At 70.4% G+C, this 56,370-nt stretch carries 51 protein-coding genes and 1 riboswitch (1 of these 52 running past the window's edge); of the genes, 35 read left to right on the forward strand and 16 right to left on the reverse strand.

Translation table 11 applies throughout. From position 1 onward, the window contains the following. Positions 1-162: 162 nt before the first annotated feature. A complete protein-coding gene (locus tag ACF07B_RS30040; RefSeq protein WP_103549626.1) occupies positions 163-393 on the reverse strand; it encodes a hypothetical protein in 231 nt (76 codons plus the stop codon). Between the two features lie 441 nt (positions 394-834). Between ACF07B_RS30040 and ACF07B_RS30045 the strand changes: the two genes are divergently transcribed. The 6 genes from ACF07B_RS30045 to ACF07B_RS30070 all read left to right on the forward strand — a co-directional run bounded on the left by ACF07B_RS30045 (position 835) and on the right by ACF07B_RS30070 (position 8,089). After that, the gene (locus ACF07B_RS30045; RefSeq protein ID WP_392181263.1) at positions 835-2,958 is read left to right on the forward strand and encodes a type IIA DNA topoisomerase subunit B; all 2,124 of its coding nucleotides are present in this window, start codon (positions 835-837) and stop codon (positions 2,956-2,958) included. A gap of 589 nt (positions 2,959-3,547) precedes the next feature. Then, a complete protein-coding gene (locus tag ACF07B_RS30050; RefSeq protein WP_392181264.1) occupies positions 3,548-4,075 on the forward strand; it encodes a DUF1453 domain-containing protein in 528 nt (175 codons plus the stop codon). After that, positions 4,072-5,223, forward strand: a complete 1,152-nt coding sequence (locus ACF07B_RS30055; protein ID WP_392181265.1) for a sensor histidine kinase — start codon at positions 4,072-4,074, stop codon at positions 5,221-5,223. Before ACF07B_RS30050 ends, ACF07B_RS30055 begins: the two co-directional genes overlap by 4 nt. Then, complete coding sequence (locus ACF07B_RS30060; protein WP_392181266.1) at positions 5,220-5,906, forward strand: response regulator; 687 nt, start codon at positions 5,220-5,222, stop codon at positions 5,904-5,906. The genes ACF07B_RS30055 and ACF07B_RS30060 overlap by 4 nt, the downstream gene beginning before the upstream one ends. A 105-nt stretch (positions 5,907-6,011) precedes the next feature. Then, entirely contained in the window at positions 6,012-6,500 is a 489-nt protein-coding gene (locus tag ACF07B_RS30065; protein WP_392181267.1) for a DUF485 domain-containing protein, read from the forward strand. After that, positions 6,497-8,089 (forward strand): cation acetate symporter, encoded by a 1,593-nt coding sequence (locus ACF07B_RS30070; protein WP_392181268.1) that lies wholly within the window; start codon positions 6,497-6,499, stop codon positions 8,087-8,089. Before ACF07B_RS30065 ends, ACF07B_RS30070 begins: the two co-directional genes overlap by 4 nt. Before the next feature lie 65 nt (positions 8,090-8,154). On the opposite strand, the gene ACF07B_RS30075 is transcribed toward ACF07B_RS30070, so the two are convergent. After that, on the reverse strand, positions 8,155-8,847 hold the full coding sequence (locus ACF07B_RS30075; protein WP_392181269.1) for a response regulator: 693 nt from the start codon (positions 8,845-8,847) through the stop codon (positions 8,155-8,157). Between the two features lie 162 nt (positions 8,848-9,009). Between ACF07B_RS30075 and ACF07B_RS30080 the strand changes: the two genes are divergently transcribed. From ACF07B_RS30080 to ACF07B_RS30090, 3 genes are all read left to right on the forward strand, one after another. Beyond that, positions 9,010-9,825, forward strand: coding sequence for an ABC transporter ATP-binding protein (locus ACF07B_RS30080; protein ID WP_392181270.1), 816 nt, complete (start codon positions 9,010-9,012; stop codon positions 9,823-9,825). Then, positions 9,815-10,678 (forward strand): ABC transporter permease, encoded by an 864-nt coding sequence (locus ACF07B_RS30085; protein ID WP_392181271.1) that lies wholly within the window; start codon positions 9,815-9,817, stop codon positions 10,676-10,678. The genes ACF07B_RS30080 and ACF07B_RS30085 overlap by 11 nt, the downstream gene beginning before the upstream one ends. Positions 10,679-10,813: 135 nt before the next feature. After that, positions 10,814-11,875: an ABC transporter substrate-binding protein gene (locus ACF07B_RS30090; RefSeq protein ID WP_369479522.1), complete on the forward strand. Its 1,062-nt coding sequence runs from the start codon at positions 10,814-10,816 to the stop codon at positions 11,873-11,875. A 115-nt stretch (positions 11,876-11,990) separates the two neighbouring features. Here the strand turns inward: ACF07B_RS30090 and ACF07B_RS30095 are convergent, their stop codons facing one another. The 4 genes from ACF07B_RS30095 to ACF07B_RS30110 all read right to left on the reverse strand — a co-directional run bounded on the left by ACF07B_RS30095 (position 11,991) and on the right by ACF07B_RS30110 (position 16,949). Then, a complete protein-coding gene (locus ACF07B_RS30095; RefSeq protein ID WP_392181272.1) occupies positions 11,991-12,680 on the reverse strand; it encodes a response regulator in 690 nt (229 codons plus the stop codon). After that, entirely contained in the window at positions 12,680-14,392 is a 1,713-nt protein-coding gene (locus tag ACF07B_RS30100; RefSeq protein ID WP_392181273.1) for an ATP-binding protein, read from the reverse strand. The genes ACF07B_RS30095 and ACF07B_RS30100 overlap by 1 nt, the downstream gene beginning before the upstream one ends. A 183-nt stretch (positions 14,393-14,575) precedes the next feature. Continuing rightward, on the reverse strand, positions 14,576-15,520 hold the full coding sequence (locus ACF07B_RS30105; protein ID WP_392181274.1) for a sucrase ferredoxin: 945 nt from the start codon (positions 15,518-15,520) through the stop codon (positions 14,576-14,578). Between the two features lie 163 nt (positions 15,521-15,683). Continuing rightward, on the reverse strand, positions 15,684-16,949 hold the full coding sequence (locus ACF07B_RS30110; RefSeq protein WP_392181275.1) for a citrate synthase: 1,266 nt from the start codon (positions 16,947-16,949) through the stop codon (positions 15,684-15,686). A 97-nt stretch (positions 16,950-17,046) separates the two neighbouring features. Between ACF07B_RS30110 and ACF07B_RS30115 the strand changes: the two genes are divergently transcribed. Next, complete coding sequence (locus tag ACF07B_RS30115) at positions 17,047-18,228, forward strand: citrate synthase (protein WP_392181276.1); 1,182 nt, start codon at positions 17,047-17,049, stop codon at positions 18,226-18,228. 300 nt (positions 18,229-18,528) lie between these two features. On the opposite strand, the gene ACF07B_RS30120 is transcribed toward ACF07B_RS30115, so the two are convergent. Together ACF07B_RS30120 and ACF07B_RS30125 are read right to left on the reverse strand one after the other, a co-directional pair. Continuing rightward, complete coding sequence (locus ACF07B_RS30120; RefSeq protein WP_362395088.1) at positions 18,529-18,765, reverse strand: hypothetical protein; 237 nt, start codon at positions 18,763-18,765, stop codon at positions 18,529-18,531. 124 nt (positions 18,766-18,889) lie between these two features. Next, positions 18,890-19,444 (reverse strand): DUF6082 family protein, encoded by a 555-nt coding sequence (locus tag ACF07B_RS30125; RefSeq protein ID WP_369479528.1) that lies wholly within the window; start codon positions 19,442-19,444, stop codon positions 18,890-18,892. A gap of 323 nt (positions 19,445-19,767) precedes the next feature. Between ACF07B_RS30125 and ACF07B_RS30130 the strand changes: the two genes are divergently transcribed. After that, positions 19,768-20,853: a CobW family GTP-binding protein gene (locus ACF07B_RS30130; RefSeq protein WP_392181277.1), complete on the forward strand. Its 1,086-nt coding sequence runs from the start codon at positions 19,768-19,770 to the stop codon at positions 20,851-20,853. 7 nt (positions 20,854-20,860) lie between these two features. Here ACF07B_RS30130 and ACF07B_RS30135 read toward each other — a convergent pair whose 3' ends face one another. Then, positions 20,861-23,320 carry a DNA topoisomerase (ATP-hydrolyzing) subunit A gene (locus tag ACF07B_RS30135; protein ID WP_392181278.1) on the reverse strand — a complete coding sequence of 820 codons (2,460 nt, stop codon included), beginning with the start codon at positions 23,318-23,320 and terminating at the stop codon, positions 20,861-20,863. A 348-nt stretch (positions 23,321-23,668) separates the two neighbouring features. On the opposite strand from ACF07B_RS30135, the gene ACF07B_RS30140 reads away from it, so the two are divergent. The 4 genes from ACF07B_RS30140 to ACF07B_RS30155 all read left to right on the forward strand — a co-directional run bounded on the left by ACF07B_RS30140 (position 23,669) and on the right by ACF07B_RS30155 (position 28,458). After that, a complete protein-coding gene (locus ACF07B_RS30140) occupies positions 23,669-25,030 on the forward strand; it encodes a M16 family metallopeptidase (protein WP_392181279.1) in 1,362 nt (453 codons plus the stop codon). Continuing rightward, positions 25,027-26,415, forward strand: coding sequence for a M16 family metallopeptidase (locus tag ACF07B_RS30145; RefSeq protein ID WP_392181280.1), 1,389 nt, complete (start codon positions 25,027-25,029; stop codon positions 26,413-26,415). Before ACF07B_RS30140 ends, ACF07B_RS30145 begins: the two co-directional genes overlap by 4 nt. Before the next feature lie 215 nt (positions 26,416-26,630). Beyond that, positions 26,631-26,790, forward strand: a riboswitch (cyclic di-AMP (ydaO/yuaA leader). A 12-nt stretch (positions 26,791-26,802) separates the two neighbouring features. Beyond that, positions 26,803-27,570: a M23 family metallopeptidase gene (locus ACF07B_RS30150; RefSeq protein ID WP_392181281.1), complete on the forward strand. Its 768-nt coding sequence runs from the start codon at positions 26,803-26,805 to the stop codon at positions 27,568-27,570. Between the two features lie 195 nt (positions 27,571-27,765). Next, on the forward strand, positions 27,766-28,458 hold the full coding sequence (locus ACF07B_RS30155) for a GntR family transcriptional regulator (protein ID WP_362394792.1): 693 nt from the start codon (positions 27,766-27,768) through the stop codon (positions 28,456-28,458). 225 nt (positions 28,459-28,683) lie between these two features. Here ACF07B_RS30155 and ACF07B_RS30160 read toward each other — a convergent pair whose 3' ends face one another. Then, positions 28,684-28,965 (reverse strand): HPr family phosphocarrier protein, encoded by a 282-nt coding sequence (locus tag ACF07B_RS30160; protein ID WP_362394795.1) that lies wholly within the window; start codon positions 28,963-28,965, stop codon positions 28,684-28,686. 175 nt (positions 28,966-29,140) lie between these two features. On the opposite strand from ACF07B_RS30160, the gene ACF07B_RS30165 reads away from it, so the two are divergent. The 4 genes from ACF07B_RS30165 (at position 29,141) to ACF07B_RS30180 (ending at position 34,653) form a co-directional block, all read left to right on the forward strand. After that, a complete protein-coding gene (locus ACF07B_RS30165) occupies positions 29,141-31,975 on the forward strand; it encodes a GNAT family N-acetyltransferase (protein WP_392181282.1) in 2,835 nt (944 codons plus the stop codon). A gap of 213 nt (positions 31,976-32,188) precedes the next feature. After that, positions 32,189-32,776 (forward strand): DUF5998 family protein, encoded by a 588-nt coding sequence (locus tag ACF07B_RS30170; protein ID WP_392181283.1) that lies wholly within the window; start codon positions 32,189-32,191, stop codon positions 32,774-32,776. Continuing rightward, entirely contained in the window at positions 32,776-33,963 is a 1,188-nt protein-coding gene (locus ACF07B_RS30175) for an alkaline phosphatase family protein (RefSeq protein ID WP_392181284.1), read from the forward strand. The genes ACF07B_RS30170 and ACF07B_RS30175 overlap by 1 nt, the downstream gene beginning before the upstream one ends. Before the next feature lie 42 nt (positions 33,964-34,005). Next, positions 34,006-34,653, forward strand: a complete 648-nt coding sequence (locus tag ACF07B_RS30180) for a thymidine kinase (protein WP_328447179.1) — start codon at positions 34,006-34,008, stop codon at positions 34,651-34,653. 70 nt (positions 34,654-34,723) lie between these two features. On the opposite strand, the gene ACF07B_RS30185 is transcribed toward ACF07B_RS30180, so the two are convergent. Further along, positions 34,724-35,527, reverse strand: coding sequence for a VOC family protein (locus ACF07B_RS30185; RefSeq protein WP_384243440.1), 804 nt, complete (start codon positions 35,525-35,527; stop codon positions 34,724-34,726). Positions 35,528-35,848: 321 nt separating this feature from the next. Here ACF07B_RS30185 and ACF07B_RS30190 point away from each other — a divergent pair, with 321 nt between their 5' ends. Continuing rightward, complete coding sequence (locus ACF07B_RS30190; protein ID WP_392181285.1) at positions 35,849-36,676, forward strand: sulfurtransferase; 828 nt, start codon at positions 35,849-35,851, stop codon at positions 36,674-36,676. A 128-nt stretch (positions 36,677-36,804) separates the two neighbouring features. On the opposite strand, the gene sepH is transcribed toward ACF07B_RS30190, so the two are convergent. After that, a complete protein-coding gene (sepH, locus tag ACF07B_RS30195) occupies positions 36,805-37,890 on the reverse strand; it encodes a septation protein SepH (protein WP_369479537.1) in 1,086 nt (361 codons plus the stop codon). A 439-nt stretch (positions 37,891-38,329) separates the two neighbouring features. Between sepH and ACF07B_RS30200 the strand changes: the two genes are divergently transcribed. After that, positions 38,330-39,109 carry a hypothetical protein gene (locus ACF07B_RS30200; RefSeq protein ID WP_392181286.1) on the forward strand — a complete coding sequence of 260 codons (780 nt, stop codon included), beginning with the start codon at positions 38,330-38,332 and terminating at the stop codon, positions 39,107-39,109. Here ACF07B_RS30200 and ACF07B_RS30205 read toward each other — a convergent pair. Both ACF07B_RS30205 and ACF07B_RS30210 read right to left on the reverse strand, forming a co-directional pair. Next, positions 39,033-40,352 (reverse strand): D-arabinono-1,4-lactone oxidase, encoded by a 1,320-nt coding sequence (locus ACF07B_RS30205; RefSeq protein ID WP_392181287.1) that lies wholly within the window; start codon positions 40,350-40,352, stop codon positions 39,033-39,035. The two genes, ACF07B_RS30200 and ACF07B_RS30205, sit on opposite strands and share 77 nt — an antisense overlap. Next, positions 40,312-41,550 carry an MFS transporter gene (locus tag ACF07B_RS30210; RefSeq protein WP_384242591.1) on the reverse strand — a complete coding sequence of 413 codons (1,239 nt, stop codon included), beginning with the start codon at positions 41,548-41,550 and terminating at the stop codon, positions 40,312-40,314. The genes ACF07B_RS30205 and ACF07B_RS30210 overlap by 41 nt, the downstream gene beginning before the upstream one ends. Positions 41,551-41,850: 300 nt before the next feature. On the opposite strand from ACF07B_RS30210, the gene ACF07B_RS30215 reads away from it, so the two are divergent. Further along, complete coding sequence (locus ACF07B_RS30215) at positions 41,851-42,978, forward strand: ferrochelatase (protein WP_392181288.1); 1,128 nt, start codon at positions 41,851-41,853, stop codon at positions 42,976-42,978. Between the two features lie 8 nt (positions 42,979-42,986). Further along, a complete protein-coding gene (locus tag ACF07B_RS30220; protein ID WP_362394830.1) occupies positions 42,987-43,802 on the forward strand; it encodes an inositol monophosphatase family protein in 816 nt (271 codons plus the stop codon). A gap of 132 nt (positions 43,803-43,934) precedes the next feature. On the opposite strand, the gene ACF07B_RS30225 is transcribed toward ACF07B_RS30220, so the two are convergent. After that, the gene (locus ACF07B_RS30225) at positions 43,935-44,108 is read right to left on the reverse strand and encodes a hypothetical protein (RefSeq protein ID WP_167455614.1); all 174 of its coding nucleotides are present in this window, start codon (positions 44,106-44,108) and stop codon (positions 43,935-43,937) included. 415 nt (positions 44,109-44,523) lie between these two features. Between ACF07B_RS30225 and ACF07B_RS30230 the strand changes: the two genes are divergently transcribed. The 4 genes from ACF07B_RS30230 (at position 44,524) to ACF07B_RS30245 (ending at position 48,032) form a co-directional block, all read left to right on the forward strand. Then, positions 44,524-45,177: a response regulator transcription factor gene (locus tag ACF07B_RS30230; RefSeq protein ID WP_037745430.1), complete on the forward strand. Its 654-nt coding sequence runs from the start codon at positions 44,524-44,526 to the stop codon at positions 45,175-45,177. A 6-nt stretch (positions 45,178-45,183) separates the two neighbouring features. Further along, positions 45,184-46,416, forward strand: a complete 1,233-nt coding sequence (locus tag ACF07B_RS30235) for a sensor histidine kinase (RefSeq protein ID WP_392181289.1) — start codon at positions 45,184-45,186, stop codon at positions 46,414-46,416. A 394-nt stretch (positions 46,417-46,810) separates the two neighbouring features. Then, complete coding sequence (locus tag ACF07B_RS30240; RefSeq protein ID WP_003997302.1) at positions 46,811-47,107, forward strand: DUF4193 domain-containing protein; 297 nt, start codon at positions 46,811-46,813, stop codon at positions 47,105-47,107. 13 nt (positions 47,108-47,120) lie between these two features. After that, the gene (locus tag ACF07B_RS30245) at positions 47,121-48,032 is read left to right on the forward strand and encodes a hypothetical protein (RefSeq protein WP_369479543.1); all 912 of its coding nucleotides are present in this window, start codon (positions 47,121-47,123) and stop codon (positions 48,030-48,032) included. A gap of 93 nt (positions 48,033-48,125) precedes the next feature. Here ACF07B_RS30245 and ACF07B_RS30250 read toward each other — a convergent pair whose 3' ends face one another. Then, positions 48,126-48,602: a DUF3093 domain-containing protein gene (locus ACF07B_RS30250; RefSeq protein WP_392181290.1), complete on the reverse strand. Its 477-nt coding sequence runs from the start codon at positions 48,600-48,602 to the stop codon at positions 48,126-48,128. Between the two features lie 58 nt (positions 48,603-48,660). Between ACF07B_RS30250 and ACF07B_RS30255 the strand changes: the two genes are divergently transcribed. The 8 genes from ACF07B_RS30255 to ACF07B_RS30290 form a co-directional block, all read left to right on the forward strand. Further along, positions 48,661-49,245: a PaaI family thioesterase gene (locus tag ACF07B_RS30255; protein WP_369479545.1), complete on the forward strand. Its 585-nt coding sequence runs from the start codon at positions 48,661-48,663 to the stop codon at positions 49,243-49,245. A 44-nt stretch (positions 49,246-49,289) separates the two neighbouring features. After that, entirely contained in the window at positions 49,290-49,781 is a 492-nt protein-coding gene (dut, locus tag ACF07B_RS30260) for a dUTP diphosphatase (RefSeq protein ID WP_362395090.1), read from the forward strand. Between the two features lies 1 nt (position 49,782). Next, positions 49,783-50,547 (forward strand): DUF3710 domain-containing protein, encoded by a 765-nt coding sequence (locus ACF07B_RS30265; protein WP_326785039.1) that lies wholly within the window; start codon positions 49,783-49,785, stop codon positions 50,545-50,547. A 244-nt stretch (positions 50,548-50,791) separates the two neighbouring features. Beyond that, entirely contained in the window at positions 50,792-52,012 is a 1,221-nt protein-coding gene (locus ACF07B_RS30270) for an alginate lyase family protein (protein WP_392181291.1), read from the forward strand. A gap of 212 nt (positions 52,013-52,224) precedes the next feature. Next, entirely contained in the window at positions 52,225-54,768 is a 2,544-nt protein-coding gene (locus ACF07B_RS30275; RefSeq protein WP_392181292.1) for an ATP-binding protein, read from the forward strand. After that, positions 54,765-55,448, forward strand: coding sequence for a response regulator (locus ACF07B_RS30280; RefSeq protein ID WP_392181293.1), 684 nt, complete (start codon positions 54,765-54,767; stop codon positions 55,446-55,448). The genes ACF07B_RS30275 and ACF07B_RS30280 overlap by 4 nt, the downstream gene beginning before the upstream one ends. Before the next feature lie 127 nt (positions 55,449-55,575). Beyond that, positions 55,576-55,974 (forward strand): OB-fold nucleic acid binding domain-containing protein, encoded by a 399-nt coding sequence (locus ACF07B_RS30285; RefSeq protein ID WP_326785035.1) that lies wholly within the window; start codon positions 55,576-55,578, stop codon positions 55,972-55,974. A gap of 3 nt (positions 55,975-55,977) precedes the next feature. Next, positions 55,978-56,370, forward strand: the 5' portion of a protein-coding gene (locus ACF07B_RS30290) for a DUF3159 domain-containing protein (RefSeq protein ID WP_369479549.1). Its footprint extends 375 nt past the window's final position; only the first 393 of its 768 coding nucleotides appear in the window; the start codon lies at positions 55,978-55,980; the stop codon falls past the right edge of the window.

A 56,370-nucleotide genomic window follows, 5' to 3' on the forward strand; every position in this document is an offset into this window, starting at 1 on the left:
GGGTGGTGCCCCGGGGGGGGCCTGGGGGGGGCCCGGGCGGCCCGCGGGGCCGGGGGGGGGGGGGGGGGGGGGGTGGGGGGGGGGGCCCCCCCCCGGGGGCGGGGGCCCCCCCCCCCACTCACCGGCCTGTCGCCGGTACCCGCTCGTCGTTGATGCGAAGGGTCAGCGATCTTCGTCGTTGACGCTCTCGGGAACGGACGTGAGCCGCTCCGTCTCGTCCTGTATCTCAGCGGCGATCTTCTTGAGTTCCGGCTCGAACTTGCGACCGTGGTGGGCGCAGAAGAGCAGTTCTCCGCCGCTCAGGAGGACGACGCGCAGATATGCCTGGGCGCCGCAACGGTCGCAGCGGTCAGCGGCCGTCAGCGGGCTCGCGGGGGTCAGAACAGTAGTCACGTCGCCTCTTCTCTAGCTCGACGAGCTGTCGTACCAGGGTCAACATCCAACCAGGCCGAAAACGTTCCCGCTCGCGGCTTTTCCTCGAAATTTTCTTTCGAGCCGGCTGTCTGCTGCCGGTTGGCGGCGAATGAGCCGTATTGCGTGTCTTTGTGTCTGTACGGGTTCGCGCTGTCTGTCGGGTGTCGGTCCTCCCGGCTGGATTGCCGGTTGTTCATGAGGACGTGCCCGGAGCCTAAATGGTTCATGCCTCGAAGGGAACGTGATATGTACTTCACTCCATCGAGGGATCGAACACCCATGCGATCCTGGACTAGGGTGAGTTCGTGCGAGGGTGGTGCTACAACGGCTCTACCAGGCCTCGGTACCCTCTGAACGGCGACCGAAGCCGGGCCCTTGCCCAAAAGGGTCCTCCATGAAATTCAGCGAGGAGCGAACCGCGTGACCGCCGATAAGTCCGTGCCGTCCACAGCGCTGCTGACCGGAGCAGAGCGTGACGGTTCCAACTACACCGCGCGGCACCTCCTCGTCCTTGAGGGGCTCGAGGCGGTGCGGAAGCGCCCGGGCATGTACATCGGGTCGACCGACAGCCGTGGCCTGATGCACTGCCTCTGGGAGATCATCGACAACTCCGTGGACGAGGCCCTCGGGGGCTACTGCGACCACATCGACGTGATCCTGCACGACGACGCCTCCGTCGAGGTGCGGGACAACGGCCGCGGCATCCCCGTCGACGTGGAGCCCAAGACCGGCCTCTCCGGCGTCGAGGTCGTCATGACCAAGCTGCACGCCGGCGGCAAGTTCGGCGGCGGGTCGTACGCGGCCTCCGGTGGCCTGCACGGCGTGGGCGCCTCCGTCGTGAACGCGCTCTCCGCCCGCCTGGACGTCGAGGTCGACCGCAACGGCCAGACCCACGCCGTGAGCTTCCGCCGCGGCACGCCCGGAGCCTTCAAGGCCGACGGACCCGAGGCCGCCTTCGACGCGTCGAGCGGGCTGCGCAAGCTCAAGAGGATCCCGAAGACCCGCACCGGCACGCGTGTGCGCTACTGGGCCGACCGCCAGATCTTCCTCAAGGACGCCAAGCTCTCCCTGGAACACCTCCACCAGCGTGCCCGGCAGACCGCCTTCCTGGTGCCGGGCCTGACCATCGTCGTCCGTGATGAATTCGGACTCGGCGAAGGCGGCAGCAAGGGCGAGGAGTCGTTCCGCTTCGACGGCGGCATCAGCGAGTTCTGTGAGTTCCTGGCCACCGACAAGCCGGTCTGCGACGTCCTCCGCTTCAGCGGGCAGGGGACCTTCAAGGAGACCGTCCCGGTCCTCGACGAGCACGGGCAGATGACCCCGACCGAGGTCACCCGTGAACTGGGCGTCGATGTCGCGATGCGCTGGGGCACGGGATACGACACGAATCTGAAGTCGTTCGTGAACATCATCGCCACGCCCAAGGGCGGCACCCATGTCGCCGGCTACGAGCAGGCCGTCGCCAAGACGATGAACGAGGTCCTGCGGACCAAGAAGCTGCTGCGGGTCGCCGAGGACGACATCGTCAAGGACGACGCGCTGGAGGGCCTCACGGCCGTCGTCACCGTGCGTCTCGCCGAGCCCCAGTTCGAGGGGCAGACGAAGGAGGTCCTCGGTACCTCGGCCGCCCGCCGCATCGTGACGAACGTGGTGACCAAGGAACTCAAGGCGTTCCTGACCTCCACCAAGCGGGACGAGGCCGCGCAGGCGCGGGTCGTCATGGAGAAGGCCGTCGCCGCCGCGCGCACGAGGATCGCCGCCCGGCAGCACAAGGACGCGCAGCGCCGCAAGACGGCTCTGGAGTCCTCCTCGCTGCCCGCCAAGCTCGCCGACTGCCGCAGCGACGACGTCGAGCGCAGTGAGCTGTTCATCGTCGAGGGCGACTCCGCGCTGGGTACGGCGAAGCTGGCCCGGAACTCCGAGTTCCAGGCACTGCTGCCGATCCGGGGCAAGATCCTCAACGTTCAGAAGGCGTCCGTGACGGACATGCTGAAGAACGCCGAGTGCGGTGCGATCATCCAGGTCATAGGGGCCGGCTCCGGGCGGACCTTCGACATCGACGCCGCGCGCTACGGGAAGATCATTCTCCTCGTCGACGCCGACGTCGACGGCGCGCACATCCGGATTCTGCTGCTGACGCTGTTCCAGCGCTACATGCGGCCCATGGTCGAGTCGGGGCGGGTGTTCGCGGCGGTTCCGCCGCTGCACCGGATCGAGCTCAGCCAGCCCAAGAAGGGGCAGGACAAGTACGTCTACACGTACTCGGACCGTGAGCTGCGGGAGACGGTGCTGGAGCTGCAGCGCAAGGGCGTGCGCTACAAGGACTCGATCCAGCGGTACAAGGGCCTCGGCGAGATGGACGCCGATCAGCTGGCGGAGACGACGATGGACCCGCGGGTCCGGACGCTGCGGCGGATCAACATCTCCGACCTGGAGGCTTCCGAGCAGGTGTTCGACCTGCTGATGGGGAATGACGTGGCGCCGCGCAAGGAGTTCATCTCCAGCTCTGCCGCGACGCTGGACCGGTCGCGTATCGACGCGTAGCCCTCCGGGCGCATTCCGAGTGGGACCCGCTGGGTGGGGCCGTGCTCGTACATCCGCCCGTCGCCGTCGGATCGGACGTTGGCTTCGCAGGAAGCCACAGTTCGATCCGGACGTGAGCGACGGGCAAACGATGTACGGCACGGCCCTTCGCGCATCCCTGCCTGCGAGTGCAGAGTGCCTTCCGAGGACCTTCCGGTCCCCCTGGCCCTTCCGGCTGCGAGTGCGACGCACCCCCTCCGGCTGGGCCGGCCGGAGGCAGGTCCAGGCCGTCTGGCCACCGTCGGCCGCGGAGCAGCTTCAGCCCCTCCGGCGCTTGAGGAGCGGGGTCCGGGGCGGAGGGCGGAGCCCCAGGTACGGGACGGGCAGGGGCGGAGGGGGCGATACAAGCCTTTGGGTCACCGGCCCGGGCTCGGGCCCCCTGGTGGGGCACTGTGCGGGTGGAATCCACCCGTGGGTGGAGAGGCAGAGGGCGGGGGATCCACCCACGATCCACCCCGGCGCCGATCTCCGAAGGGCTCGATGTCCGTAGCGTCGATGGGGTCGGCAGCGCTCGCTGCGGACACCCGTTTCCCGCTCACGGAGGCCGCGCATGTCCGGGCTCATGAATACCGTGGTGATCTTCGCCGTCGCCGTAGTGGTGATCGCGCGCCAGTTCAGCGCACGCCGCATCAGCTCGGACCGGCGCTGGTGGATCGTGCCCGCCGTTCTCGCGGTCGTGGCGATGCGCGAGCCCGGAGTGATCGACCCGCACCACCAGATCGAGGCATCCCTCCTGCTCGTCACCGAACTGGTGACGGCGCTGGCCATAGGAGCCGGCTGGGCGTGGACGACGCGGATATGGACCGAGCCGGACGGCGCCGTCTGGAGCAGGAGCACCAAGGCCAGCGGAGCCGTCTGGGGCGCGGGTATCTGCCTGCGGCTGGGTCTGTTCGGCATAGGTGCCCTGCTCGGTGTGCACCAGAACTCCTCCGCCCTGATGCTCGGCCTGGCGGCCACCCTGCTGGTCCGCTCCGGGCTCCTGGCCTGGCGGGCGCAGTCCCTGCGGCCTGCGGTGACCGGGCAGAGTCCGGCGTACGGTGACGGGGTCGGCCGTGTCCTGGGGAAGGAGCGCCTGTGACGGACGACGCCTGGACGCGCTGGCCCTCTCGTGAGGCATTGTCCCGCGCGGGTGTGCACAAGGCCCGCCGTGTGCTCTCCCGGGTCACGCGCGTCATCGTCCTCGGCATGCTCGTCGCCACGACACTCACGAACCCGGAGCTCGGCGGCTGGGCGCTCGCCGGAGGCATCACGGGGGTCGCGGTGTGCGGCTTCCTCGCCTGGGGCTTCTGGCGGACCACACTGGAACACCGTCTGCTGCCGGCCCTGGCGTTGCTCGCTCTGCTGCTGGCGGTCGCGGCGGCGGGACACAGTGCGGGCTTCCGGATTCCGGCGCTCGTCCTGCTGTGCGGGTGTGCTGTCGCCGCCATCGAACGGCTGCCCCTCGCGGCGGCCCTCCCGGCCATGGCGGTGGCCCTGAGTGCCTACGCGGCGTTCGACGACGACGCCTGGCTGACGACCGCGGCCACCGCCGTGGGCCTGGCGCTCGCCGGATACGTCCTGCGCCTGGACGCGGAGGCTCGGGCGAGTGCCCAGCGGCTGCTGACCCAGGAACGCGCGGCCCGTGCGGCCGAGGCGGAGTCGGCGGCGCTCGCGGAGCGAGCTCGGATAGCCAGGGAGATCCACGACGTCCTGGCCCACAGCCTCTCCGCACAGCTCGTACATCTGGAGGCGGCACGACTGCTCATCGAGAGAGGAGCGGACCGGGAGATCATCCTCGAACGAGTCGTGGCAGCGCGGGGAATGGCCCGCGAGGGGCTTTCGGAGACCCGGCAGGCACTCTCCGCGCTCCGGGGCGAGATGTCGCCGCTGGAGGACTTCCTCGGCGAACTCGTGGCCACCGCCGACCGCGCCGGTGTCACGGTGACCGGGGAGCGACAGCCGCTGCCGGCGGAAGCCTCCCAGGCGGTGCGACGCGTCGCGCAGGAGGCGCTGACGAACGTACGCAAACACGCTCCGGGAGCCGAAATCCACATCAGGCTGGATTACGGCGAGCACGAAGTGACGCTGGATGTACGGGATTCGGGTGGAAAACCGGGCGACCTCAGCGGTTCGGGAGCCGGGTACGGTCTGCTGGGCATGCGGGAGCGCGCGGAGCTGCTGGGCGGCTCGCTGGACGCGGGACCGGGCGAGGAGGGGTTCGTGGTGACGTTGAAGGTGCCGGTATGACCGAGCGGGCGGAGGGCAGGGCAGCGGCGCGGGTCGTGGTCGCGGACGATCAGACGGTCGTGCGCGAGGGCATTGTGATGCTGCTGGGACTGCTGCCCGGGATCGAGGTCGTCGGAGCGGCCGGTGACGGGGCCGAGGCGGTGAAACTGGTGGCCGAACTCGCCCCGGACGTCGTGCTGATGGATCTGCGCATGCCGCGCTGCGACGGGGTCGAGGCGACCCGGCGCATCCGTGCCGAGCATCCCGGAACCCAGGTGGTCGTGCTCACGACGTTCGCGGACGACGAGTCGCTGTTCCCAGCACTGCGCGCCGGAGCCCGCGGCTATCTGACCAAGGACGCGGGAGGCGACGAGATCGTGCGGGCCGTGGAGAGCGTCCTCTCCGGGGACGCGGGGCTCTCGCCGAGCATCCAGCGACGGCTGCTGGAGCGGCTGTCGGACCCGGAACCGGAGCCCGCCCCGCCCCCGGAGGCCCCGGACGGGCTCACCTCGCGCGAGACGGAGGTGCTCCTGCTGATCGCCGAGGGCCTCAGCAACCACGAGATCGCCCGCAAGCTCCACGTGTCCACGGCCACGGTGAAGACCCACATCAACAATCTCTTCGCCAAGGCGGGTCTCAAGGACCGTGCTCAAGCAGTCCGTTACGCCTATGGGAAAGGTCTCGTACGGCCGCCCGCGGGATGACGTCACCTGATGGGGTGAAGAGCGCGGAGACAGGAGTCAGGGAGCCCTCCGATCTGCACATCCTTGGGTACGCGGCGGAAACGGGTCGCGGACAAGGAGAGTTCGGTGGACAAGCACGACGGCGGCGACACAGGGGAGGTCCGGTTCGACGACCCCTGGTACGACGCGCTCGCTTCCGGCTGGGGCGAGTTGGACGGTACGGGCGCGCTCGCTCCCGCCGTGCCGGCCGCTCGCTCGGAGCACCAAGGACGACCGGGCGGGGCCGCCCTCGTCTACCTGGAGGTGCAGCGCAGTGCCGCCTTCCAGGAAGTACGGGGCCGGTACCGCAGGTTCGTGATTCCGGCCGTCGCCGTCTTCTTCCCCTGGTACGTGGGTTATGTGGTGACCGCGACCACCGCGCCAGGGTTCATGGCACGGCCCGTCGTCGGTGTCGTGAACGTGGGACTGCTCGCGGGACTCGGACAGTTCCTCACGACCTTCCTGCTCGCCTGGGCGTACGCGCGGCACGCGCGGCTGCGCCGTGACCGGGCCGCGCTGGAACTGCGCTGGAACACCCAGGAGATGACGCGGAACGCCGGGAGTGGTGAGCGGTGAGCGGCCACCATCAGACTCTGGCCCTGCTCCTGTTCAGCGCGTTCGTCGCGGTGACGCTGGGGATCACGACATGGGTGAGTCGCCACCGGCACGGTTCGGCCGAAGAGTTCTACGCGGGCGGGCGGCTGTTCTCGCCGATGGAGAACGGCTTTGCCCTCTCCGGGGACTACATGTCGGCTGCTTCCTTCCTCGGTGTCACCGGACTCATCTCCCTGTACGGCTACGACGGTCTGCTGTACGCCGTGGGATTCCTGGTGGCCTGGCTGGTCGTTCTCTTCCTCGTCGCCGAACTGGTGCGCAACTGCGGCCGGTTCACGCTCGCCGACGTCGTCGCGGCCCGGATGGACGAGCGGCCGGTGCGGGTCGCGGCCGGAACGTCCTCGGTAGTGGTGTCCGTGCTGTATCTGGTGGCGCAGATGGTGGGCGCGGGCAGCCTGGTCTCACTGCTGCTGGGAGGCACGAGTGACGCGGCGCGCAACTGGACGGTGATCGGTGTCGGCGCGCTCATGGTGATCTATGTGTCGATGGGAGGGATGAGGGCGACCACCTGGATCCAGATCGTCAAGGCGGTTCTGCTCATCGGCGGCGCCATCGTTCTCACCGTGCTGGTCCTGGTGCGGTTCCACGGGGACATCAACGAACTGCTGCGCACGGCCGCGGGACGCAGCGGTCATGGCAGGGCCTTCCTGGCACCCGGGCTGAAGTACGGCGGTGACTGGACCGCACGCTTCGACTTCATGAGCCTCGGGCTCGCACTCGTGCTCGGCACCGCCGGGTTGCCGCACATCCTGTCGCGCTTCTACACCGTGCCGACCGCGCGGGCCGCCCGGCGCTCGGTGCTGTGGTCGATCGGGCTCATCGGCGGCTTCTACCTGATGACGATCGTGCTGGGCTTCGCCGCCGCCGCCGTCGTCGGTCCCGAGGCGGTGCGCGGGTCGAACGCCGCGGGGAACACCGCCGTTCCGCTGCTGGCGCTGGATCTGGGCGGTGGGGCCGACTCCACCGGAGGAACGGTCCTGTTCGCGATCGTCGCCGCCATCGCCTTCGCCACCATTCTCGCGGTCGTCGCGGGAGTCACCCTCGCGTCCTCGGCGGCCGTGGCGCACGACCTGTACGCCTCGTCGCGTCGCCGCCGCGCGAAACCGCGCGGCGAGGTCACGGTGGCGCGTGCCGCGTCGGTCGGCATCGGCGTGATCGCCATCGCCCTGAGCCTCCTCGCCCGCGATCTCAACGTGGCCTTCCTGGTGGGGCTCGCCTTCGCCGTCGCCGCGTCCGCGAACCTGCCGGTGCTGCTGTTCTCCTTGTTCTGGCGGTCCTTCACGACGCGTGGCGCCGTGTGGGCCGTCTACGGCGGCCTGGTACCCGCGGTGGTGCTCGTGCTGCTGTCGCCTGTCGTGTCGGGCAGCCCCGAATCGCTCTTCCCGGGCGTGGACTTCCAGTACTTCCCGCTTCAGAACCCGGGCCTCGTCTCGATCCCCCTGGGCTTCATCGCCGGCTGGCTGGGCACCGTCACCTCGGCGGAGCCGCCGGACGAGGCCAAGCACGCCGAGATCGAGGTCCGCGCGCTCACGGGCGCCGGGGCCGTGTGAGGGCCGCGGGCGACCGTCCTGAGACGGCATGATCCAAGCGGCTTCCCGCCGTGGGGAATGTCGGCTCAGGGCGCCACCCACGCGTAGCGGTGTTCGGGGCGCCCTGCGTCGCCGTACTTGAGGGTGAGGCGCAGCCGTCCCGCTTGTTCCAGGTGCCGCAGATAGCGCTGGGCGGTCGAGCGGCTCAGGCCGGTCTCGGCGGCCACCTCGTGGGCCGACAGCGGCTGGTTCGCCTGGTGCAGCACATCGCAGATCAGGTCCGTGGTCGGCTCCGAGTGGCCGCTGGGGAGACCGGGGGAGGACGGCGGGGGTGCGGTGCGCAGGGCCCCGAAGATCCGATCGACCTGCTCCTGACCCGTCACACCACGGCCGCCCACCCGGTCGACGGTACGACGCAGGGCGGCATAGGAGTCGAGGCGCGTGCGCAGGGCGGTGAACGTGAACGGTTTGATCAGGTAGTGCAGGGCGCCCAGACGCATCGCCGCCCGTACGGTGGCCACATCGCTCGCCGCGGTGATCATGATCACGTCGGTGCCGTGACCGTTCTCCCGCATCCGGTGGACGAGTTCGAGTCCCGTCCTGTCCGGCAGATAGTGGTCGAGCAGCACCAGATCGACGGGATTGCGCTCGATCGCGGCCAGGGCCTGGGCGGCACTGTGGGCGCGGGCGGCCACCCGGAACCCGGGAACCTTGCTCACGTACTTCGCGTTGATCTCGGCGACGCGGAAGTCGTCGTCCACGACCAGGACGTCAATCATCGGGCCTCTTTCTCTCAAGGCCTGGGCGTATGTTGCGCCCGTGTTTCGGCTCCGCTGTTGTAGCGCGAGCAAAATGAGCACAACAGACCCTTGCGAGCAGAAGAACGCCTTGCGCCCACAAGACTGATGCTGTGGCCCGCACCACATCTACCGTCCCGGGCCATGAGCACAGACACCAGCCCCGCCATCGAGCTGCGGGGCGCGAGCAAGATCTTCAAGACCCCGTCGGGGGGTTTGCACACGGCCGTCAGCGAACTCGACCTGACCGTCGGCCGTGGCGAGTTCGTGGCGGTGGTCGGGCCGACCGGCTGTGGGAAGTCCACGACGCTGACCCTGGTCAGCGGTCTTGAGGAGCCCACCGAGGGCGAGGTCCTGGTCGCCGGGGAGCCGGTCGCCGGCGTCGGAGACAAGGTCGGTTTCGTCTTCCAGCAGGACGCCACCTTTCCCTGGCGCACGGTGCTGTCCAACGTCATGGCCGGTCCCCGGTTCCGTGGCGTGCCCAAGGCCGAGGCGAGGGATCGCGCCAGGGAGTGGCTCGCCCGGGTCGGGCTCGCGGCCTTCGAGGACCGCTATCCGCACCAGCTCTCCGGTGGTCAGCGCAAGCGCGTCGCCCTCGCCGCCACCTTCGTCAACGACCCCGAGATCCTGCTGATGGACGAGCCGTTCTCCGCGCTCGACGTGCAGACCCGGGCGCTGATGTCCGACGAACTGCTCGAACTGTGGGAAGGCACGGGCGCCTCGGTCGTCTTCGTCACCCACGACCTGGAAGAGTCCATCGCGCTCGCCGACAAGGTCGTCGTGATGACCGCGGGCCCCGCCACCGTGAAGCAGGTCTTCGACATCGATCTGCCGCGGCCGCGCAAGGTCGAATCGGTGCGCCTGGAGCCGCGGTTCATCGAGATCTACCGCGAGATCTGGGAGTCCCTCGGCGAAGAGGTCCGCATCACCCGTGAAAGGGGCGCCGCTGATGTCGCCTGAGGTTCTCAGCGCTCCGGTCGTCGACAAGGCCAGGACTCCGGGCCGCGCGCACACCCGCGCCCGTGCCGCCCGCAGACGCAGGATCGTGGTGGGCGCAGCCCGGGTGCTGCTCCTGGTCGTCGTGCTCGGTCTGTGGGAGGTGCTCTCGCGGGCCGAGGTCATCGACCCGTTCAACTTCTCGATGCCCTCGAAGATCTGGGAACAGATCCAGACCTGGGTGTTGCACGGGACCGCGCTCGGTTCACTCGGCGAGCAGATCTGGTACACGCTTCACGAGGCGCTGCTCGGCTGGGTCATCGGTGTGGTCGCCGGTGTGCTCTTCGGTATCGCCCTGGGGCGTATCACCTTGCTCGCAGACATCCTTGGTCCATACATCAAGGTGCTCAACTCCATACCCAGAATCGTCCTCGCGCCCATCTTCGTGATCTGGTTCGGGCTCGGACCCGCCTCCAAGGTCGCCTCGGCCGTGGTGCTCGTCTTCTTCCCGGTGTTCTTCAACGCCTTCCAGGGTGCCCGGGAGGTCGACCGGAACCTGGTGGCCAACGCCCGGATCCTCGGCGCGAGCGACCGCAGGGTGACGCTGCAGGTCGTCATACCGTCCGCCACCTCGTGGATCTTCACCAGCCTCCATGTCAGCTTCGGCTTCGCGCTCATCGGCGCGATCGTCGGCGAGTACATCGGCGCCACCAAGGGCATCGGCCTGCTCGTCGCGCAGTCGCAGGGCACCTTCAACGCGGCGGGGGTGTACGCGGCGATGGTCATCCTCGCCGTCGTCGCCCTGCTCGCCGAAGGGCTGCTGACGTTCGGTGAACGCCGCATCTTCCGCTGGAAGCCGTCGGAATCCGACCGCTGAGCCCACCCCGGCAAGCGCCTACGACCCGTTCCTCGCACACGTACGAGTCCGCCGTACGCACGATCCCGCCCCGCCCGTACGCACCTTCCCGCCGTACGTACGGCCTCCCCTCCACTCACAAGGACGTGAACCACCATGCGCAAGACCGCCAGATACTCCGCGCTGGCAGCCGCCGGTCTCCTCGCTCTCTCCTCGCTCACCGCCTGCGCCAATGACGCGGCGAGCACGACGGCCGGCTCCGGCAGCGGCGGGGGTGGCGGCAAGGGGGAGCACGTCAAGATCATGGTCGGCGGGCTGGACAAGGTCATCTACCTGCCGGCGATGCTCACCCAGAGGCTCGGCTACTTCGAGGACGCCGGTCTGAACGTCGAGCTCCTCAGCGAGCCGGCCGGTGTCCAGGCAGAGACCGCCCTCGTGTCGGGACAGGTGCAGGGAGCCGTCGGCTTCTACGACCACACGCTCGACCTGCAGACCAAGGGCAAGGCGGTGGAGTCCGTCGTGCAGTTCTCGCACGCTCCCGGTGAGGTCGAGATCGTCTCCGCCAAGCGTGCGGGCGACATCACTTCACCCAAGGACTTCAAGGGCAGGAAGCTCGGCGTCACCGGGCTCGGTTCCTCGACCGACTTCCTCACGAAGTACCTCGCGGTCAAGAACGGTGTGCGGGTCAGCGAGTTCACGCCGGTCGCCGTCGGTGCCGGACCGACGTTCGTCTCCGCCCTCCAGAAGGGCGCCATCGACGGCGGCATGACGACGGACCCCACCGTCGCCACGGTCATGGAGAAGAACCTCGGCAAGGTCCTCATCGACATGCGTACGCCCGAGGGCTCCCAGAAGGCGCTCGGCGGGCCGTACCCGTCGTCAAGCCTGTACATGCAGACGGACTGGGTCAACGGTCACAAGGAGACGGTCCAGAAGCTGGCGAACGCCTTCGTGAAGACCCTCCGGTGGATGGCCGGTCACAGCGCCTCCGAGATCGCCGCCAAGATGCCCGCCGACTACTCCCAGGGCAACCAGACGCTGTACGCCGGTGCCATCAAGAGCACGCTGCCGATGTTCACGGAGGACGGGGTGATGCCCGAGAACGGTCCCGAGACCGTCGAGAAGGTCCTCAAGGCGTTCAACCCGAACATCAAGAACGCCGATGTGGACCTGAGCAAGACGTACACCACGGAGTTCGTGAAGAAGGCGGCCGGCTGACCGCCCGCCGCCGATAACGCGCCGAGCCGTCCCGTCGGGCGTACGACCGTGCTCCCCTGCCGGTCGTACGCGCGACGGGACGGCCGTTCTCCTCCCCGCTTCGTCGGAGGTGCCCTCAGGCGTGGGCGGCCCAGGCATAGCGGTGTTCCGGGCGGCCCGCGTCGCCGTATCGGAGGGTCAGGCGAGCCTTCCCCGTACGCTCCAGGAGCTTCAGATAGCGCTGGGCGGTCTGCCGGCTCAGTCCGGTCTCCTCCGAGACCTCCTGGGCCGACAGCGAGCCGTCCGCGCCCTCCGCCGTCATCAGGGCACGCCGTACGAGTTCGGCCGTCGGCGGGGAGTGGCCCTTGGGCAGGCCGGGCACGGCGCCTGCCGACAGGGGCCCGAAGATCAGGTCCACATCGGACTGCTCGGCCGTACCGCCCCGGTCGAGCGTGCGTCGCAGATCCGCGTACGACTCCAGCTTGGCCCGCAGCCCGGCGAACGAGAACGGCTTGACCAGGTACTGGAGCACGCCCTGCCGCAGCGCCGCCCGGACGGTCGCGAGGTCACGCGCGGCGGTCACCATGATCACATCGATCTGATGCCCGCGTCGGCGCATCTCCTGGACGACCGCGAGACCTGTCTCGTCCGGCAGATGATGGTCCATGAGGACCAGGTCCGGGCGCGGCAGCTCCTCCATGCGGCGCAGCGCCTCGGCCGCGCTGTGCGCCTGCCCCACGACACGGAATCCCGGCACCCTCTCCACGTACGCGGCGTTGACGCGGGCGACCCGCGTGTCGTCGTCCACGACCAGGACCTCGATCATCACGACTCCCCGTAGGGGTTCCCGGTGCTCCGGCCGGCCCCGGTGTTCTCGGCGATCCAGGTGTTCCCAGTGCCTTCCGTGGTGTCCTTCGGCGCGAGCGACGGATCGGCCAGCGCCTCCGGCAGGACGACGGTGAACTCCGCGCCGCCTCCGTCCGCGTCGGTCACCTCCGCGCTGCCGCCCTGCCGCTCGGCGAGGCGCCGCACCAGGGAGAGGCCGATTCCGCGCTTGCCGTGTGCGGGCGGCTGCTTGGTGCTCCAGCCGTCCGTGAAGATCAACTCCCGCCGCTCCTCTGGGATGCCGGGCCCGGTGTCCCGTATCCGCAGCACGGCGGTTCGCCCTTCGGCGCGCAATTCGACCTCCACGCGCGCGTGCGGTGTGCCCGCGACAGCGTCCAGCGCGTTGTCGACGAGGTTGCCGACGACGGTGACGAGCCCACGCGGGTCGACCAGCCGGTCGGGCAGCAGCGTCCGATCCGAGACCCACAGCGCCACGCCACGCTCGGTCGCCACGGTCGCCTTGCCGACCAGAAGCGCGGCCAGCAGCGGATCGTGGATCTTCTCGGTGACCTGTTCCGAGGTGACCCTGTGGTCGCTCACCACCTCCCCGATGAACTCAACGGCGTCGTCGTACATCTCCAGTTCGAGCAGCCCCAGGAGCGTGTGCATCCGGTTGGCGTGTTCATGGTCCTGTGCGCGCAAGGCGTCGATCAGGCCGTGTGTGGAGTCGAGCTCACGGCCGAGCTGCTCCAGTTCGGTCCGGTCGCGCAGGGTCGCGACAGCTCCGCCGTCCTCGGTGGGCATCCTGTTGGCGACCAGGACGCGCTGGCCGCGGACGGTGACCAGGTCCGTGCCGGTGACGCGTCCTGCCAGCACATCGGTCGTCCGGCCCGGACCGAGCGCGTCGTCGAGCGGCCGCCCGATGGCCTCGGCGCCGACCCCGAGCAGCCGCTGCGCCTCGTCGTTCAGAAGGCGTACGCGGCCGCCGCGGTCCAGCGCGACCACGCCCTCCCGGATGCCGTGCAGCATCGCCTCGCGTTCCGCCAGCAGCGCCGCGATGTCGGAGAAGGCCAGGTCGCGGGTCTGTCGCTGGATCCTGCGGGAGATCAGATACGCGGCCAGCGCGCCGACGGCCATGGCTCCGCCCGCGTACGCGAACAGTCCCGGGATCGCGTCGATCAGCCGGGCCCGCACACTGTCGTACTTGATACCCACCGACACCGCGCCGACGATCCGGCCGCCGGCGTCCCGCAGTGGCACCTTGCCCCGTGCGGACCGTCCCAGGGTTCCGGTGTCGATCTCCATGACATCCCTGCCGGCCAGTGCCTGCCGCGGGCTCGTCGAGACCGGTCTGCCGATCTGGGCGGGGGACCTGTGCGACCAGCGGATGCCGCGCGTGTCCATCACGACGACGTACTCGGCGCGGCTCGCCTTCCGTATCCGCTCAGCCTCGGCCTGCACGGGGCCGGTCCTGGAAGGAGCTGTCCTCTGGAGGTCCACGGCGATCTGCGGCTGGGCGGCCGTGGTTTGCGCGATCGCGAGAGCGCGCCGCATGGCCTGGTCGTCCAGCTGGGCGCTGAGCGGGGCCAGGAACAGCCCGGTGGCGAGTACCGCGACTCCCACCGCGATCGCGATCTGCATCAGCAGGACTTGGGCGAACACCCGCCGCGGCAGACCGAGGCGCAGTCGTCGTGCGAGGGGAGTGGGACTCATGGCCACGACGGTACGGGGGAGTGCGAGCCCCTCCGAAGGGAGTGTGGTGTGGATCTCTTGATCAATGGATGATGCGCCTGTCGGTCCGGCACAGTGCCGGACCGGGGTGGGGGCCTGACACGACTCCCGGTCGGTCCGTGCGTCGCACCCCGGCCCTGTCGGACCCGGGCCCGGTTCGGGCGGTCAGCAGGCCACGGCGACAGCCGTCTCCTCCAGCTGCCGTACAGCCACCACGTCCATCCGCGCCGGTGAACCGAGCGCCGAGCCGCAGCTCTCCGGGCGGGGTGGCAGAGAGGCGCCCTGCGCGACGACGACCCGCCACAGGCGGCCGTCGGAGTGGGCGACGGTCACCTCCCAGCGCGGTGCGGTGCCGTCCGTGCGGATCACCGTCAGAACGCCGGCGGCGTGTTCCCTCGCGGCCGTCCGTACGGCCAGCTCGGCCGCCTGGCCGGGGCGTTCCCAGGCGGAGTTCCCGCGACACCCCTCGGTGACGACCCGGCCCTCCCGGACGCCCTGGAGGACCTCCTTGACGGCATGGGCCTCGGCACGGCCGTACGCGTACCCGTACGGCAGGATCAGCACGGTGGGCGAGAAGCGGTGACCTCCCAGATGGGTGACCTCCCAGGTGCCGCCGACGCCGGACGCGGCCAGTTCCGCCGCCAGCGGGCGCCCCAGCAGAGCGCAGCAGCGGTCGCGCTTGCCGTTGGTGCAGACGAGGGCCAGCGGCTCGCCGGTATGCGGCCGCCCTTGGAGAACCTCTTCGAAGGAGCGCGGATCACCCGCGCCGAGCGCGGCGAGGTCGAGGTCGAGCAGCTGTCCGGCGTCGCGCGTCATGGCGCTGTGCAGCCAGACGTTCCCCGGGGTGGTGTGGGCAACGTACACATGCCGCTCGGCGGGCGAGCCGCAGTCGGCATGGCGCCCGGGACGCCGGATCAGGGCGATCCGTACCCCTGTGCCCTGCGCGGCCGCTTCGAGGGCGCGGCCCAGCGCGGGATCCAGGTGGCTCGAAGTGAGCGCCTTGGCACCCCAGGGGCCGGGCTGCTCGATGAGCAGCCATGTCCTCGCAGTGGCCGCGGTCCCGGAAATGGGCTCGTCGAGCTGCCGCGACGCGGTCGTGCACGTACTCACAGAGGTGAGCCTAACCTGACTTCGCCGGGGTGACTTCCCGCCGTCCGAAGGGGGGCGCGTCAGGGGTGGTCCGGGCACGTGGCAGGGCGTACGGAAGCATGGGTGGGGAGACGGGGCTCGGAGAGTGAGCGCCGGTCCTCTCCGTGCGCCGGGCGTGCGCCGTCTAGCTCCGGCGGGGGAGCGGTTGGGGAGGCCGCTCGCCCACGTAGTGGCCGCTCGGCCGCATGCGCAGCGGGCGCTCCGCGTACTCCTCCAGGGTGTGGGCGATCCAGCCCGCCGTCCGGGCGACAGCGAAGATCGTCTCTCCCGCCGAGGCCGGCATCCCGGACGAGACGGTGAAGACGGCCAGCGCGAGATCGACATTGGCGTGCAGAGGGGTGTGCCGGGCCGTGGTGGTCACCACGTCGCGGGCCGCCGCCAGGGCGGGGGCCGCGCCGGGCACGTCCTCCAGGAGGGCGAACAGGGCACGCGCGCGTGGGTCTTCGCCGGGGTAGAGCCGGTGGCCGAGTCCGGGGACACGGCGCCCCGCGCGCAGTTCGTCGGCGACCACGGGAGCGGCGGTGCCTTGGTCCAGGACGTCCAGCAGCAGCCGGTGCGCGAGCCCGCTGGCCGCCCCGTGCAGAGGTCCTTCGAGTACGCCGAGGCCCGCCGACACGGCCGCGTACGGGTGGGCGCGGGCCGATGCCGCGACCCGGACCGCGAGGGTGGAGGCCGCCAGGTCGTGGTCGACCAGCAGCCCGAGTGCCGTGTCCAGCACCCGCACTGACGCGTCGTCGGGTACGCGTCCGCTGAGTCGTGCCCACAGCCGACGGGCCAGCGGGCCTTCGTCGCGGTGGTCGTGCCGCATGGTCGGAAGCGCGGCGACGAGGGTGGGAATGAGGGTGCGCCCGGTGCCGAGCACGGCGCTCTCGGAGAGGTCGAAGCGCAGCGGGTCGGCGGCCGCCGCGGCGATCGCCGCGACGCGCAGCCGGTCGGTGGGGCCGCTGTGCTCGGGCAGCGCTTCGACGCCGCGCCGGGCGGCGTTCACGGCTGCCTCCGGGGCCGTGAACGTGACACCGGGGCGCAGTTCACCGGTCCACAGCCATTCGGCGATCTCCTCGTAGGAGTACCGCGCGGCCAGTTCCGTCGCGTCGACGCCCCGGAAGTAGTACCGGTCCTTGTCGATCAACGTGATGCGGGTACGGACGGAGAGCTCGCCGCCACCGCTCGAACTGCCGCCGCTCTCGCGTCTGTTGCGCCGGGCGAGGGCCTCGACCTCCTTGGTGTCGAAGGTGCTCCCGCGTCCTCCCGGCTCCCGCCTGCTGCTGAGCTGACCCCGGCTCACATACGCGTACACGGTCTCCGGCTTCACGCCGAGCAGTTCGGCGGTCTCCTTGGTGCTCAGCCGTCGGCCCTCGTGTGCAGGTCCTGCCGCTTCTCGATCCCTCATGAGCGCCACCGTATCTGTGGATCGGCATATTGATTGGATCAATGTTGACAGTTTTAGAGTCAATCATGGACAGTCGAATCAAGTCCAGGGAGGAAACATGCCGATCAACCAAGCCGCGTCCACCTCTGCCGTCGTACCCGCCGATGTTCCGCGAGGTCTCGCCGGAGTCGTCGTCACCGACACCGAACTGGGTGACGTCCGGGGGTTGGAGGGCTTCTACCACTACCGCCAGTACTCGGCCGTCGACCTCGCCCAGGTCTGCGGCTTCGAGGAGGTCTGGCATCTGATGGCCCACGGCGAGCTGCCCGACGAGGCGCGCCGTGCCGCCTTCAGTGCGCGGACCGCGCGGCTGCGCAGGCTGCCGGACGACGTCCGCGACGCGCTGCCCGCGATCGCCGCGGCGACCGGACCGTCGGGACCCCTCGCCGGACTGCGCACCGCGTTGTCACTGCTCGGGGCCTCGCTGGGGTTCCGGCCGGTGTACGACATCGACGCCGGGCAGCGCCGCGACGACGGCCTCGCGGCGACGGCGGCCGTGCCGACCCTGCTCACCGCGCTGTACCGGATCGGGCAGGGGCTGGACCCGGTGGAGCCGCGCGAGGACCTGGGATATGCCGCCAACTACCTGTACATGTTGACGGGTTCGGAGCCGGACACGGCCCGCGCTCGGGCGGTCGAGCAATACCTCATCTCAACCATTGATCACGGATTCAATGCATCAACGTTTACCGCGCGGGTCATCGCTTCCACCGGAGCGGATGTGGCGGCCTGTCTCGTGGGCGCGGTCGGGGCTCTCTCCGGTCCTCTCCACGGAGGCGCTCCCAGTCGCGCCCTGGACACCCTCGACGCCATCGGGACCCCCGATCGCATCGACCCCTGGATCCGCGAACGCGTCCTGGCCGGTGAGCGCATCATGGGCTTCGGTCACCCCGTCTACCGCACGGAGGACCCGCGCTCGCGGATGCTCCGTGCCATGGCGCAGACGTTCGGCGGTCCGCTCGTGGAGTTCGCGGTCCAAGTGGAACGGCAGGTGGAAGCGATCCTGGCCGAACTCAAGCCGGGCCGCGAGCTGCACACCAATGTGGAGTTCTACGCCGGTGTGGTCATGGAACTCTGTGGGCTGCCCCGGGAGATGTTCACGCCCACCTTCGCCGCCGCCCGCGTGGTCGGCTGGAGCGCGAACATCCTGGAACAGGCGGAAGACTCGAAGATCATCCGCCCGGCGGCTCGCTATGTGGGCCCGGCGGCGCCCGTGGCGGTGTCGAGGGTGCCTGGCTAGGCCCGCGGCCGTCTGTCCGGAGCCGTTCGTGGTGTCGCGGGAGGAGGGCGGCAACCGCAGGGGCGCAGACGAGAGGTCCAGCACCGATCGGGGCTGGACCTCTCAGGAAGTTTCTGTCGAGCAGTGTGACGCGGGGTGAGCGGCGGCGCTGCCCGGGCTCCGGCGACAGGGATGCTGTGCGGGGCGTGTGGGTGATGGTGGGGCGGACCGGGGAAAACGTGCGCCCTCCGGAGACGGGTCGGGGTGACCGACGGATCTCGACGGACCGCGGCTATGTCCTGTCTCAGCCCTGTGATCGCTTCACTTCTCGGGAATGTCCCTCTTCGCGCGAAGGAGGGTCTCCCTGCTGATGATCACGATGCGCTCGTAGTCCGCGCGTGCCGCGTCATGAGGGAGCTGGTTGTCGAGCGCCGCTGTCGCCTCTGTGCCGATGACGGCGAAGTTCCCGTCACTCAGCTCGAAGATGTCAGGGCACGTCTCGCCCGACAGGCTGCCTCGTTCGCGTGGAGATGCGCCGATACGGCGCACGATCTTCAACTGGATCCCGGTCCTCAAGTTTAGACAGTAAAAACGGGGGAAACAGTAGTCCCACGATCGAGATCGTCAAAGCATCGACGCGTTGAGCCAACCAGCCTACTAGTGTGGCCAGTTGGCCCTGAGGTCAGTCCTGTTCCGGGGGTGACTCGCCGACGACCCACCACTCTTCCGTGTCTGATTCGTCCAGATCGTGGATGAGTGTATCCACCATTCGGCCCACCCGCGCCTCCTGTGACGCGGCTTCGAGGCTCGCGCGGTGGTGGCGCGTCGCGTCCCAGTAGTCGCGAAAGATCGCGCTCTGGCAGATCACCCGAAGGTGACCGTGTAACTCGTCCCAGGTGACATCCCCGGCCCGGTAGGCGCGCAGGATGTTGGTGTAGATGGCGTTGGCGAAGAGGTACTGGCGCCGCCTGGTCGGGTCCACCTCGTTGATGGTGCTCAGGACCTCGGCGAGATCCGGATCGTTCAGCGCTTTGTCGAGGAGGTAGGTCTGAAAGCGTTGCTGCTCCGCCAGCCGCGCGTTCCGGTCGTCGGCCTCTTCGACCTGCGCGATGCGCAGGTGAAGTGCCTCGAACCGGCGCTGCTGAGCGACCAGGACCGCGAGGACCCCTACCGCGAACGCGAGCCCTGCCGTCGCGGCAGAACTCAGCCTCCGCACCCCTTGGTTCTGTGTGGTCATGTCAACCCCCGAATCAGGCGACCGTCCGCCGGTCGTCGGTTGTGGGGCGACAGGGAGCGGACCGGCGAGCGGTGGGCAGCGCGCTTGCCGTCTCCCAGTGTTGCCGAGCGGCTCTGATCGGCGGGGAGGCGGAGAAGAGGCGCACGGAGGGATGTGCGGGTCGCATCCACCGGCGCCATGTCCAACGTGTGCCCCGCGAGCGCCGCTAACAATCGTTCACTTCGGGGCGATTCCACCCACTCGTATGCTGGGTCGGCATTCATTCTCCGCGTGAGCGCCGGTCCCGTGAGCCGGTGTACGCACAGCTTCAGAGAGGGCGCGTGGTGAGTCCGTCGCACACCCGGCAGATCCCGGTCATCGTTCTCGCCGGCTTTCTGGGTTCCGGCAAGACCACACTGCTCAACCATCTCCTGCACCGCAGTGGTGGCAGTCGCATCGGAGCCGTCGTGAACGACTTCGGCGCGATCGAGATCGACGCGATGGCCGTGGCCGGAGCGCTCGGCGACTCCACCGTCTCGCTCGGCAACGGGTGTCTGTGCTGTGCGGTCGATGTCAGTGAACTTGATCAATACCTGGACCGGCTCGCTCGGCCCTCCGCCCGGATCGACGTCATCGTCATCGAGGCGAGCGGGCTCGCCGAGCCACAGGAACTCGTCCGCATGGTGCTCGCCAGTGAGCACCCCGGGATCGTGTACGGCGGGCTCGTCGAGGTCGTCGACGCCGCCGAGTTCGCCGGCACGCGCGAGAGGCATCCCGAGATCGACCGGCACCTGGCTCTCGCCGATCTCGTCGTCGTCAACAAGGCCGACCGGGCGGAGGACGCCGATCGTGTACTGGGTGTCGTCCGGGAACTCGCCGACCGTGCCGCGGTCGTCCCCGCCACCTACGGCCGGGTCGATCCGGAGTTCCTCTTCGACTGCAGGCCCAGCGAGGAGCGCGTCGGACAGCTGTCCTTCGACGATCTCCACCGGCATGAGGAGGGAGACGGCGGGGCGGACGGTCCAGGAGAGGGAGGGCATGAGGATCACGGCCACCTCGGGCATCTCCACTCCGCCTACGAATCCCTCTCCTTCAGCTCCGCGGTACCGCTGGGTCCCCGGCAGTTGATGGCTTTCCTCGACAGCCGGCCCGAGGGGCTCTACCGGATCAAGGGGTACGTCGACTTCGGCGTCCAGGACATCCGCAACCGGTACGCCGTGCATGCCGTCGGGCGGTTCCTGCGCTTCTATCCGGAGCCCTGGACCGACACGGACGAGCGGCTCACCCAGCTCGTGCTCATCGGCTCCGGGATCGACACGGCGGCGCTGGCCAAGGAGCTGGAGGCATGCAAAGAGGACGCCCCGCACGCCGACGAACACAGCATGTGGGGCGTCCTCCGCTACGTACAGGAGCCCGGCTCGGAGGGCTGAGCGCGCACTACACCGGGCCGGCCACCACCGACACCGGCTTGCCCAGCGAAATGCCCGAGCCGTCACGGCGCGGGTCGATCTCCGGCAGGTCGACCGGCATACCGGTCTTCTGCGCCGCACGCCCCGGCACCGGACCGGCCCAGGCCAGCGAGAGACAGTCCTCGCCCTTCAGGAACCGCTGGCAGCGCACACCGCCCGTGGCACGGCCCTTGCGCGGATACTGGTCGAACGGAGTCAGTTTCGCCGTGGTCTGGACGGAGTCGTCCAGTGTTCCGCGCGAACCCGCCACCGTGAAGACCACCGCGTCGACCGCCGGGTCCACCGCGGTGAACGAGATCACCTTCGCGCCGTCCGTCAGCTTGATGCCCGCCATGCCGCCCGCGGCACGGCCCTGCGGGCGCACCTGCGCGGCCTGGTAGCGCAGCAGCTGGGCGTCGTCCGTGATGAAGACCAGGTCCTCCTCGCCGGTGCTCAGCTCGACGGCGCCGACGATCCGGTCGCCGTCCTTGAGGGTGATGACCTCCAACTCCTCCTTGTTCGAGGGATAGTCGGGCACCACCCGCTTGACGACACCCTGCTCCGTGCCGATCGCGAGGCCCGGCGACGCCTCGTCGAGCGTCGTCAGACAGATCACCGTCTCGCCCGGATCGAGGGCGGACAGGAACTCCGTGATCGGAGCGCCCCCCGAGAGATTGGGCGTCGACGCCGTCTCGGGGAGCTGCGGGAGGTCGATCACGTTCAGGCGCAGGAGGCGGCCCAGGGACGTGACCACGCCGACCTCGCCGCGTGCCGTCGCGGGCACCGCGGAGACGATCACGTCGTGCTTGGTGCGCTTGCCGTCCGGGTCCTCCCCGAAGGGGTCACCGGTCGCCGTACGCGCCAGCAGCCCCGTGGAGGACAGCAGGACGCGGCACGGCGCGTCGGCGACCTGGAGCGAGACGGTCGCGGCGGGAGTGCCCGCGGACTCCAGGAGCACCGTGCGCCGGTCGGTGCCGAACTTCTTGGCCACCGCGGCCAGTTCGCCGGAGACCAGCTTGCGCAGCTCCGCGTCCGAATCCAGGATGCCGGTCAGCTCGTCGATCTCGCCGTTGAGGCGGTCGCGCTCCGACTCCAGCTCGATGCGGTCGAACCGGGTGAGCCGGCGCAGCGGCGTGTCCAGGATGTACTGCGTCTGGATCTCGGAGAGCGAGAAGTGCTCGATCAGGCGTTCCTTGGCCTGCGCCGAGTTGTCGCTGGAGCGGATGAGGCGGATGACCTCGTCGATGTCCAGGAGAGCGACGAGGAGACCCTCGACCAGGTGCAGCCGGTCGCGCTTCTTGGTGCGGCGGAACTCGCTGCGGCGGCGTACGACGTCGAAGCGGTGGTCGAGATAGACCTCCAGCAGCTCCTTGAGGCCCAGGGTGAGCGGCTGACCGTCCACCAGCGCCACGTTGTTGATGCCGAAGGACTCCTCCATCGGCGTCAGCTTGTAGAGCTGTTCGAGGACCGCCTCCGGTACGAAGCCGTTCTTGACCTCGATGACCAGGCGCAGGCCGTGCGCGCGGTCGGTGAGGTCCTTGACGTCGGCGATGCCCTGGAGCTTCTTCGAGCCGACGAGGTCCTTGATCTTGGCGATCACCTTCTCCGGACCGACGGTGAAGGGCAGTTCCGTGACGACGAGGCCCTTGCGGCGCGCCGTGACGTCCTCGACCGACACCGTGGCGCGGATCTTGAAGGTGCCACGGCCCGACTCGTACGCGTCCCTGATCCCGGAGAGACCGACGATCCGGCCGCCGGTGGGCAGGTCGGGGCCCGGGACGTGCTTCATCAGCGTCTCGAGATCGGCGCCCGGGTAGCGGATGAGGTGCCGGGCGGCGGCGATGACCTCGCCGAGGTTGTGCGGCGGCATGTTCGTGGCCATGCCGACGGCGATGCCCGACGAGCCATTGACCAGCAGGTTCGGGAAGGCGGCCGGTAGTGCCACCGGCTCCCGCTCCTGGCCGTCGTAGTTGGGCGTGAAGTCGACGGTGTCCTCGTCGATCGACTCGGTCATGAGCGACGTCGCGTCGGCCATCCGGGCCTCGGTGTAACGCATCGCGGCCGGCGGGTCGTCGTTGCCGAGCGAACCGAAGTTGCCGTGGCCGTCGACCAGGGGCAGACGCATGGAGAAGGGCTGTGCCAGACGCACCAGGGCGTCGTAGATCGACGAGTCGCCGTGAGGGTGGAGCTTACCCATGACCTCGCCGACGACACGGGCGCACTTCACATAGCCGCGGTCGGGGCGCAGGCCCATCTCGTTCATCTGGTAGACGATGCGACGGTGAACCGGCTTCAGGCCGTCGCGGGCGTCCGGCAGGGCTCGCGAGTAGATGACCGAGTACGCGTATTCGAGGAAGGAGCCCTGCATCTCGTCCACGACGTCGATGTCGAGGATCTTCTCCTCGTACGAGTCGTCGGGCGGCGGGGTCTTCGTGCTGCGGCGGGCCATCGCTGCTGCGGCTCCTTCACAGTCTCTGCCGGGGCATGAACGGGTTCTGACGCGCACCATTGTGGACCGCCCCACTGACAACGCCGACCGCGACCCGTCCATAGGGCCCCCGCGGCGCGCTGTGCGGGCGTCGCGGCGACCGCTCCCGGGCGGCCGTCCGGCCCGGCGCCCGGCGGCCCCGGAGCGGGTTCGCGGCGGTTCCCGGAGGGCTTCCCCAGGCACGCCGGAGACACACACAAGTCTCGCTCTCGGCGTACGAGGTGCGGGAACTTCGCCAGCCGTCCGCGCGCTTGCATACAGTGGCAGGACCGACAGGAATGACGTAGTTCCGCGATCGAAGGGACGTACATGCCCATGGGTCACACGGCCACAGCTGAGGCAGGCTCCGGCGGCCTGACAGCGACCGAGCACCGCCTGGCCAACGGCCTGCGCGTGGTGCTCTCCGAGGACCATCTGACCCCGGTCGCCGCGGTGTGCCTCTGGTACGACGTCGGCTCGCGCCACGAGGTCAAGGGCCGGACGGGTCTCGCCCACCTCTTCGAGCACCTGATGTTCCAGGGTTCCAAGCAGGTCCACGGCAACGGTCACTTCGAACTCGTCCAGGGCGCCGGCGGCTCCCTGAACGGCACGACGAGCTTCGAGCGCACCAACTACTTCGAGACCATGCCCACCCACCAGCTGGAGCTCGCCCTCTGGCTGGAGGCAGACCGTATGGGCTCGCTGCTCGAGGCACTGGACGACGAGTCCATGGAGAACCAGCGCGACGTCGTGAAGAACGAGCGCCGGCAGCGTTACGACAACGTGCCGTACGGCACCGCCTTCGAGAAGCTCACCGCGCTCTCGTACCCCGAGGGCCACCCGTACCACCACACCCCGATCGGGTCGATGGCGGACCTGGACGCGGCCACCCTGGAGGACGCCCGCGCGTTCTTCCGCACCAACTACGCGCCCAACAACGCGGTCCTGTCGGTCGTCGGCGACATCGACCCGGAGCAGACGCTCGCCTGGGTCGAGAAGTACTTCGGCTCCATCCCCGGGCACGACGGCAAGCCCGCCCCGCGGGACGGCTCGCTTCCCGACATCGTCGGCGAGCAGCTGCGCGAGGTCGTCGAGGAAGACGTGCCGGCGCGCGCCCTGATGGCCGCCTACCGGCTCCCGGAGGACGGCACGCGCGCGTGCGACGCGGCCGACCTGGCGCTCACCGTCCTCGGCGGCGGCGAGTCCTCCCGGCTCTACAACCGGCTCGTACGCCGTGACCGCACCGCCGTCGCGGCCGGGTTCGGCCTGCTGCGGCTCGCCGGAGCGCCCTCCCTGGGGTGGCTGGACGTGAAGACGTCCGGCGACGTCGAGGTCCCGGTCATCGAGGCCGCCGTCGACGAGGAGCTCGCCCGGTTCGCCGAGGAGGGCCCCACGGCCGGTGAGATGGAGCGCGCCCAGGCCCAGTTGGAGCGCGAATGGCTCGACCGGCTCGGCACCGTGGCCGGCCGCGCCGACGAACTGTGCCGGTACGCCGTCCTGTTCGGCGACCCGCAGCTCGCCCTGACCGCCGTGCAGCGCGTCCTCGACGTCACGGCGGACGAGGTCCGGGAGGCCGCCAAGGCCCGCCTGCGTCCCGACAACCGCGCGGTGCTCGTCTACGAGCCGACCACCGCCGAGGCAGCCGACGCGGCTGACTCCGCCGACGAGACCGACGAGGAGGCGGCGAAGTGACCGAGCTCGCCACCATGGACTTCCACCCGCAGCCCCAGGCCGGCCGGCCGAAGCCGTGGGCGTTCCCCGCACCCCAGCGGGGCACCCTGGACAACGGTCTGACCATGCTGCGCTGCCATCGCCCCGGCCAGCAGGTCGTGGCCGTCGAGGTGAACCTCGACGCGCCGCTGGACGCCGAGCCGGCGGGCCTGGACGGCATCGCCACGATCATGGCGCGCGCCTTCTCCGAGGGCACCGACAAACACTCGGCCGAGGACTTCGCCGCCGAACTGGAGCGCTGCGGCGCCACGCTCGACGCCCACGCGGACCACCCCGGTGTGCGCCTGTCCCTCGAAGTGCCCGTCTCGCGCCTGGCCAAGGCCCTCGGCCTGCTCGCCGACGCCCTGCGGGCCCCCGCGTTCGCGGACAGCGAGGTCGAGCGGCTGGTGCGCAACCGGCTGGACGAGATCCCGCACGAGACGGCCAATCCCGCCCGCCGTGCCGCCAAGGAGCTCTCCAGGCAGCTGTTCCCGGAGAGCGCCCGCATGGCGCGCCCGCGGCAGGGCACCGAGGAGACCGTCCAGAACATCGACGCGTCGGCCGTTCGCGCGTTCTACGAGAGGCACGTGCGCCCCGCCACGGCCACCGCCGTCGTCGTCGGTGACCTGACCGACGTCGATCTCGACGAACTGCTCGCCGACACGCTCGGCGCCTGGACCGGCTCGGCCGCCAAGCCGCGCCCCGTGCCGCCGGTGAGCGCCGACGACACCGGCCGCGTGATCATCGTCGACCGCCCCGGCGCCGTCCAGACGCAGCTGCTCATCGGCCGGGTCGGCGCGGACCGGCACGACCGTGTGTGGCCCGCGCAGGTCCTCGGCACGTACTGCCTCGGCGGCACCCTCACCTCGCGCCTGGACCGCGTCCTGCGCGAGGAGAAGGGCTACACCTACGGCGTGCGGGCGTTCGGGCAGGTCCTGCGCTCCGCGCCGGACGGCACGGGTGCCGCGATGCTCGCCATCAGCGGCTCGGTCGACACCCCCAACACCGGTCCGGCGCTCGACGACCTGTGGACGGTGCTGCGCACCCTCGCGGCCGAGGGACTGACCGACGCGGAGCGCGACGTCGCCGTGCAGAACCTGGTGGGCGTCGCGCCCCTCAAGTTCGAGACGGCCGCGGCGGTCGCGAGCACGCTCGCGGACCAGGTCGAGCAGCACCTGCCGGACGACTATCAGGCGACGCTCTACCGCCAACTGGCCGCCACCGGCACCGTGGAGGCCACCGCGGCGGCCGTGAGCGCCTTCCCGACGGACCGTCTGGTGACCGTCCTGGTGGGCGACGCGGCGCAGATCGCGGAGCCCGTCAGGGCCCTCGGAATCGGTGAAGTCACCGTGGTGGCCGCCGAGTAGAACCCGTGCGACGCGTGAGGGCCCTGACGGCTGAAGAGCCGTCAGGGCCCTTCCTTTTCCGAAAGCCGTTCCCAAGATGTCCGTATTCGTATGACGGTTACCCTTCTGCCCTGTGGGATGCGTTACAAAAATCGTGATCCGTTTGTTGTTCGAAAGATGCCCCGCATAGCTTCGGTGCGGCTGTTCGTCACGCAGTGCGCCGCGCCCGCGGCACCGGACAGTCATCGCCGAGTCCCCCATGACGCGAGTCAGGGGAGCCGGGGACCCACACGTAGTCCCTGGGGTGAATCGGACGCCCTCTCCGGAGGGGGTCCGTAGGAGACCTTCCTGCTCCGAACCCGTCAGCTAACCCGGTAGGCGAGAGGGAAGGAAAGGATCAGCCCCTACATGGCGTTCACCTGTGGCACCGGCAAGCATCGTCGTACGAGCCGCGTGCACAGCACGACCACCACGACCGCCGTCGGGGTCGCGGCGCTCACCACCACCGGTGTCATCGGAACCCTGGGCGCCCCCGCGTTCGCCGCGGAAGCCTCCGTCGAGCAGACCGGGCTGACCCAGACCATCACCCTCAACGACACGGTCGCCGACCAGATCGACGCCCAGGCCTTCGCCCAGCTGCGTGCCGCCGACGAGGCCGCCGCGCGCAAGCAGGCCGAGCAGACCGCGCGCAAGCAGGCCGCCGAGCAGGCCCAGGAGCTGCGCGAGACCAAGGAGCGCGCCGCCCGCGAGGCCGAGCGCAAGCGCCTGAACACGTTCGTCATGCCGATCACCGGTTCGTACGTCTCGACCGGCTACCAGGCGAGCAGCAGCCTCTGGTCCTCCGGCAGCCACACCGGCGTCGACTTCCACGCAGCGTCCGGCACCTCGGTCCACGCCGTCGGCTCCGGCACGGTCGTCACGGCCGGCTGGGGCGGCGCCTACGGCAATCAAGTCGTGATCAAGATGCACGACGGCACGTACACCATGTACGGCCACCTGTCGTCCATCGGGGTGTCCGTGGGCCAGACGGTCACTCCGGGGCAGCAGATCGCCCTCTCCGGGGACACCGGCAACACCACCGGACCGCACCTTCACTTCGAGGCCCGTACGACCGCGGAGTACGGATCGGACATGAACCCGGTCGCGTACCTGCGCTCGCACGGCGTCAACGTCTGACGACCGCTTCGCGGCTTCTTCACCGCTTTCGATGCCCCGGCTCACCGAGCCGGGGCATCGCCGTTTCCGGACGCGTCTGTCCAAAAAATATCCCTGGATTCAGGCCTGCCATCGGAAATTCAGGCTTCCTGCAATAGAGTCACTGAACAAGCGTCAATCGACGGCGTTTCACGGGGATTAAAGCGGAGGTCGGTCATGCGTATTCCGGCACACTCGGTGTGCACGGCGATCCGTGACGACATCGTCGCGGGTGTCTACGAGCGCGGCGGCCGCCTCACCGAGGAACTGCTCGCGCGCCGGTACGGCGTCTCGCGCGTCCCCGTGCGCGAGGCCCTGCGCACGCTGGAGGCCGAGGGGTTCGTGGTCACCCGCCGTCACGCGGGCGCGTGTGTCGCGGAGCCCACCGAGCTGGAGGCCGCAGACCTCCTGGAGATGCGCATGCTGCTGGAGCCGCTGGGGGCCGCGAGGGCCGCGCAGCGGCGCACCGAGGCCCACCTGAAGGTGCTGCGAGGACTGGTCAGGCTGGGGCAGGAGCGTTCCAGGCGAGGCCACAGCGAGGATCTGCGCTCGTTGGGCGGCTGGTTCCACGAGACGCTCGCGCAGGCGTCCGGCAGCCCCGCGCTCACTTCGACGCTCGCCCAGCTGCGTCACAAGATCGCCTGGATGTACTCGGTGGAGGCGCCGGCCGACCCCACGGAGTCCTGGGCGGAGCACGGCGGCATCGTGGACGCGGTCGCCCGCGGGGACAGCGAGCGGGCCCGCGCGATCACCGCCCTGCACACCGAGCGCGCCACGGCCGTGCACCGGCTCCGATTTCCCGGCGGCGACCGGCCGGATCGTGTGAGAAGTTCGCAACATCCCGTAAACATGACGGGCCCGCGTCATTAACACGGGCGCCGTATACAAAGAGGGATATTCGGCAGGGGCTCATTTCTGATGCCCTTTTATGCGTGTGTCCGGAATTTCGGCGCACGTCATTCCCATGGCCATGGAGCGAGGTCGTACGTGGCGGGTGGGGAATTTCCGAGCGAGAGTACGGAAAACGACTGAGCCGCGCCACCCGGTGAGGGGGGCGCGGCTCGGTCGTGTGTGTCCGGATGCCTCGTGGGCGGCTCAGACGGTCTCGGGGAGCTCGTCGAGCCCCTCGGCGACCAGCTTCGCCAGACGGTCGAGAGCGACCTCCGCGCCCTCGGAGTCCGACGTGAGGACGATCTCCTCGCCGCCCTGGGCGCCCAGGCCGAGGACCGCGAGCATGGAGGCCGCGTTGACGGGGTCGCCGTCGGCCTTGGCGATCGTCACGGGGATGCCGGAAGCCGTGGCGGCCCGGACGAAGATGGAGGCGGGGCGGGCGTGGAGGCCCTCGGTCCAGCCGACGTTGACGCGGCGCTCAGCCATGTGATGCTGCCCTTCGGGTTTTCAAGGTTGTCTAGACCATTGTTCCATATCGCGAGGCGTGCCCGGACGGTCCCGGACCTCACCCGCCGCGGTGCCGGCCGAGGACCCGCTCCGACGCCCGTCACCCTCAGACTGCCTCGCGCCGTTGTCGTACGCGAGCCGTACTCTGGGGCCCATGCAGACCTCGGCGGACCGGCATGAGTACCCAGCCCACTGGGAGGCCGACGTCGTGCTGCGTGACGGCGGCACCGCACGCATCAGGCCCATCACCGTCGACGACGCCGAACGTCTGGTCAGCTTCTACGAGCAGGTGTCGGACGAGTCGAAGTACTACCGCTTCTTCGCGCCCTATCCGCGGCTGTCCGCCAAGGACGTCCACCGCTTCACCCACCACGACTTCGTGGACCGCGTGGGCCTCGCGGCCACCGTGGGCGGCGAGTTCATCGCCACCGTGCGCTACGACCGGATCAACGCGAACGGGATGCCCGCCTCGGCGCCCGCCGACGAGGCCGAGGTCGCCTTCCTCGTACAGGACGCCCACCAGGGCCGCGGTGTCGCCTCCGCGATGCTCGAACACATCGCCGCGGTGGCCCGCGAGCGCGGCATCCGCCGCTTCGCCGCCGAGGTACTGCCCGCCAACAACAAGATGATCAAGGTGTTCACGGACGCCGGATACACCCAGAAGCGCAGCTTCGAGGACGGTGTCGTACGCCTGGAGTTCGACCTCGAACCCACCGACCGGTCCCTGGCCGTGCAGCGCGCGCGGGAGCAGCGCGCCGAGGCCCGCTCCGTGCAGCGGCTGCTCGCCCCCGGCTCCGTCGCCGTCATCGGCGCCGGACGCACACCCGGCGGGGTCGGCCGCAGCGTCCTCGACAACCTCAGGGAAGCCGGGTTCGCCGGACGTCTGTACGCCGTGAACACGGCATTCCAGGAGAAGGAACTCGACGGAGTCCCGGCCCACCGTTCCATCAGGGACATCACCGAACCCGTCGACCTCGCCGTCGTCGCTGTGCCGGCCGAACACGTCCCCGAGGTCGTGACGGAATGCGGCGAACACGGCGTGCAGGGACTGGTGGTGGTCTCCGCCGGCTACGCCGAGAGCGGCCCCGAGGGACGCGAGCGCCAGCGCGAACTCGTGCGGCACGCGCGCACGTACGGGATGCGCATCATCGGGCCCAACGCCTTCGGCGTCATCAACACATCGCCCGGCGTCCGTCTGAACGCCTCGCTCGCCCCCCAGATGCCCCGCCCCGGACGCATCGGCCTGTTCGCGCAGTCCGGCGCCATCGGCATCGCCCTGCTGGCCCGGCTGCACCGGCGTGGCGGCGGCGTCACGGGTGTGACCGGCGTGTCGACCTTCGTCTCCTCCGGGAACCGCGCGGACGTCTCCGGCAACGACGTCCTGCAGTACTGGTACGACGACCCGGACACCGACGTCGTCCTGATGTACCTCGAATCCATCGGCAACCCGCGCAAGTTCACCCGCCTCGCGCGCCGGACGGCTGCCGCGAAGCCGCTCGTCGTGGTCCAGGGGGCCCGGCACGGCGGAGCCGCTCCCCAGGGGCACGCCGTACGGGCCACACGACTGCCGCACGCCACCGTGTCCGCGCTGCTGCGCCAGGCCGGAGTGATCAGGGTGGACACGATCACCGAACTCGTCGACGCGGGCCTGCTGCTGGCCCGCCAGCCGCTTCCCCGGGGACCCCGTGTGGCGATCCTCGGGAACTCCGAGTCGCTGGGGCTGCTGACGTACGACGCGTGCCTGGCCGAAGGACTCAGGCCGCTGCCACCCAAGGACCTCACCACGGCGGCCTCGGCGGAGGACTTCCACCGGGCCCTGTCCCGGGCGCTCGCCGACGACGGATGCGACGCCGTCGTCGTGACGGCCATGCCGGCGGTGGGGGAGACCTCGGCCGCCGACGCGGCACTCGCCGAGGCGCTCCGCTCCTCCGCCCTGGAGGCTCCGGCGAAACCCGTGCTCGTGGTGCACGTCGAACTGGGCGGACTCGCCGAAGCCCTGTCCGCCGCCGCGAGTACCGCGCCGCAGGCCCCCGAGAGGGCACCCGGCGCGGCGCCGACGCCCGGCGCCCGCTTCCACCCCTCGGACCGGTCGCCCGCCGCGATCCCCGCCGAGCCCGTGCCGGACTCCCGGCTCATCCCCGCCTACCCCGCCGCCGAACGTGCCGTCCGCGCCCTCGCCGAAGCCGTCAAGTACGCCCAGTGGCGCACGGACGCCGGAGAGCCCGGCAAGGTGCCCGAGTACGAGGACATCGACGAGAAGGGTGCCGCCCGGCTGATCGACGACCTCCTCGCGCGCGGGGAGGGTCTGACCCTGGCAGGCGAGCAGACGGCCGTCCTGCTCGGGCTGTACGGCATCGAGGTGCACAGTGCCCTGCCCGCCCCCACCGCGGACGACGCGGTGGCGGCAGCGCACGCCATCGGATACCCCGTGGCCCTCAAGACCACCGCCCCGCACCTCCGGCACCGCGCGGACCTGGGCGGCGTACGCCTGGACGTGGCGGACGAGGAGCAGCTGCGCCGGGCGTACGCGGAGCTGACCGAGCTGTTCGGGCCACCCACGGTGCTGCGCCCCGTGGTGCAGGCGATGGCGCCGCGCGGTGTCGACACGGTCGTCCGCGCGGTGATCGACCCGGCCGCCGGGGCCGTCCTCTCCTTCGGGCTCTCCGGAGCCGCCTCCGAACTGCTCGGGGACACCGCGCACCGGCTGATCCCGGTCACCGACCGGGACGCGGCCTCGCTGGTCCGGTCGATCAGGACGGCACCGCTCCTGTTCGGCTGGCGGGGCTCCGCGCCGGTCGACACGGCGGCCCTCGAAGAGCTGATGCTGCGCATCTCCCGGCTGGTCGACGACCACCCGGAGGTCGTCGCGGTCTCGCTGGAGCCGGTGGTGGTCTCCCCGGCCGGCCTGAGCGTCCTGAGCGCCACCGTACGGCTGGCCCGCGCCCCGCTCCGGGACGACCTCGGCCCCCGGACACTGCCCGTCGTCTGAGCCGCCCGAGCCGCCCGGGTCGCCTGAGCCGACCCGGCCCTCCGAGCGGTCCGGGTCGCCGGAAGGGGGCGGCACTGTGACGGCGGGCACCCGCCCGGACGCCTGCCGGGCCCGCGTCGCACCGGTCACCCTGCGCGATTCGGTCTGATCCGTCCACGACAGACCCGAGCGAGCGGTGCCTCGCAGTCAGTGGGCCCCCGTAGGATGGACGGCATGGCCAAGACCAGTACGACGACCCAGGGGCTGCGAGCGGCGATCGAGCGCAGCGGCTACTACCCGGCCCTCGTGGCCGAGGCGGTGGAGGCCGCGATCGGCGGCGACACCATCCGGTCGTACCTGGTCCACCAGGAGACGACGTTCGACGCGAACGAGGTGCGTCGGCACGTCACCGTGCTGGTCCTCACCGGCAACCGTTTCATCGTGAGCCACACGGACGAGCAGAACGCGGACACCACCTCCCCGACCCCCTACGCCACGACCTCGACGGAATCGGTCAAGCTCGGCCGGATCTCCTCGGTCGTCGTCAGCCGCGTCGTCGCGAACCCGGAGTCGTACACGCCCGGCACGCTGCCCCGTGAAGTGGTCCTGACCATCGGCTGGGGCGCCGTCTCCCGCATCGACCTGGAGCCGGCCGCCTGCGGTGACCCCAACTGCGAGGCCGACCACGGCTACACCGGAAACTCGACGGCGGACGACCTGAGCCTGCGGGTCAGCGAGGCGGGCGACGGTCCGGAGACCGTCCGCCAGGCGCTCGTCTTCGCGCAGTCCCTCTCCGAAGCGACCGCGGACGTCGCCCGCTGATGGCCCTGCCCACCTGGGATCACCCGGAACCGCTCGCCGTCGACTCCGCGCCCGTGCCCGAGTACGGCGCCGGTTCGCTGGCCGATCTGCTCCCCACGCTCGCCGCCGGCATGTCCGTGCCCGGCGCGACCGCCGCCATACCCGAGCTGACCGCAGCCGACCGGAACTGCGTGTTCCTGATCGACGGTCTCGGCTGGGAGCAGCTCAGGGCCCACCCGGACGAGGCCCCCTTCATGACCTCGCTGCTGGCGTCCTCGCGCGGCGGTACGGGACGTCCGATCACCGCCGGCTACCCGGCCACCACCGCGACCTCCCTCGCCTCCGTGGGCACCGGCCTGCCCCCGGGCGCCCACGGCCTGCCCGGCTACACCGTGCGCAACCCCGCCACCAGCCAGCTGATGAACCAGCTCCGCTGGAACCCGTGGACCGAGCCGCGCGCCTGGCAGCCCCATCCCACGATCTTTCAGCTGGCCGACGCGGCCGGGGTGCACACCGCCCAGGTCTCCTCGCCGACCTTCCAGAACACTCCGCTGACCAAGGTCGCGCTGAGCGGCGGGACGTTCCACGGCCGGCTGTCCGGCGAGGAGCGTATGGACTTCGCCGCCGAGCAACTGGCCGCCGGTGACCGCTCGTTGGTCTACACGTACTACGCGGAGGTGGACGGCAAGGGCCACCGCTTCGGCGTCGACTCCGACCCCTGGCGCGGCCAGCTCATGTACGTCGACCGGCTGGTCCAGCGCCTCGCGGAGCAGTTGCCGCCGCGCACGGCGCTGTATGTCACCGCCGACCACGGCATGATCGACATCCCGTTCGACGAACAGCACCGCATCGACTTCGACGAGGACTGGGAGCTGCGCGCCGGTGTCGCCCTGCTGGGCGGAGAGGGCCGCGCCCGTCATGTGTACGCGGTCCCGGGCGCCGAGGCGGACGTGCTGACCTGCTGGCGCGAAGTGCTGGGCGAGCAGTTCTGGGTCGCCTCCCGTGACGAGGCGATCGACGCGGGCTGGTTCGGCCCGCGGGTCGACGAGCGGGTCTACGCCCGGCTGGGTGACGTCATCGCCGCCGCCCGGGACGATGTCCTGATCACCGCGTCCGAACGGGAGCCGAAGGAGTCGGTGATGGTCGGCAACCACGGCTCGATGACCCCGGCCGAGCAACTGGTGCCCCTCCTCCAAGTACGCTCCTGACGCCGTCCCCCTTCCCCGTTGCCGAAAGGTGCTCAACTCCCCATGCCCGAGCTGGTGTTCTTCTCTGGAACGATGGACTGCGGGAAGTCCACGCTGGCTCTCCAGATCGAGCACAACCGCTCGGCGCGGGGCCTGCAGGGCATGATCTTCACGCGTGACGACCGCGCGGGCGAGGGCAAGCTCTCCTCGCGCCTCGGGCTGGTCACCGACGCGGTCGAGGTGGCGGACGACCAGGATCTGTACGCCCATCTCGTGGACCATCTCTCGCAGGGCGGCCGGGCCGACTACGTGATCGCGGACGAGGCGCAGTTCCTGGCACCCGCGCAGATCGACCAGCTGGCCCGGGTGGTGGACGACCTGGACGTCGACGTCTTCGCCTTCGGGATCACCACCGACTTCCGGTCCAAGCTCTTCCCCGGCTCCCAGCGCCTGGTCGAACTGGCCGACCGGGTCGAGGTGCTCCAGGTCGAGGCCCTGTGCTGGTGCGGTGCCCGCGCCACGCACAACGCCCGCACCGTGGGCGGTGAGATGGTCGTCGAGGGTGCCCAGGTGGTCGTGGGTGACGTCAACCAGCACGAGAACATCGGCTACGAGGTCCTGTGCCGCCGGCACCACCGGCGCCGTATGACAGCCGCCACGGCCCGCGCGAGCGCCCTGTCCCCCGACGTCCTGCCGATCGCCTCCGTCTGAGCCCTGTCCCGAGCCCCTCCCTGGAGAGTTGCAGTCCCCGGAGAGCTGCCGGGTCGGGAGAGCCGCCGGGTCAGGAGACGGCGTGGATCAGGGAGAAGACCGCGCCCTCCGGATCCGTGACCGTCGCCACGCGGCCGTACGGGGAGTCGTGGGCCGCCCGAAGGAGGTGTCCGCCGAGTTCCGTGACGAGGCGGACGGTGTCGTCCAGTTCGGCGGCCTCGAAGTAGGTCAGCCAGTGCGGGCCCCGGTCGCGCGGCAGGGTGTTCCCGACACCGTGGAGGCCGGCCACCGGCCGTCCGTCGATGTGCAGGGTCACGTAGTCGAAGCCGGGCGAGACGGTCGGCTCCAGGTCGTAGCCGAACACCCCCTGGTAGAACTTGACGACGCTCTCCGTGTCGCGGGTCACGAGCTCGTTCCACGCCGGGGTGCCGGGGACGCCGGTGAGCTCCGTGCCCAGGTGGGCCACTCTCTGCCAGATCCCGAAGACGGCGCCCGACGGGTCGGAGGCGATCGCCAGGCGGCCGGCCTCGGCGGCGTCCAGCGGTCCCACGCCCACGGTTCCCCCGCTGTGCCGGACCTTCTCGGCGGTCCGGTCCACGTCGGCCGACGCGAAGTAGGGCGTCCAGGCGATCGGCAGGTGCCGGTCGGGCGGCAGCTGGCCGATCCCGGCCACCTCGCGGCCGTCGAGCAGCGCCCGCGCATACGGGCCGAGCTGCGGGGGGCCCGGCTGGAACTCCCAGCCGAACAGCGCTCCGTAGAACTCCTGGGTCGCGGCCGTGTCATGCGCCATCAGGCTCACCCAGCAGGGTGTCCCGGACGTGTGCCGAGCGTGCGTGGTGCCGTTCGGGCCGGCCGATTCCCGTGCCTCGGTCATCGTCACTCTCTTCTCGGCCCCTCGCGGTGGCCGGTCACCTTCCGCCTGCGAACACGCGTACTCAGTCGCGTGCGTGCGCGCCCCGTGCCGATGGTCGCACCACCGGTCATGCCGGAGGTCCCTCCCGCGCCGCCGTCGAGCGGTGCGCGACCGGACGACGCCCGATCCGCCACCTCTCGTCCGTCGCGGAGCGATGCCGTGCGGTGCCCATCGGTTGTACAGCATGTGCCCGGTCCCATACGCCTGGTGATCGGACCTGCCCGGCGGAGCACAGTAGCCGGACATGGACGAAGCGGCCACCCCGTGCGCAAGGATGGGGCCATGAACGCCATCATCACGGCACCCGAACTGGCCAGTGACCTGGCAGGGCCGACCCCGCCGGTCCTCCTCGACATCCGCTGGCGGTTGGGCGGTCCCAACCTGCGCTCCGAGTACGAGAACGCGCACATCCCCGGTGCCGTCTTCGTCGACCTGGATTCCGAACTCGCTGGTCCGGCCGGTGCGGCGGGCCGGCATCCGCTCCCCGACCCCGAGGTCTTCGGCGCGGCGATGCGGGCCGCGGGAGTGTCCAAGAACCGCGATGTCGTCGTGTACGACGGAGGGCAGGGCTGGGCGGCAGCGCGCGCCTGGTGGCTGCTGGGCTATTCGGGTCACCCGTCGGTACGCGTGCTTGACGGCGGGTTCGCCGCCTGGAGCGGGCCGGTCTCCTCGGAGGTCCCCTCGCCGGCGCCCGGAACGTTCGTGCCGACGGCCGGCGCCCGGCCGTCGCTCGACGCGGACGGGGCGGCCGCGCTCGCCCGCACCGGGCTGCTGCTGGATGCCCGCGCGGGGGAGCGGTACCGGGGCGAGGTCGAGCCGATCGATCCCGTCGGCGGTCACATCCCGGGTGCCGTGTCCGCGCCGACCACCGAGAACGTCACGGAGGACGGACGGTTCCTGCCGGCGGACGAACTCGCCGACCGCTTCAAGTCCTTCGGGGTGACACCGGCGTCCGAGGTCGGCGTCTACTGCGGTTCCGGCGTCTCGGGCGCCCATGAGGTGCTGGCCCTCGCCGTGGCCGGCGTTCCCGCCGCGCTGTACGTCGGTTCGTGGTCGGAGTGGTCCCAGGACGCGGCCCGCCCCGTCGCGACGGGCGCCGACCCGCAGTGACCCCGCGGTGGTGAGAGCCAGGACGCCGGGCGACCACCCCCGGGAAGGCCGGGGGCGCCCACGGGAGCACCGCTCATGACGACGGGGCCCGCACCGGATCGGTGCGGGCCCCGTCGTCATGGATCCGGCTAGTCCTGCTTCTTACGGCGTGTGCCGAAGACGATCTCGTCCCAGCTCGGGACCGCCGCTCTGCGGCCCGGACGGACGCCGTCGGCCTCGGCCTGGCGGTCGGTCGCGCCGACGAGCCGGTCGCGGTGGCTGCCCACCGAGCGGGGCATGAGCACGTCCGCGTACGCGGAACCGGCACCCGCCGAGGCGGCGGGAGCCGGGGGCTCCTCCTCCTCGGACTCGGGGACGGGCTCCTCGGCCGCGGGGCGTTCGGCTGTGGCGGGCCGCTCGGGCACCACCATGTCGCCCCGGAAGCTGGGCACCGCCTCCAGAAGGCTGGTCAGCGAGTCCCTGTCCTCCGCCTCTTCGGGGGATTCCGGGGACGCCGGAGGCAGACTCGGCCGCTCCGTCTGGCGGTCCAGGGCACGGTCCAGCGGACGGTCACGGGGCAGCCGGGCGATCCGCGGCACGAACGGGAAGCTCGGCTCGGGCGCGGCGAGGTCGTCGGACTCGCCGATCAGCGAGCGCGCCTCGTCGTCGACGGCCTGGACGAGCCGCCGGGGAGGGTCGTAGGTCCAGCTCGCCGCGTGCGGTTCGCCCGCGACCCGGTAGACCAGCATGACTTCCCAGGTGCCGTCGTCGCGTCGCCAGGAGTCCCACTGGACGGTGTCCTTCTCGGCTCCCCGGATCAGCAGCCGCTCCTGGACGGCCTCACCGAGCTGGGGACCGGCGTTCTCGCCGGGGCGGCGGACGGGAGTCTTCCGGGCACGCTCGGCCATGAAGGCGCGCTCGGCCAGCACGGGTCCCTCGAAGCGGCGTACGCGATCGACGGGGATGCCGGCGAGCTGGGCGACTTCCTCCGCGGAGGCACCGGCGCGTATACGCGCCTGGATGTCGCGGGGGCGGAGATGGCTCTCCACCTCGATCTCGATCTGGCCGAGGCGGGGACGGTCGCCGCGTACGGCGGCACGCAGCCGCTCGTCAATCGGAAGCGTGTATTCCGTACTGTCCGCAGCCTTCAGCACCAGCCGTGTGCCGTCGTTAGAGACGGCCACGACACGCAGTTCGGGCATGGGGACCTCCCGGGTGGTGCCTGCCGACGTCACGTGCGTCGCTGCTTCCGCTAGTCGAGTGTGGCCTGCCCGGGTGCAGCCTGCCACAACCTTGCCGAGTTGCCCGGCGTGTCGGGCGCAGGCCCGGGGGCGCCGTTATGGCACGGTTACCTATTCGCAACGCTAAGTGACGAACTCCATCACCCTGTGCAACGAGCCCCCTCCCGGTGGTCCTGCAAGGCCCCGGACGCCCTGGCGGGAGTCCGGACCCAGGGCTCGCAACAGTACTCCATTCGGGCCACATGCGTGGATCGGCACGCCGCCCAACTTCTAGCGGGGGGTGCTAGTTGGCCGATCCGGACGCCCTTTCGGCGGCCGAGCGATGTGGCGCACTTCACGCAATCGGCAGAAACGGAACTTATCGTTTCGCCTGTACGTCCCCTTCTCGTGCGGTCGGTCGATCAAGTACGGGAAAGGCAGGCTAGGTCCGGGAATGCGTGAGAAGCCGGAAGTCGGCGGCGAACAGCCGGGTACCGACAGGGAACCGAGGAAGAGGCGGCTGGACCTGAGCGTCCCCCAGGTGGCGGGGAGCGCGGTCGCCGCGGTGGTCGCGGCGAAACTGGCGTCCTGCTTCGGCGTCTACGGGACGATCCTGGGCGCCGGGCTGGTCAGTGTCGTCGCCACCTGCGGAGGAACGCTGTTCCAGCACTTCTTCAGCCGCACCGGCGAACAGTTCCGTGACGTGACGGTGCAGCCGAGACCGAGGTCCCGGGAGCTGCCCGGTGCGCCCGGGGGGTTCGGCGAGGGGACCGTCTACCGCGCTCGGGTCAGGAGCTGGAAGAGGCCGCTGGTCGCGACCGCTCTCGTCTTCGGTGTCACGATGGCCGGAATCACCACGTACGAAGCGGTCTCGGGGCGGAGTTTCAGCGGCGACGGCACCAGCACGACGGTCGGCGACGCCTTCACGGGGCACAACGCCGGCTCGGGGGAACGGAAGCCGGACACGGCACCGTCGACCGGGTCCTCGCCGTCCTCGCCGACGGCCCCTCAGGAGACTCCGGCGCCTTCCGGCGACAGCACCGGCCCCGTCGACGCGGGCGGCGACGGCACGGCCACCGTGCCGACCCCGGGGGACGGCACGGCATCGGAGCCCGGAGCCGGGGACGGCACCCCGGCTCCCGAACCCAGCGCGACCGCTACGACCCCAGAACCCTCCGCAAGTAGTCGTTCGCAAAGCGCCGGTCCGGATCGAGACGGTCCCGCAGCGCGGTGAACTCGCCGAAGCGCGGGTAGGCCTTGGAGAAGTACTCCGCGTCGCGGGTGTGCACCTTGCCCCAGTGCGGCCGGCCCTCGTGCGCGGTGAAGATCCGCTCGGCCGCGGTGAAGTACGCCTGGTAGGGGGTGCCCCGGAACATGTGGACGGCGATGTACGCGCTGTCCCGCCCGGACGCCGTGGAGAGGGTGATGTCGTCGGCGGGCGCCGTCCGCACCTCCACGGGGAAGCTCACCCGCAGGGTCGAGCTGTCGACCATCGCCTTCAGTTCGCGCAGCGTCTCGACCAGGGCCTCGCGCGGCACGGCGTACTCCATCTCCACGAACCGCACGCGGCGCGGAGAGGTGAAGACCTTGTACGGGATGTCGGTGTAGGTCCGAGCGGACAGCACGCGGCTGGAGAATCCGGCGATCGACGGGATGGCCGCGGGGACGACCCGGCCGAGCAGATTGGCCACCTGGAAGGCGCCGTTGGAGAGGAACTCGTCCTCGATCCAGCCGCGGACGGGGCCGACCGGGTTCTCGGGGCCCGCGCTGCGGTTGTTGCGCTTGGTGTTGCAGTTGCCGGTGTGCGGGAACCAGTAGAACTCGAAGTGCTCGTTCTCGGTGAAGAGTTCCTCGAAGTCGGCGGTGACCTTGTCGAAGGTCATCGGCTCCTCGCGGGCCGTGAGCAGGAAGACGGGCTCCACGGAGAAGGTGATCGCGGTGACGATCCCCAGGGCGCCGATGCCTATGCGGGCCGACGCGAAGACCTCCGGGTTCTCGCTCTCGGAACAGGTCAGCACCGAGCCGTCGGCCGTCACCAGTTCAAGGCCCTTGATCTGGGCGGCGATCGAGGCCGAGTCCCGCCCGGTGCCGTGGGTTCCGGTGCTGGTCGCCCCCGAAACCGTCTGCTCCATGATGTCGCCCATGTTGGTGAGCGACAGACCCTCGCGCGCCAGGGCCAGGTTGAGCCTCTTGAGCGGGGTGCCGGCCTCGACGGTGACCGTCATGGCCGTGCGGTCGATCTTGCGGATCCCGGTCAACAGTTGAGGGCGGATCAATACGCCGTCGGTCGCGGCGGCCGCCGTGAAGGAGTGCCCGGTGCCGACGGCCTTCACCGTCAGACCGTCCTCGGCCGCCTTCCGTACGGCGGCGGAGAGTTCGTCCACCGAGGCAGGGGTGACCTCCCGTACGGGCAGGGCGGTGACGTTGCCCGCCCAGTTACGCCACGTGCCGCTCTTCTCGCTCACTGTGGTGCTCATGAGACCCTCCCCGCTGCAGAACCGGCCTGCTGAGCCGGCGGTAGCCGAGGAAACCGACCGCGACCGCGACGGCCCCGGACACCGCCGGAACCCCGTACCCGGCCTTCGCGCCGGCGGAGTCGATCACCCAGCCGGCCACGGAGGAACCGAGCGCGACCCCGACGGCGAGCCCTGTACTCACCCAGGTCATGCCTTCGGTCAGTTTCGCGCGAGGTACGTGCTGCTCGATGAGGGACATCGTCGTGATCATCGTGGGAGCGATGGACAGGCCCGCAACGAACAGCGCCACGGCCAGGAACGGCAAGTTTCCGACCAGTAGGAGGGGGATCATACTCACGGCCATCGCGCATATGCCCAGCAGCCACCTGCCTTCCGCGGCCCCCTTGAAGTGCAGCAGTCCGAAGACCGCTCCCGCGAGACAGGAGCCCGCCGCGTAGAGGGCCAGGACGATGCTCGCGGCGCCTTTGTGGCCCTGCTCCTCGGCGAAGGCCACCGTGACCACGTCGACGGCTCCGAAGATCGTCCCCGTCGCCACGAACGTGGCCACCAGGACCTGGAGTCCCGCCGAGCGGAGCGCCGAACCGCCGCTGTGCTGTCCGCGCGGATGCGGCTCGGGCTCGGTGGCGCGCTGGGAGGTCAGCCAGAAGACCCCGGCCGTCAGGAAACAGGCGGCCAGCAGCGGTCCGGCCTCCGGGAACCACACCGTGGACAGGCCGATGGAGATGATCGGTCCGAAGATGAAGCAGATCTCGTCCACCACGGACTCCAGGGAGTACGCGGTGTGCAGTTGCGGGGTGCCTCCGTAGAGCGCGGCCCAGCGGGCCCGGATCATCGCGCCGATGCTCGGGACGCAGCCGATGCCGGCCGCGCACACGAACAGGACCCAGTCCGGCCACCGGTAGTGCGAGGCGACCAGCAGCATCCCGGCCGCCGCGAGCGCGAAGACCGTCACCGGGCGCAGGATCCGCCGCTGACCGTGCAGGTCCACCATGCGCGAGACCTGCGGACCCATCGCCGCGGCGGCCAGCGCCATGGTCGCCGACAGGGCGCCCGCGAGGCCGTAGCGCCCGGTCAGCTGGGAGATCATCGTGACGACGCCGATGCCCATCATGGACAGCGGCATCCGGCCGAGCAGGCCCGCGGCGGAGAAGCTCTTGGAGCCGGGGGCGGCGAACAGGGCGCGGTACGGGCTGGGCACGAGGGTCTCCGTCGGCTCGGCTCGGTTCGGCCCCGCCCCGTCACGCGGGCGGCCCGAACCAGGGTAAGGCGTGAAGATGGCCGATACAGCTTACTGGTTAGGTAACCCTAACGCAGCTCTCGCGCCGGTCCGACGCCGCCGTCCGTCCTGTCCGTCCGGCGACGCGGCCCCTCGTGCCCGCCGGCCGTCCGCGCGGGCGACGCCGGTCCGGGCAGCTCCCGCCGCGCGCCCCGCCGTCGTCGTCCGCGCGGACGGCCGGGCGGTTATCGCCCGTCAGTGACGGGTGGCAGGATCGGATCCATGCCAGAAGTGCTCGATGCCACCCCCTACGACGCCCTGCTCCTGCTCTCGTTCGGCGGTCCGGAGGGCCCGGACGACGTGGTCCCCTTCCTGGAGAACGTGACACGGGGCAGAGGCATCCCCAAGGAACGCCTCAAGGAGGTCGGGCAGCACTACTTCCTGTTCGACGGAATCAGCCCCATCAACGACCAGAACCGTGCCCTGCTCGACGCGCTGCGCAAGGACTTCGCCGAGCACGGCCTGGACCTGCCGGTCTACTGGGGCAACCGCAACTGGGCGCCCTACCTGACCGACACGCTGCGCGAGATGGCCGCCGACGGGCGGCGCAGGATCCTGGTGCTGGCCACCAGCGCGTACGCCTCGTACTCGGGCTGCCGGCAGTACCGCGAGGATCTGGCGGGCGCCCTCGCCGTCCTGGAGGCGGAGGGCCTGGAGCCGCCGAAGGTCGACAAGCTGCGGCACTACTTCAACCATCCCGGGTTCGTCGAGCCGATGACCGACGGCGTCCTGAGGTCGCTCGCCGAGCTGCCCGAGGAGGTCCGGCCGGGCGCGCACCTGGTGTTCACCACGCATTCGATCCCGGTCGCCGCGGCGGACACCTCCGGCCCGGCCGACGGACACGGCGACGGCGGTGCCTACGTCCGGCAGCACCTGGACGTGGCCCGGCTGATCGCGGAGACCGTGCGCGAGCGGACCGGGACCGACCGCCCGTGGAAGCTCGTGTACCAGTCGCGTTCCGGGGCCCCGCACATCCCCTGGCTGGAGCCGGACATCTGCGACCACCTGGAGGAGCTGCACGGGGCGGGAGTCCCGGCGGCGGTGATGGTGCCGATCGGCTTCGTGTCGGACCACATGGAGGTGCTGTACGACCTGGACACCGAGGCACGGGCCAAGGCGGGGGAGCTGGGGCTGCCAGTGAGCCGTTCGGCCACGGTGGGCTCCGACCCCCGGTTCGCCGCGGCGGTCCGTGACCTGGTGCTGGAGCGTGCCGCGGCCGAGAGCGGCCGACAGGTGACACGGTGTGCCCTGGGCGCGCTGGGCGCGAGTCACGACCTGTGCCCGGTGGGCTGCTGTCCGGCCCGTTCGCCCAAGCCCGCCGCCGCGGGCGCCGACAGCCCTTACGCATGAGGAGCCACGTGACCGACCCGCTGCACACCGAACTCCTCCAGCTCGCGCACGAGGCCGCCCGCCGCGCGGGTGCGCTGCTGCGCGACGGCCGCCCGGCGGACCTCGCGGTCGCGGCCACGAAGTCCAGCCCGATCGACGTCGTCACCGAGATGGACATCGCCGCCGAGAAGCTGATCACCTCGCTGATCGCCGAACACCGGCCCCGCGACGGCTTCCTCGGCGAGGAGGGCTCCGCCACCGAGGGCACCAGCGGCGTGCGCTGGATCGTCGACCCGCTCGACGGCACGGTCAACTACCTGTACGGGCTGCCGACGTGGGCGGTGTCCATCGCGGCCGAGCAGGACGGCGAGACCGTCGTCGGCGTCGTGGCGGCACCCATGCGCGGCGAGACGTACCACGCGGTCCGCGGCCGGGGCGCCCGCGCCTCCGGGGCATGGGTCGGCGAACGCCGGCTGGCCTGCCGCCCGTCCCCGCCGCTCGACCAGGCCCTCGTCTCGACGGGCTTCAACTACGTGACCGAGGTCAAGGTCCATCAGGCCGACGTGGCCCAGCGGCTGATCCCGCTGGTGCGCGACATCCGGCGCTCCGGCTCGGCGGCGGTCGACCTGTGCGACGTCGCGGCCGGCCGCCTGGACGGCTACTACGAGCGCGGTCTGCACCCCTGGGATCTGGCGGCGGGGGACCTGATCGCCAGGGAAGCGGGCGCGGTGACCGGTGGACGCCCCGGAGAGCGCCCCACGGGCGATCTCGCGGTGGCTGCCTCCCCGGGTGTCTTCGAGCCCCTCCAGCGGCTCCTGGAGGACTTCGGGGCCTGGCACGACTGACCCGCTCTGACGGCAGGCCCGACGGCGGACGGCCGGCGGTCGTCCGCCGTGACGAGGGACGCAGCGACGCGCGTACGACAGCGGGGCCCGGGTACTGGATCGATACCGGGGCCCCGCTCTCGTACGTGCTGATCAGACGCGTGTGGCGCCGACCTCCACACCGTGCTCGGCGGCAAGGCGGTGCAGGTCGTCGAGCTCGGCCTGCTCGACCTCCGCGAGGAAGTCGTCGCCTGTCTCGCGAGCCCGAGTCAGGTCGGACTCGGTCGTCCTTATGCGCTGCAGAAGTCCTGTGGTGAATGCGTCCATGCTGCGCCCCCTCGTCCTGGGTCGTGGGTCGGGTGGCACGGGGGTGTGCCGATGGAAAGGGGCGATCACGTCTCCGAATGGGGTGCCCAGCGCTGCCCGCTCTGGGCGGCGACGGTGCCGGACACCCACGCCCGCTCTGCGGAAGCGGTTGGACGTACCACAATGTGGCTTGCCACATGCAGAGCGTGATCGCGGGGTGTAAAGCCGTCCTCCCCCCGCTCCCTTTCACGGAAACCTCAACCCGACGAGAAAATCTCGGGTTCCCGGCCCCCCGGACGCACCTCCTTGGCGCCTCCCCCCGTCTTACAGCCGGTTTATGACCGAAACGGGCAGGATGGAGCTCTCATCCGTGACGGACCCGCCCGCGTGGTGCGCTGAAGCGTGCCCCGCCGGTGACAGAGGAAGGACAAGCGACGTGCGTGTACTCGTCGTCGAGGACGAGCAGCTGCTCGCCGATGCGGTGGCCACCGGACTGCGCCGGGAGGCCATGGCAGTCGACGTCGTGTACGACGGCGCGGCCGCGCTGGAGCGCATCGGGGTCAACGACTACGACGTGGTCGTCCTCGACCGTGACCTCCCGCTCGTGCACGGCGACGACGTCTGCCGGAAGATCGTCGAGCTCGGCATGCCCACGCGCGTGCTGATGCTGACCGCGTCCGGCGACGTCAGCGACCGTGTCGAGGGCCTGGAGATCGGCGCCGACGACTACCTCCCCAAGCCGTTCGCGTTCAGCGAGCTGACGGCACGCGTGCGTGCCCTCGGACGTCGTACGAGCCTGCCGCTGCCACCGGTCCTGGAGCGTGCCGGGATCAAGCTCGACCCCAACCGCCGCGAGGTCTTCCGCGACGGCAAGGAGGTCCAGCTCGCCCCCAAGGAGTTCGCCGTCCTGGAGGTGCTGCTGCGCAGCGAGGGCGCCGTCGTCTCCGCGGAGCAGCTCCTGGAGAAGGCCTGGGACGAGAACACGGACCCGTTCACCAACGTCGTGCGCGTGACCGTCATGACGCTGCGGCGCAAGCTCGGCGAGCCCGCCGTGATCGTCACCGTGCCCGGCTCCGGGTACAGGATCTGATCCACCGTGGCCACCACCCCCGCGCCGCCCGCGGCGCCTCCGAAGCCCACCTGGGACCCGAGGAGGGCGGAACCGCCCTTCCCCTGGCTGCGCCCCACGATCCGCATACGGCTGACGCTGCTGTACGGCGGCATGTTCCTGATCGCCGGCATCATGCTGCTGTCGATCATCTACCTGCTCGCGGCGCAGGCGCTGAACGTCGGCAGTGAACTCCCCTTCAAGATCATTTCTGGACAGGTCGGCAGCAGCACCTGCAACCTCCCGACGCAACCCTCGGCGGACGAGCTCAACCGCGCGATGGCCGACTGTGTGAACCAGCAGCGCCAGCACGCCCTCGACGACCTGCTCAGCCGCTCCCTGCTGGCCCTGCTCGGCCTCGCGGTCATCGCGTTCGCGTTCGGCTACGCGATGGCGGGCCGTGTCCTGTCGCCGCTCGGCCACATCACCCGCACCGCGCGCGCGGTGGCCGGCTCCGACCTGTCCCGGCGGATCGAGCTGGACGGCCCGGACGACGAGCTGAAGGAGCTCGCGGACACCTTCGACGACATGCTGGAGCGGCTTCAGCGCGCCTTCACCGCCCAGCAGCGGTTCGTCGGGAATGCCTCCCACGAACTGCGCACGCCTCTCGCGATCAACCGCACCCTCCTGGAGGTGCACCTCTCCGGTCCCGGGGTGCCGACGGAGATGCAGCAGCTCGGCAAGACGCTGCTCGCCACGAACGAACGCAGCGAACAGCTCGTCGAGGGCCTGCTGCTGCTCGCCCGCAGCGACAACCAGATCATCGAGCGCAAGCCGGTGGACCTCGCCGAGGTCGCCTCGCAGGCCGTCGACCAGGTGCACGCCGAGGCGGAGGCCAAGGGCGTGGAGATCCGCGGGCTGCGCGCTCCGGTGGTCGTCCAGGGCAACGGCGTCCTCCTGGAGCGGATCGCCCTGAACCTCGTCCAGAACGCCGTTCGGTACAACGTGCCGCGGGACGGCTGGGTCGAGGTCACGACCGACACGGAGCACGGCCGGGCGGTCCTGGAGGTGTCGAACACGGGACCGGTCGTTCCCGCGTACGAGGTCGACAATCTTTTCGAACCCTTCCGGCGGCTGCGCACGGAGCGCACGGGCAGCGACAAGGGCGTGGGCCTTGGCCTGTCGATCGTCCGGTCGGTGGCCCGCGCGCACGGGGGTCACATCGTCGCCCGGCCCCGAGAAGGGGGTGGGCTCGTGATGCGCGTCACCCTTCCCATCTGAGACCATGTCGCGGACACGCGGCGATGTTCGCTTTGCGCGGAATTTTCGGGTCACCCACCCGAGTGACCCGTGTGTGATCGATCACAAGGGCGATTTTCTGTCCATCTACTCTCCGTGATCATGTGAACTGCCGGAAAGCCGGGAAAATCCGGGTTTTCGGGGGTCCTGATCACGGGAAGTACACGGTGGGGCGCCTTTGAAGTGCGACCTCGGGACCGTGTACGGTCCGCATCGCCATCCAAGCCGATCACTCTTGATGAGTCCGGTTGGGTGTCGATTGAGTAACAGACCTTGATGTGAGGCAAAATCTCCGCCTCGGGTCGGGCACAAGTCCGGCCTCTCACGCGTTACGTGCGCTGGAGACACCGAAGACACCCAGAGGGGGAGAGCGACAATGGCAACGGATTACGACACCCCGCGCAAGACCGACGACGACGTCGACTCGGACAGCCTTGAAGAACTGAAGGCTCGCCGGAACGACAAGTCGACCTCGTCCGTCGACGTAGATGAGTTCGAGGCCGCGGAAGGCCTGGAGCTGCCCGGTGCGGACCTCTCGAACGAAGAGCTGGCCGTCCGGGTGCTGCCCAAGCAGCAGGACGAGTTCACCTGCATGAGCTGCTTCCTGGTGCACCACCGCAGCCAGCTGGCCCGCGAGAAGAACGGTCAGCCGATCTGCCGCGACTGCGACTGAGGCAGGGTCGGCCGTGACCGGCTCGACCAGGCCTTGGAAGCGCCGCCTCCCCTCCAGGGCGGCGGACGAAGGGCCCTCCAAGGGCCCTGAAGGCGTGCGTGACGACGAGCGGGGCTCTTCCGAACAGGGATCAGCCTCGCTCGACCGAGCGGGCGCCACAGACGACCTGACGGCCCCCACGGACGCTGCCTCGCCCGCCGCGAGGCGTCGCGTGGAGGCTGTCCGGGACGGGGTCAAGAGGGGCGTCACGAGGAGCGGCGTCCGAGCCAGGGCGGGCCTCGCGTATGTCACCGACCGCATCATCGACATCGCCCCCCGGGTTCCCGTGAGGGACCTGGCCACCCTCCGCAGACAGTTCCCGGACCTCGGCCCCGAGGAACTCGCGGACAAGCTCGTCGCGGGCGCCGCCGCCGCGACGTCCACCGTCGGTGCCGGCATCGGCGCCGCCGCCATGCTGCCGGTGCCGCCCGCCATGCCCACGGAGCTGGCCGCCGAGATCACCGCCGTCGCCGCGATCGAGCTGAAGCTGATCGCCGAACTCCACGAGGTCTACGGCCTGCGTCCGCAGGGCAATCTCAAACAGCGCAGCACGGCCTATCTGCACTCCTGGTCGGGCGAGCGTGGCATCGACGTGGCCAAGCCCATGACGATCAATGCCGCGCTGGGCGGCCAGATGAAGCGCGAGCTGCGCCAGCAGATCATGAAGCGAACGGTCAGGGACCTGCCCAACCTGATGCCGTTCATGGTCGGAGCGGCCGTGGGCGCGGTGATGAACCGCCGCGACACCAAACGGGTTGCGGGCCACATCCGCAAGGACCTGCGCAGGATGCAGGTGCCGTGGGACGCGCTTCCGCAACTGCCACCGCTGGAGGAGCCGACGGATCCGGTGGCGATCGGAGAGATCCCGACCGACCTGGGGGACTGAGGCCCTTCGCACGCCGGCCCGCGGCCGTTCACCCGCGCCCGGCGGACCGCGCCCGTCGCCGGCGCGCCGACCCGGGCGCCGGCCGCGGCTGTCTCAGCTCTCCGCGGGACGCGCCGACTCCCGGGCCGTCTCCAGGGCGGCGGCCAGGCGCTCCGGCTCCCGCGTCGACAGGTACAGGTAGGGCGTCGGGTCCGCCGGGTCCGTGACCTGGACGCGCAGCGCCGTGGGGATGTACGACCGCAGGAGCATGAAGGCGCGGGTGTCGGCCTTGTAGGTACGCCAGGCGCGCGCCTCCTCCGGGTCCATGATCACCGTGTCCCCGAGGGCGGAGACCGGGATCCTGGCGTCGCCGGCGATCAGCGCGTCACCGACCACGCGGATGCGGATCGAGCCGTACGCGCTGGCCGCGACCGCCGCGACCGCGGTGCCGCCGACGAGCGCTCCGAGCATCGGCAGAGTGCCGAACGGGAGGAACACCAGGGCCAGCGCGAGCCCGACCAGAAAGCTGATCACCCACCACGAGCGGGGTGCGGTGAGGCGTTCTTCGTACGGGGAGGCGGAGAGCTGCATGACGCCAAGCTTGGCACGGTGCGAAGACTTGCTGGACGCGCGGGTAAGGTCTGCGCCTGTGAGTGGTACTTCCGCAGCTCTGACGCCTCCCGCCGACGCCGTCGCGCCGGTGCGGCACCCTGACGCGCCCGCCCCCGGAGAGCTCCTCGGAGCACACTACGAACACTGTTTCGGGTGCGGTGGCGGACAGCCCCACGGGCTCCATCTGGAGGCCCGCGCGGGCGAGGGCGTCACGATCACGGCGGAGTTCACCGTGCGCCCCGTCCACCAGGGTGCCCCCGGACTCGCGCACGGCGGGGTCCTCGCCACCGCGCTCGACGAGACGCTCGGCTCGCTGAACTGGCTGCTGCGGACGATCGCCGTGACCGGACGCCTGGAGACCGACTTCCGCCGCCCCGTACCCGTCGGCACCGTGCTGTATCTGGAGGCCGAGGTCACCGCGGTGGCCGGCCGGAAGATCTACTGCACCGCCACCGGGCGGATCGGCGGCCCCGACGGGCTCGTCGCCGTCCGCGCGGACGCCCTCTTCGTCGAGGTGAAGGTCGACCACTTCATCGACAACGGCCGCCCGGAGGAGATCCGCGCGGCGATGAACGACCCGGACCAGATCCGGCGAGCCCGTGCCTTCGAGGTGAACCCGTGACCCGTAGCCCGGGGGCCAGTGAGCCCCGCCCGGAAGTCGCCGTGATGATCAGGCGCGTCGATCCCGACGTCCCGCTTCCCGAGTACGCGCACCCCGGTGACGCGGGAGCCGATCTGCGCACCACCGAGAGCCGCGAGCTGGAGCCCGGTGAACGGGCCGTGCTGCCGACGGGAGTGTCCATCGCGCTGCCCGAGGGGTACGCGGCCTTCGTGCACCCGCGCTCCGGCCTCGCCGCCCGCTGCGGCGTCGCCCTCGTGAATGCCCCGGGGACGGTTGATGCCGGGTACCGTGGGGAGATCAAGGTGATCGTGGTGAATCTCGATCCGCGCGAGTCGGTGCGGTTCGAGCGCTTCGACCGGATTGCTCAACTGGTCGTCCAGCAGGTCGAGAAGGTTCGCTTCCAGGAGGTCGCGGAACTTCCCGAATCGGCGCGGGCCGCAGGGGGCTTCGGGTCCACCGGCGGTCATGCCGCCGTGGACAGCACAACGGGTGGGAATCGATACGCTTCGGTCGTATCCGACCGGGAAGGACAGTGACGTGTTCGGACGTCGCAAGAAGGGCAGTGCCGCCGAGGACGCGGCGGGCGAGGCCGAGCAGGTCGTCGACGGCGTCGACACTGAGGCGGACGAGGACGAGGAGCGCGAGCGCGTGAGGCTCGAACCCGAGCCGCGCCCCGACGGGCCCTGGGACAGCACGGAGGTCCGTGAGCCGGCCGAGGGCCGGGTGGACCTCGGAGGTCTGTTCGTGCCCGGGGTCGACGGGATGGAGCTGCGGGTCGAGGTCGCGGGCGACGCGATCGTCGCGGCGACCGTCGTCGTCAACGACAGCGCCGTGCAGCTCCAGGCCTTCGCCGCTCCCAAGCGCGAGGGCATCTGGGGCGAGGTGCGCGAGGAGATCGCCTCCGGGATCACCCAGCAGGGCGGTGTCATCGACGAGGTCGAGGGCCCGCTCGGCTGGGAGCTGCGGGCGCAGGTACCGGTCCAGCTGCCGGACGGCACCGGCGGTTTCCAGGTCGTGCGGTTCGTCGGCGTGGACGGTCCCCGCTGGTTCCTGCGCGGAGTGATCTCCGGGCAGGGCGCGGTGCAGCCGCAGGCCGCGGGCCTGCTGGAGCAGATCTTCCGGGACACGGTCGTCGTACGCGGTGAGGGGCCGATGGCCCCGCGCGACCCGATCGTCCTGAAGCTGCCGAACGACGCGCAGATGGTCCCCGAGGGTGTCCAGCAGGAGGACCAGAGCGGATCCCGCTTCTCCGGCGGCATGGGACAGCTCCAGCGCGGACCGGAGATCACCGAGGTCCGCTAGACGGATCCGGGACGGACGAAGAGCCGGGCAAACAGGAGGGCCGCATCCACAGGGATGCGGCCCTTTCCCGTGTGCGGACACTCCGGGACACCCGTCTCACTCGATTCTTGTACGTGAACGACGGTTGAGCAGCGGTTCTTTCCTCACGCCTTGACGGAAGCCTGGTCCGTACCTATGGTCACCGGCCAGCGCACCATGTTCAGCATCCCGTGTGTAGTTCACATACAAGAATGGATGGCTCTGCATGTCCGACACCCCCACTCGGCATCGCCGCCGACGGCGCCCGGCCTTCCTCGTCACCGTCGCCGTCGCGACCGCCGCACTCGTCGGCACCCTTCTGTCCTGGCCCGGCGCCCACCGGGCCGACGCGGCACCCGCCGCCTTCGTCCACCCCGGAGTCACCGTCTCCAGGGGACAGCTGGACTTCGCCCGCACCGAGGTCCTGGCCGGCGCCCAGCCCTGGAAGGGCGCCTACGACCAGATGATGGCGAGCAGGTACGCCTCGCTCACGCGCACCCCCACACCCCGTGCGACCGTCGAGTGCGGCTCGTACTCCAACCCGAACTACGGCTGCACCGACGAGCGCGAGGACGCGATAGCCGCCTATACCGACGCCCTCGCCTGGTACATCACGCGCGACGACCGGTACGCCAAGAAGGCCATCGAGCTGATGGACGCCTGGTCCGCGGTGATCAAGTCCCACACCAACAGCAACGCGCCCCTCCAGACCGGCTGGGCGGGCTCCTCCTGGCCCAGGGCCGCAGAGATCATCAAGTACACGTACACCGGCTCCTGGGCCAACTCCGGCCGCTTCGCCACCATGCTGCGCGACGTCTACCTGCCCCAGATCATCAACGGTTCCAACTCCAACGGGAACTGGGAGCTGTCGATGATGGAGGCGGCGGTCGGCATCTCCGTCTTCCTGGAGGACAAGACGTCCTACGACAAGGCCATGGCGAAGTTCCGGACGCGCACCGCTGCGTACGTCTACCTCTCCACCGACGGCGCCGTGCCGAAGACCGTGCCGAGCCAGAACCTCGACACCACCGCGAAGATCGTCGGCTACTGGCAGGGGCAGTCCACGTTCGTCACCGGGCTCACCCAGGAGACCTGCCGCGACCTCACCCACACCGGCTACGGCATCTCGGCCATCTCCCACATCGCCGAGACGAGCCGCGTCCAGGGGCAGGACCTGTACGGCACCGACGTCGGCGAACGGCTGCGCCAGGCGCTCGGCTTCCAGGCGAAGTACCAGCTGGGTACGGTCGTGCCGAGCTGGCTGTGCGGCGGCTCGCTGAACCTCGGACTCGGCCCGGTCACCGAGGTCGGCTACAACGCCCTGCACAACCGCCTGGGCATCGCGATGACCAACACCCAGGCGCTCACCCAGCAGAACCGTCCGGCCGGAAGCAACAACCTCTTCGTCGCGTGGGAGACGCTGACACACGGCGACAATCCCGCGTGAACCGGATCAGGGGTCTCGTCCGATGAAGTCATGAGGCACCGGGCGTCCGGCCGGGACACCGGCGCCCGGTCCACGGGGAACCGTGCCGTCCGCGCGGGGCATCAGGGTTGCGTCAAGGACGTCGTCCGGCGGCGGGATCGCCCTGTTCGCCGGGAATCCTGGCCGTAAGGTCGACGCTGCGTACACAGCGGTGACAGGAAGACAATAGGCACATGGGACGCGGCAAGCTTCGGATCTACCTCGGTGCTGCACCGGGCGTGGGCAAGACCTACGCGATGCTCTCCGAGGCGCATCGCCGCGTCGAACGCGGGACGGACTGCGTGGTGGCCTTCGTCGAGCACCATCACCGGCCCCGCACCGAGGTGATGCTGCACGGCCTGGAGCAGGTCCCGCGCAAGGACCTGGAATACCGGAGCGGCGTCTTCACCGAGATGGACGTCGACGCCGTGCTCCGCCGCGCCCCGGCCGTCGCCCTGGTGGACGAACTCGCGCACACCAACGTGCCCGGCTCCCGCAACGCCAAGCGCTGGCAGGACGTGGAGGAGCTGCTCGCCGCCGGCGTCGACGTCGTCTCCACCGTCAACATCCAGCACCTGGAGTCACTGGGTGACATCGTCGAGTCGATAACGGGCGTGCGGCAGCGCGAGACCGTGCCGGACGAGGTGGTGCGGCGGGCGGACCAGATCGAGCTGGTCGACATGTCGCCGCCCGCACTGCGCCGCCGGATGGCGCACGGCAACATCTACAAGCCCGACAAGGTCGACGCGGCCCTGTCCAACTACTTCCGGCCGGGCAATCTCACGGCCCTGCGCGAGCTCGCGCTGCTGTGGGTCGCCGACCGGGTCGACGAATACCTGAACGAGTACCGCAGCGAACACCGGGTCTCCAAGATCTGGGGATCCCGGGAGCGGATCGTCGTCGGGCTGACCGGCGGTCCGGAGGGGCGGACACTGATCCGGCGCGCCGCGCGGCTGGCCGAGAAGGGGGCGGGCGGCGAGGTCATGGCCGTCTACATCGCCCGCAGCGACGGCCTCACCTCCGCGTCGCCGAAGGAGCTGGCCGTCCAGCGCACCCTGGTCGAGGACCTCGGCGGCACCTTCCACCACGTGGTCGGCGACGACATCCCCGTCTCCCTGCTGGACTTCGCGCGCGGGGTCAACGCCACCCAGATCGTGCTCGGCTCCTCCCGGCGCAAGACCTGGCAGTACGTCTTCGGCCCGGGCGTCGGCGCCACGGTCGCCCGGGAGTCCGGTCCCGACCTGGACGTCCACATCGTGACCCACGAAGAGGTCGCCAAGGGGCGCGGTCTGCCGGTGGCGCGCGGAGCACGGCTCGGGCGCTCCCGGATCATCTGGGGCTGGGCGATCGGCATCGGCGGCCCCGTCGTCATGGCCCTGCTGCTGAACACCATCGACCTCGGCCTCGCCAACGACATGCTGCTGTTCCTGGCGGTCACGGTCGCGGCCGCCCTGCTCGGCGGACTGCTCCCGGCCCTCGCCTCGGCCGCCTTCGGCTCGCTGCTCCTGAACTACTTCTACACACCGCCCCTGCACCGGCTGACCGTCGCCGACCCGAAGAACATCGTCGCCATCGTGATCTTCGTGGGCGTCGCCGTCTCCGTGGCGTCGGTGGTGGACCTGGCGGCCCGCCGTACGCACCAGGCGGCGCGGCTCCGGGCCGAGTCGGAGATCCTCTCCTTCCTCGCGGGCAGTGTGCTGCGCGGCGAGACCAGCCTGGAAGCCCTGCTGGAGCGCGTCCGGGAGACCTTCGGGATGGAATCGGTCGCCTTGCTGGAGCGTGCCGGCGACGTCGAGCCGTGGACGTGTGCGGGCAGCGCCGGACCGGCACCCTCGACCCGCCCCGAGGACGCCGACGTCGACATGCCGGTCGGCGACCACATGGCGCTCGCCCTGTCCGGGCGGGTGCTGCCCGCCTCCGACCGCCGCGTGCTGGCCGCCTTCGCCGCGCAGGCCGTGGTGGTCCTGGACCGCCAGCGCCTCCAGCACGAGGCGGACCAGGCCAAGGTGCTGGCGGAGGGCAACCGCATCCGTACCGCCCTGCTCGCCGCGGTGAGCCACGACCTGCGCACCCCGCTCGCCGGGATCAAGGCGGCGGTGTCGTCGCTGCGCTCCGACGACGTGGCCTGGTCCGAGGAGGACAGGGCCGAGCTCCTCGCGGGCATCGAGGACGGCGCCGACCGCCTGGACCACCTGGTGGGCAACCTGCTGGACATGTCCCGGCTCCAGACCGGTACGGTCGCTCCGCTGATCCGGGAGATCGACCTGGACGAGGTCGTCCCGATGGCACTCGGCGGTGTCCCCGAGAACAGTGTGGTCCTGGAGATCCCGGAGAGCCTGCCGATGGTCGCCGTCGACGCCGGACTGCTGGAGCGCGCCGTCGCCAACCTCGTCGAGAACGCCGTCAAGTACAGCTCCGGCGACGAACGCGTCCTGGTCGCCGCGAGTGCCATGGCCGACCGCGTGGAGGTCCGCGTGGTCGACCGCGGCCCCGGCGTCCCGGACGACGCCAAGGACCGGATATTCGCGCCCTTCCAGCGCTACGGAGACGCCCCGCGCGGGACCGGAGTGGGTCTCGGCCTCGCGGTCGCCCGCGGCTTCGCCGAGGCGATGGGCGGCACCCTCAACGCCGAGGACACCCCCGGCGGCGGACTCACCATGGTGCTCACGGTCCGGGCGGTGGACCGCCGGCCCGACCTGGCCGCCCGATCAGCAGTCGCAGAAAGGCAGGCTTCATGACCCGGGTCCTCGTGGTCGACGACGAACCGCAGATCACCCGAGCCCTCGTGATCAACCTGAAGGCACGCAAGTACGAGGTCGACGCGGCCCCCGACGGAGCCACCGCGCTCCAGCTCGCCGCCGCCCGTCACCCCGACGTCGTCGTGCTCGACCTCGGCCTGCCCGACATGGACGGCGTCGAGGTGATCAAGGGGCTGCGCGGCTGGACCCGGGTGCCGATCCTGGTGCTGTCCGCCCGGCACTCCTCGGACGAGAAGGTCGAGGCTCTCGACGCGGGCGCCGACGACTACGTCACCAAGCCCTTCGGCATGGACGAACTGCTCGCCCGGCTGCGCGCCGCCGTCCGCCGCGCGGAGCCCACCGGGGGCGGTGAGGACGACGTGGTCGTGGAGACCGCGGGGTTCACCGTCGACCTGGCCGCGAAGAAGGTGCACCGCGACGGGCGGGACGTCCGGCTCACTCCCACGGAGTGGCATCTGCTGGACGTGCTGGTCCGCAACACCGGCCGGCTCGTCAGCCAGAAACAGCTGCTCCAGGAGGTCTGGGGCCCCTCCTACGGGACGGAGACGAACTACCTGCGGGTCTACATGGCCCAGCTGCGCCGCAAGCTGGAGGTGGACCCCTCGCACCCGAAGCACTTCATCACCGAGCCGGGTATGGGATACAGATTCGAACGGTGACGCGATCATGCTCCGTGGAGCGTCCCTGCGGGCCGCGGCGGTCGCCCGATCGGGCGGATCCCGCGGCCGGTTCGGGGAGCGGTGCCGCGGGTACGAAGCTGTCAGCACCCCCCGGTACGCTTTCGGTATGAGCGCTGTTCCTCGTTCCGAAAAGCCGGCGGGCCGCTTCCGGCGCATGATGGACCGGCTCTCCTCGTCCCAGCAGGACCTGGAGTCCGAGGAGCTGCGGGAGGACACGGCGACCGCGGGCTGTACCCGTATCGGTGACTGCCACGACCGGCAGATCGTCACGGTTACTGGTACCTTGCGCACGGTCACTCTGCGGCCGAGGGCCGGTGTCCCGGCTCTGGAGGCCGAGCTGTTCGACGGCTCGGCCGCCCTGGACGTGGTCTGGCTCGGCCGCCGTTCCATCGTCGGCATCGAGCCCGGACGCAAGCTGATCGCCTCGGGCCGTATCGCGATGAGCCGGGGCCGTAGGGTGTTGTTCAATCCGAAGTACGAACTCAGACCCCTCGGACGGGAGTAACCGGTGACGTCGCTCGACAAGCCGACCGAAGACGCCCAGGACGCCCAGCAGGATGCACGGGCGGTGACCGAGGCCGCACTCTTCGAGGCGTTCGGCGGCGTGCGCGGCATGGTCGAGACCGTGGTGCCGGGCCTGCTCTTCGTCACCATCTTCACGATCAACAAGGACCTGCACTGGGCGGCGATCGCCGCCCTCGCCGTGTCCCTGCTGCTCGTCGTGATCCGCCTGGTGCGGCGTGACACCGTGAAGCACGCCTTCAGCGGTGTCTTCGGCGTCGCCTTCGGCGTGGTCTTCGCGATGATGACGGGCAACGCGAAGGACTTCTACCTGCCGGGCATGTTCTACACGCTCGGTCTCGCCGTCGCCTACATCGTGACCACCCTCGCGGGCGTCCCG

The organism is Streptomyces sp. NPDC015532 (assembly GCF_043078065.1).
Taxonomy (GTDB): Bacteria; Actinomycetota; Actinomycetes; order Streptomycetales; family Streptomycetaceae; genus Streptomyces.

What these genes read in the sequence shown, in the direction of transcription:
- ACF07B_RS30185 (WP_384243440.1), bottom strand. Translation starts at nt 35,527, where the DNA reads ATGACCGAGGCACGGGAATCGGCCGGCCCGAACGGCACCACGCACGCT.
- ACF07B_RS30140 (WP_392181279.1), top strand. Translation starts at nt 23,669, where the DNA reads ATGCCCATGGGTCACACGGCCACAGCTGAGGCAGGCTCCGGCGGCCTG.
- ACF07B_RS30170 (WP_392181283.1), top strand. Translation starts at nt 32,189, where the DNA reads ATGGCCAAGACCAGTACGACGACCCAGGGGCTGCGAGCGGCGATCGAG.
- ACF07B_RS30150 (WP_392181281.1), top strand. Translation starts at nt 26,803, where the DNA reads ATGGCGTTCACCTGTGGCACCGGCAAGCATCGTCGTACGAGCCGCGTG.
- dut (WP_362395090.1), top strand. Translation starts at nt 49,290, where the DNA reads ATGATCAGGCGCGTCGATCCCGACGTCCCGCTTCCCGAGTACGCGCAC.
- ACF07B_RS30175 (WP_392181284.1), top strand. Translation starts at nt 32,776, where the DNA reads ATGGCCCTGCCCACCTGGGATCACCCGGAACCGCTCGCCGTCGACTCC.
- ACF07B_RS30200 (WP_392181286.1), top strand. Translation starts at nt 38,330, where the DNA reads ATGCGTGAGAAGCCGGAAGTCGGCGGCGAACAGCCGGGTACCGACAGG.
- ACF07B_RS30280 (WP_392181293.1), top strand. Translation starts at nt 54,765, where the DNA reads ATGACCCGGGTCCTCGTGGTCGACGACGAACCGCAGATCACCCGAGCC.
- ACF07B_RS30275 (WP_392181292.1), top strand. Translation starts at nt 52,225, where the DNA reads ATGGGACGCGGCAAGCTTCGGATCTACCTCGGTGCTGCACCGGGCGTG.
- ACF07B_RS30190 (WP_392181285.1), top strand. Translation starts at nt 35,849, where the DNA reads ATGAACGCCATCATCACGGCACCCGAACTGGCCAGTGACCTGGCAGGG.
- ACF07B_RS30050 (WP_392181264.1), top strand. Translation starts at nt 3,548, where the DNA reads ATGTCCGGGCTCATGAATACCGTGGTGATCTTCGCCGTCGCCGTAGTG.
- ACF07B_RS30100 (WP_392181273.1), bottom strand. Translation starts at nt 14,392, where the DNA reads ATGAGTCCCACTCCCCTCGCACGACGACTGCGCCTCGGTCTGCCGCGG.
- ACF07B_RS30125 (WP_369479528.1), bottom strand. Translation starts at nt 19,444, where the DNA reads ATGACCACACAGAACCAAGGGGTGCGGAGGCTGAGTTCTGCCGCGACG.
- ACF07B_RS30250 (WP_392181290.1), bottom strand. Translation starts at nt 48,602, where the DNA reads ATGCAGCTCTCCGCCTCCCCGTACGAAGAACGCCTCACCGCACCCCGC.
- ACF07B_RS30060 (WP_392181266.1), top strand. Translation starts at nt 5,220, where the DNA reads ATGACCGAGCGGGCGGAGGGCAGGGCAGCGGCGCGGGTCGTGGTCGCG.
- ACF07B_RS30155 (WP_362394792.1), top strand. Translation starts at nt 27,766, where the DNA reads ATGCGTATTCCGGCACACTCGGTGTGCACGGCGATCCGTGACGACATC.
- ACF07B_RS30115 (WP_392181276.1), top strand. Translation starts at nt 17,047, where the DNA reads ATGCCGATCAACCAAGCCGCGTCCACCTCTGCCGTCGTACCCGCCGAT.
- ACF07B_RS30270 (WP_392181291.1), top strand. Translation starts at nt 50,792, where the DNA reads ATGTCCGACACCCCCACTCGGCATCGCCGCCGACGGCGCCCGGCCTTC.
- ACF07B_RS30095 (WP_392181272.1), bottom strand. Translation starts at nt 12,680, where the DNA reads ATGATCGAGGTCCTGGTCGTGGACGACGACACGCGGGTCGCCCGCGTC.
- ACF07B_RS30090 (WP_369479522.1), top strand. Translation starts at nt 10,814, where the DNA reads ATGCGCAAGACCGCCAGATACTCCGCGCTGGCAGCCGCCGGTCTCCTC.
- ACF07B_RS30075 (WP_392181269.1), bottom strand. Translation starts at nt 8,847, where the DNA reads ATGATTGACGTCCTGGTCGTGGACGACGACTTCCGCGTCGCCGAGATC.
- ACF07B_RS30110 (WP_392181275.1), bottom strand. Translation starts at nt 16,949, where the DNA reads ATGAGGGATCGAGAAGCGGCAGGACCTGCACACGAGGGCCGACGGCTG.
- ACF07B_RS30165 (WP_392181282.1), top strand. Translation starts at nt 29,141, where the DNA reads ATGCAGACCTCGGCGGACCGGCATGAGTACCCAGCCCACTGGGAGGCC.
- ACF07B_RS30215 (WP_392181288.1), top strand. Translation starts at nt 41,851, where the DNA reads ATGCCAGAAGTGCTCGATGCCACCCCCTACGACGCCCTGCTCCTGCTC.
- ACF07B_RS30085 (WP_392181271.1), top strand. Translation starts at nt 9,815, where the DNA reads ATGTCGCCTGAGGTTCTCAGCGCTCCGGTCGTCGACAAGGCCAGGACT.
- ACF07B_RS30285 (WP_326785035.1), top strand. Translation starts at nt 55,576, where the DNA reads ATGAGCGCTGTTCCTCGTTCCGAAAAGCCGGCGGGCCGCTTCCGGCGC.
- ACF07B_RS30080 (WP_392181270.1), top strand. Translation starts at nt 9,010, where the DNA reads ATGAGCACAGACACCAGCCCCGCCATCGAGCTGCGGGGCGCGAGCAAG.
- ACF07B_RS30135 (WP_392181278.1), bottom strand. Translation starts at nt 23,320, where the DNA reads ATGGCCCGCCGCAGCACGAAGACCCCGCCGCCCGACGACTCGTACGAG.
- ACF07B_RS30160 (WP_362394795.1), bottom strand. Translation starts at nt 28,965, where the DNA reads ATGGCTGAGCGCCGCGTCAACGTCGGCTGGACCGAGGGCCTCCACGCC.
- ACF07B_RS30240 (WP_003997302.1), top strand. Translation starts at nt 46,811, where the DNA reads ATGGCAACGGATTACGACACCCCGCGCAAGACCGACGACGACGTCGAC.
- ACF07B_RS30225 (WP_167455614.1), bottom strand. Translation starts at nt 44,108, where the DNA reads ATGGACGCATTCACCACAGGACTTCTGCAGCGCATAAGGACGACCGAG.
- ACF07B_RS30180 (WP_328447179.1), top strand. Translation starts at nt 34,006, where the DNA reads ATGCCCGAGCTGGTGTTCTTCTCTGGAACGATGGACTGCGGGAAGTCC.
- ACF07B_RS30205 (WP_392181287.1), bottom strand. Translation starts at nt 40,352, where the DNA reads ATGAGCACCACAGTGAGCGAGAAGAGCGGCACGTGGCGTAACTGGGCG.